45 protein-coding genes, 1 tRNA gene and 1 pseudogene (1 of these 47 running past the window's edge) are annotated in these 57671 nt (G+C 37.8%); 35 read left to right on the top strand and 12 right to left on the bottom strand.

Annotation, left to right across the window (positions count from 1 at the left end; translation table 11 throughout):
• From ACFILY_RS06720 to ACFILY_RS06780, 13 genes and pseudogenes are all read left to right on the top strand, one after another.
• Nucleotides 1–65, top strand: a pseudogene (locus ACFILY_RS06720) (elongation factor Tu); the annotation flags it as partial.
• A 47-nt stretch (nucleotides 66–112) separates the two neighbouring features.
• Nucleotides 113–188: transfer RNA gene (locus ACFILY_RS06725), tRNA-Trp, on the top strand.
• 201 nt (nucleotides 189–389) lie between these two features.
• Entirely contained in the window at nucleotides 390–602 is a 213-nt protein-coding gene (gene secE / locus ACFILY_RS06730; protein ID WP_273790652.1) for a preprotein translocase subunit SecE, read from the top strand.
• 20 nt (nucleotides 603–622) lie between these two features.
• Complete coding sequence (gene nusG / locus ACFILY_RS06735; RefSeq protein ID WP_273790740.1) at nucleotides 623–1153, top strand: transcription termination/antitermination protein NusG; 531 nt, start codon at nucleotides 623–625, stop codon at nucleotides 1151–1153.
• A 149-nt stretch (nucleotides 1154–1302) separates the two neighbouring features.
• The gene (gene rplK / locus ACFILY_RS06740; protein WP_273723157.1) at nucleotides 1303–1731 is read left to right on the top strand and encodes a 50S ribosomal protein L11; all 429 of its coding nucleotides are present in this window, start codon (nucleotides 1303–1305) and stop codon (nucleotides 1729–1731) included.
• Nucleotides 1732–1735: 4 nt separating this feature from the next.
• A complete protein-coding gene (gene rplA, locus ACFILY_RS06745) occupies nucleotides 1736–2440 on the top strand; it encodes a 50S ribosomal protein L1 (RefSeq protein ID WP_375631242.1) in 705 nt (234 codons plus the stop codon).
• Nucleotides 2441–2801: 361 nt separating this feature from the next.
• Nucleotides 2802–3320: a 50S ribosomal protein L10 gene (gene rplJ, locus ACFILY_RS06750; RefSeq protein ID WP_012755027.1), complete on the top strand. Its 519-nt coding sequence runs from the start codon at nucleotides 2802–2804 to the stop codon at nucleotides 3318–3320.
• A gap of 101 nt (nucleotides 3321–3421) precedes the next feature.
• Nucleotides 3422–3793: a 50S ribosomal protein L7/L12 gene (rplL, locus tag ACFILY_RS06755; RefSeq protein ID WP_273790654.1), complete on the top strand. Its 372-nt coding sequence runs from the start codon at nucleotides 3422–3424 to the stop codon at nucleotides 3791–3793.
• 289 nt (nucleotides 3794–4082) lie between these two features.
• Complete coding sequence (gene rpoB, locus ACFILY_RS06760; protein ID WP_273790655.1) at nucleotides 4083–8231, top strand: DNA-directed RNA polymerase subunit beta; 4149 nt, start codon at nucleotides 4083–4085, stop codon at nucleotides 8229–8231.
• 172 nt (nucleotides 8232–8403) lie between these two features.
• Entirely contained in the window at nucleotides 8404–12615 is a 4212-nt protein-coding gene (rpoC, locus tag ACFILY_RS06765) for a DNA-directed RNA polymerase subunit beta' (RefSeq protein ID WP_375637731.1), read from the top strand.
• Between the two features lie 546 nt (nucleotides 12616–13161).
• Nucleotides 13162–13548 carry a MerR family DNA-binding transcriptional regulator gene (locus ACFILY_RS06770; RefSeq protein ID WP_375631240.1) on the top strand — a complete coding sequence of 129 codons (387 nt, stop codon included), beginning with the start codon at nucleotides 13162–13164 and terminating at the stop codon, nucleotides 13546–13548.
• Nucleotides 13549–13754: 206 nt separating this feature from the next.
• Nucleotides 13755–14444: a nitroreductase gene (locus tag ACFILY_RS06775; protein WP_375631245.1), complete on the top strand. Its 690-nt coding sequence runs from the start codon at nucleotides 13755–13757 to the stop codon at nucleotides 14442–14444.
• A gap of 341 nt (nucleotides 14445–14785) precedes the next feature.
• On the top strand, nucleotides 14786–16177 hold the full coding sequence (locus ACFILY_RS06780; protein WP_375637730.1) for an L-serine ammonia-lyase: 1392 nt from the start codon (nucleotides 14786–14788) through the stop codon (nucleotides 16175–16177).
• 1801 nt (nucleotides 16178–17978) lie between these two features.
• On the opposite strand, the gene ACFILY_RS06785 is transcribed toward ACFILY_RS06780, so the two are convergent.
• Together ACFILY_RS06785 and ACFILY_RS06790 are read right to left on the bottom strand one after the other, a co-directional pair.
• Nucleotides 17979–18257, bottom strand: a complete 279-nt coding sequence (locus ACFILY_RS06785; RefSeq protein ID WP_273790659.1) for a hypothetical protein — start codon at nucleotides 18255–18257, stop codon at nucleotides 17979–17981.
• A 32-nt stretch (nucleotides 18258–18289) separates the two neighbouring features.
• On the bottom strand, nucleotides 18290–19639 hold the full coding sequence (locus tag ACFILY_RS06790) for a D-alanyl-D-alanine carboxypeptidase (RefSeq protein WP_375637729.1): 1350 nt from the start codon (nucleotides 19637–19639) through the stop codon (nucleotides 18290–18292).
• Nucleotides 19640–19874: 235 nt separating this feature from the next.
• Here ACFILY_RS06790 and clpS point away from each other — a divergent pair, with 235 nt between their 5' ends.
• Together clpS and clpA are read left to right on the top strand one after the other, a co-directional pair.
• The gene (gene clpS, locus ACFILY_RS06795; RefSeq protein WP_273790742.1) at nucleotides 19875–20246 is read left to right on the top strand and encodes an ATP-dependent Clp protease adapter ClpS; all 372 of its coding nucleotides are present in this window, start codon (nucleotides 19875–19877) and stop codon (nucleotides 20244–20246) included.
• Between the two features lie 6 nt (nucleotides 20247–20252).
• Nucleotides 20253–22604, top strand: coding sequence for an ATP-dependent Clp protease ATP-binding subunit ClpA (clpA, locus tag ACFILY_RS06800; RefSeq protein WP_375637728.1), 2352 nt, complete (start codon nucleotides 20253–20255; stop codon nucleotides 22602–22604).
• A 7-nt stretch (nucleotides 22605–22611) separates the two neighbouring features.
• Here clpA and ACFILY_RS06805 read toward each other — a convergent pair whose 3' ends face one another.
• Entirely contained in the window at nucleotides 22612–23034 is a 423-nt protein-coding gene (locus tag ACFILY_RS06805; protein WP_273790662.1) for an HIT family protein, read from the bottom strand.
• A gap of 134 nt (nucleotides 23035–23168) precedes the next feature.
• Nucleotides 23169–23630, bottom strand: coding sequence for a RidA family protein (locus tag ACFILY_RS06810; protein WP_375607219.1), 462 nt, complete (start codon nucleotides 23628–23630; stop codon nucleotides 23169–23171).
• Between the two features lie 145 nt (nucleotides 23631–23775).
• Between ACFILY_RS06810 and ACFILY_RS06815 the strand changes: the two genes are divergently transcribed.
• From ACFILY_RS06815 to lpxB, 13 genes are all read left to right on the top strand, one after another.
• Nucleotides 23776–24612 carry a cell envelope integrity EipB family protein gene (locus tag ACFILY_RS06815; protein WP_375637727.1) on the top strand — a complete coding sequence of 279 codons (837 nt, stop codon included), beginning with the start codon at nucleotides 23776–23778 and terminating at the stop codon, nucleotides 24610–24612.
• Between the two features lie 167 nt (nucleotides 24613–24779).
• Nucleotides 24780–25559: a 30S ribosomal protein S2 gene (rpsB, locus tag ACFILY_RS06820; protein ID WP_273788135.1), complete on the top strand. Its 780-nt coding sequence runs from the start codon at nucleotides 24780–24782 to the stop codon at nucleotides 25557–25559.
• A 102-nt stretch (nucleotides 25560–25661) separates the two neighbouring features.
• Nucleotides 25662–26585, top strand: coding sequence for a translation elongation factor Ts (gene tsf / locus ACFILY_RS06825; protein WP_375637726.1), 924 nt, complete (start codon nucleotides 25662–25664; stop codon nucleotides 26583–26585).
• Between the two features lie 157 nt (nucleotides 26586–26742).
• Entirely contained in the window at nucleotides 26743–27462 is a 720-nt protein-coding gene (pyrH, locus tag ACFILY_RS06830) for a UMP kinase (protein ID WP_273790666.1), read from the top strand.
• Nucleotides 27463–27499: 37 nt separating this feature from the next.
• On the top strand, nucleotides 27500–28060 hold the full coding sequence (gene frr / locus ACFILY_RS06835; protein ID WP_273790667.1) for a ribosome recycling factor: 561 nt from the start codon (nucleotides 27500–27502) through the stop codon (nucleotides 28058–28060).
• A 724-nt stretch (nucleotides 28061–28784) separates the two neighbouring features.
• Nucleotides 28785–29600, top strand: a complete 816-nt coding sequence (locus tag ACFILY_RS06840) for a phosphatidate cytidylyltransferase (protein ID WP_273790668.1) — start codon at nucleotides 28785–28787, stop codon at nucleotides 29598–29600.
• Nucleotides 29601–29615: 15 nt separating this feature from the next.
• A complete protein-coding gene (locus ACFILY_RS06845) occupies nucleotides 29616–30764 on the top strand; it encodes an RIP metalloprotease (protein WP_375637725.1) in 1149 nt (382 codons plus the stop codon).
• A gap of 211 nt (nucleotides 30765–30975) precedes the next feature.
• Nucleotides 30976–33372 (top strand): outer membrane protein assembly factor BamA, encoded by a 2397-nt coding sequence (bamA, locus tag ACFILY_RS06850; RefSeq protein ID WP_273790670.1) that lies wholly within the window; start codon nucleotides 30976–30978, stop codon nucleotides 33370–33372.
• Between the two features lie 65 nt (nucleotides 33373–33437).
• Nucleotides 33438–34484: a UDP-3-O-(3-hydroxymyristoyl)glucosamine N-acyltransferase gene (lpxD, locus tag ACFILY_RS06855; RefSeq protein WP_273790671.1), complete on the top strand. Its 1047-nt coding sequence runs from the start codon at nucleotides 33438–33440 to the stop codon at nucleotides 34482–34484.
• A gap of 1 nt (nucleotide 34485) precedes the next feature.
• A complete protein-coding gene (fabZ, locus tag ACFILY_RS06860; protein ID WP_273790672.1) occupies nucleotides 34486–34953 on the top strand; it encodes a 3-hydroxyacyl-ACP dehydratase FabZ in 468 nt (155 codons plus the stop codon).
• Between the two features lie 24 nt (nucleotides 34954–34977).
• Entirely contained in the window at nucleotides 34978–35802 is an 825-nt protein-coding gene (lpxA, locus tag ACFILY_RS06865) for an acyl-ACP--UDP-N-acetylglucosamine O-acyltransferase (RefSeq protein WP_273790673.1), read from the top strand.
• Between the two features lie 2 nt (nucleotides 35803–35804).
• Nucleotides 35805–36677, top strand: a complete 873-nt coding sequence (locus ACFILY_RS06870) for an LpxI family protein (protein WP_273790674.1) — start codon at nucleotides 35805–35807, stop codon at nucleotides 36675–36677.
• On the top strand, nucleotides 36670–37857 hold the full coding sequence (gene lpxB, locus ACFILY_RS06875; RefSeq protein WP_375631233.1) for a lipid-A-disaccharide synthase: 1188 nt from the start codon (nucleotides 36670–36672) through the stop codon (nucleotides 37855–37857). The genes ACFILY_RS06870 and lpxB overlap by 8 nt, the downstream gene beginning before the upstream one ends.
• A gap of 30 nt (nucleotides 37858–37887) precedes the next feature.
• Here the strand turns inward: lpxB and ACFILY_RS06880 are convergent, their stop codons facing one another.
• The 7 genes from ACFILY_RS06880 to gltX (ACFILY_RS06910) all read right to left on the bottom strand — a co-directional run bounded on the left by ACFILY_RS06880 (nucleotide 37888) and on the right by gltX (ACFILY_RS06910) (nucleotide 45813).
• Nucleotides 37888–38661, bottom strand: a complete 774-nt coding sequence (locus tag ACFILY_RS06880) for an amino acid ABC transporter ATP-binding protein (RefSeq protein ID WP_273790676.1) — start codon at nucleotides 38659–38661, stop codon at nucleotides 37888–37890.
• 79 nt (nucleotides 38662–38740) lie between these two features.
• Nucleotides 38741–39448: an ABC transporter permease gene (locus ACFILY_RS06885; protein ID WP_273790677.1), complete on the bottom strand. Its 708-nt coding sequence runs from the start codon at nucleotides 39446–39448 to the stop codon at nucleotides 38741–38743.
• Nucleotides 39445–40167 (bottom strand): ABC transporter permease, encoded by a 723-nt coding sequence (locus ACFILY_RS06890; RefSeq protein WP_273790678.1) that lies wholly within the window; start codon nucleotides 40165–40167, stop codon nucleotides 39445–39447. Before ACFILY_RS06890 ends, ACFILY_RS06885 begins: the two co-directional genes overlap by 4 nt.
• Nucleotides 40168–40246: 79 nt before the next feature.
• Nucleotides 40247–40999, bottom strand: coding sequence for a transporter substrate-binding domain-containing protein (locus tag ACFILY_RS06895; protein ID WP_375631231.1), 753 nt, complete (start codon nucleotides 40997–40999; stop codon nucleotides 40247–40249).
• 339 nt (nucleotides 41000–41338) lie between these two features.
• Nucleotides 41339–42091 carry a transporter substrate-binding domain-containing protein gene (locus ACFILY_RS06900; RefSeq protein WP_375631230.1) on the bottom strand — a complete coding sequence of 251 codons (753 nt, stop codon included), beginning with the start codon at nucleotides 42089–42091 and terminating at the stop codon, nucleotides 41339–41341.
• A gap of 733 nt (nucleotides 42092–42824) precedes the next feature.
• Entirely contained in the window at nucleotides 42825–44120 is a 1296-nt protein-coding gene (gene gltA, locus ACFILY_RS06905; protein ID WP_273790681.1) for a citrate synthase, read from the bottom strand.
• 262 nt (nucleotides 44121–44382) lie between these two features.
• Nucleotides 44383–45813, bottom strand: a complete 1431-nt coding sequence (gene gltX, locus ACFILY_RS06910) for a glutamate--tRNA ligase (RefSeq protein ID WP_375631229.1) — start codon at nucleotides 45811–45813, stop codon at nucleotides 44383–44385.
• 111 nt (nucleotides 45814–45924) lie between these two features.
• Here gltX (ACFILY_RS06910) and ACFILY_RS06915 point away from each other — a divergent pair, with 111 nt between their 5' ends.
• The 7 genes from ACFILY_RS06915 to gltX (ACFILY_RS06945) all read left to right on the top strand — a co-directional run bounded on the left by ACFILY_RS06915 (nucleotide 45925) and on the right by gltX (ACFILY_RS06945) (nucleotide 56259).
• The gene (locus tag ACFILY_RS06915; protein WP_273790683.1) at nucleotides 45925–48183 is read left to right on the top strand and encodes a ComEC/Rec2 family competence protein; all 2259 of its coding nucleotides are present in this window, start codon (nucleotides 45925–45927) and stop codon (nucleotides 48181–48183) included.
• A gap of 482 nt (nucleotides 48184–48665) precedes the next feature.
• On the top strand, nucleotides 48666–49370 hold the full coding sequence (gene rpiA, locus ACFILY_RS06920) for a ribose-5-phosphate isomerase RpiA (RefSeq protein WP_273790684.1): 705 nt from the start codon (nucleotides 48666–48668) through the stop codon (nucleotides 49368–49370).
• Between the two features lie 107 nt (nucleotides 49371–49477).
• Complete coding sequence (locus ACFILY_RS06925; protein WP_273790685.1) at nucleotides 49478–50047, top strand: DUF2059 domain-containing protein; 570 nt, start codon at nucleotides 49478–49480, stop codon at nucleotides 50045–50047.
• A gap of 203 nt (nucleotides 50048–50250) precedes the next feature.
• Complete coding sequence (gene gor / locus ACFILY_RS06930) at nucleotides 50251–51642, top strand: glutathione-disulfide reductase (protein ID WP_273790686.1); 1392 nt, start codon at nucleotides 50251–50253, stop codon at nucleotides 51640–51642.
• 68 nt (nucleotides 51643–51710) lie between these two features.
• Nucleotides 51711–53090, top strand: coding sequence for a class II 3-deoxy-7-phosphoheptulonate synthase (locus ACFILY_RS06935; RefSeq protein ID WP_273790687.1), 1380 nt, complete (start codon nucleotides 51711–51713; stop codon nucleotides 53088–53090).
• A 123-nt stretch (nucleotides 53091–53213) separates the two neighbouring features.
• On the top strand, nucleotides 53214–54875 hold the full coding sequence (locus ACFILY_RS06940; protein ID WP_375637724.1) for an NAD+ synthase: 1662 nt from the start codon (nucleotides 53214–53216) through the stop codon (nucleotides 54873–54875).
• Nucleotides 54876–54885: 10 nt separating this feature from the next.
• Entirely contained in the window at nucleotides 54886–56259 is a 1374-nt protein-coding gene (gltX, locus tag ACFILY_RS06945; protein WP_375637723.1) for a glutamate--tRNA ligase, read from the top strand.
• 59 nt (nucleotides 56260–56318) lie between these two features.
• On the opposite strand, the gene ACFILY_RS06950 is transcribed toward gltX (ACFILY_RS06945), so the two are convergent.
• Nucleotides 56319–57671: the 3' portion of a DEAD/DEAH box helicase gene (locus ACFILY_RS06950; protein WP_273790690.1), read on the bottom strand. It continues 51 nt past the right edge of the window; the window shows 1353 of its 1404 coding nt (coding positions 52–1404); its start codon lies off the right edge, out of view; it ends in the stop codon at nucleotides 56319–56321.

Below are 57671 nucleotides of genomic sequence, written 5' to 3' on the forward strand. Positions count from 1 at the left end.
GTTTTGCTATTCGTGAAGGTGGTCGTACTGTTGGTGCCGGTATCGTCTCTAAGATCATTGAATAAATAATGCTTGTTAAAGGGGTGTTAAAAGTGTTTTAGTTTTGAGAGTTAGGGGTATAGCTCAGTTGGTAGAGCGGCGGTCTCCAAAACCGCAGGTCGCGGGTTCAAGTCCTGCTGCCCCTGCCAAAGGGGGGGATTTTACATATAAGGGAGTGGATTTTGCTGCCTTTTTCGCTTTTTTTGATATGGGGCTTGTTTTTTTGTGTGTGAAACGGTATTGAATAGAAAGTAAGGAAATTGCATAAGTCTGAAAGTTGGCTTTTGCATTTTTTCCTGTTTATTTTGTTCTATAAAACACAATAGGACTAGAGAGAGTATAGTGTGACGATGGCATCTAAAACCAATCCGATTACCTTTTTGAAGCAGGTTTATGCAGAAACAATTAAAGTGAAATGGCCTACACGTCGTGAGACGGTTATTTCTACTATTATGGTTTTGTTGGTAACTGCATTGGCTTCAGCTTTCTTTTTTATTGTGGATCAGGTTATGCATTTTGGTGTTTGGCGGGTTATTGATCTTCTGAAATATCTTTTTAGTTGAGAATGTAAGGAAGTGTGACTGTGGCAGCTCGTTGGTATATTGTTCAGGCATATTCAAATTTTGAAAAGAAAGTAGCGGAAGCTATTGATAAGGAGGCAAAGCAAAAGGGACTTGATCATCTTTTTGAAAAGATTTTTGTTCCAACAGAGCGTGTTGTAGAGGTTCGTCGTGGACGCAAAGTTGATACTGAGCGAAAGTTTTTTCCTGGTTATGTTCTTGTTCGTGCTGAGTTAACAGATGAAGTTTATCATCTTATTAAGAATACGCCTAAAGTGACAGGTTTTTTAGGGTCGGATGCGCGTCCTGTTCCTATTTCTGATCGAGAGGTTGAGCAAATTCTCAAACAAGTTCAGGAAAGGGTTGAGTCTCCAAAGTCCTCTGTATTGTTTGAGGTTGGAGAGCAAGTTCGCGTTGCTGATGGTCCTTTTGTTTCGTTTAATGGAATTGTTCAAGAGGTTGAAGAAGAGCGCTCTCGTCTTAAGGTTGAAGTGCTTATTTTTGGGCGTCCTACGCCTGTTGATTTGGAATTTGGTCAGGTTGAAAAACTCTGATTAAACTTAGAGTAGTTTTAATTACTTTAAGGAAGGAGTGGGAGGTGATTTATAGCTTTTGTCGGCTTAATGATCCGAACCACGTGACTGCAGCGGGTAACGGGCAAGGTGAATTGTCAGTATACCAGTGAAATTAAAGGCAGATTGTTATGGCAAAAAAAAGTATAGGTCAGCTTAAGTTGCAGGTTCCTGCAGGAGCTGCTACTCCATCTCCACCGATTGGTCCAGCTCTTGGGCAGCGTGGTATTAATATCATGGAGTTTTGTAAGGCGTTTAATGCAGCTACACAAGAAATGGAAAAGGGAGCGCCGATTCCAGTTGTTATTACGTATTATCAAGATAAGTCTTTCACCTTTTCTCTCAAGACGCCTCCTGTATCATTCTTTTTAAAGAAGGAAGCAAACCTGAAATCTGGCTCAAAAGAGCCTGGTAAAGTGTCTGTAGGAAGCATTTCTCGCGATAAAATTCGTTCGATTGCGGAATCAAAGATGAAAGATCTTAATGCGAATGACATTGAGGCAGCAATGCGTATGGTTGAAGGTTCTGCTCGCTCGATGGGCTTGGAAGTGGTGGGCTAATATTATGGCAAAAGTAGCAAAAAGAATAAAAAATATCCGAAAAGATATTGATTTTAATGAACTTTACGCTTTAAAAGATGCCGTTTCAATGGTTAAGGAGCGTGCTGTTGCTAAGTTTGATGAAACAATCGAAATTTCAATGAACTTGGGTGTTGATCCTCGTCATGCTGATCAAATGGTTCGAGGCGTTGCTCATTTGCCTAATGGGACAGGGAGAAATATTCGTGTTGCCGTTTTTGCTCGTGGGGATAAGGCTGAGGAAGCTAAGGCGGCAGGAGCTGATATTGTGGGTGCCGAAGATTTATTTGAAAGCGTTAATAGAGGGACTATAGACTTTGATCGTTGTATTGCAACGCCAGACATGATGCCTCTTGTTGGTCGTCTTGGTAAGATTCTTGGTCCACGGAGTTTGATGCCAAATCCGAAGGTTGGTACTGTAACACTTGATATCGCCGGTGCTGTCAAAGCTTCTAAAGGTGGTGCTGTTGAGTTTCGTGTGGAAAAAGCTGGTATTGTGCATGCTGGTATTGGTAAGGCTTCTTTTGGTGTTGAAAAAATCGTAGAAAATATAAAAGCCTTTGCAAGTGCAGTTATTAAAGCCAAACCGCAAGGTGCAAAAGGTGAATATATTAAACGCGTTGCTGTTTCGTCGACTATGGGAGTTGGTGTTAAAGTTGATCCAGCAACGGTTCGTTCAGAGTTAATGTAAGCTGATTTATGATTTTGTTTTTTGGGGTATGGGAATATCAAAATTGTATTTTAAAGTGCTGGTTTTGATCAGCATTTAGCTATCTAAGCTTTATAGGGCTTAGGTTGTGCCGGGAGAAATTCCGGAATATCCTGTCCGAGATTGTAGGTGATACTTTTAAGTATCTTAATCAAAAAAAACCTGCATGAGACTGGGGTAAAAACTGAGAGTTAAAAGACTTAAAGGGTTTGAGCCAAGGTTGCCTTTGAACGCTGTGCGTGAAAAAGGGGACAGGATCCTCATCGGTGACATGAAGTATTTTATGTTATCAAAGGTAACCAACAGGTTTGTTTTAAGTAAATCTGTTAAATGGAGAGAGACAGTGAATAGAGCGGAAAAACGCGAATTTGTTACATGGCTTAACGAGGCTTTTCGGAAGTCTGGTTCTGTTGTTGTTGCACATTATTCCGGTCTGACAGTTTCACAGATGAATGATCTGCGTTCGAAAATGGGTGAAGCTGGCGGTGCCGTTAAAGTCGCCAAAAACCGTCTTGCTAAAATCGCTCTTCAGGGCACGGAATCTGAATCGATAGTGGGTTTGTTTACTGGGCAAACACTTATTGCTTATTCAGAAGATCCAATCACAGCACCGAAAGTTGCTGTTGATTTTGCGAAAAGCAATGACAAATTTGTCATACTTGGCGGTTCAATGGGTGCAACAAGTTTAACTGTAGATGCTGTGAAGTCATTGGCTTCATTGCCTTCATTAAACGAGTTGCGTGCAAAACTTGTGGGTATGATTTCTACCCCTGCGACCCGTATTGCACAGGTTGTTAATGCCCCTGCTGGTCAGGTTGCACGTGTCATTGGAGCATATGCTCAGGAGGATAAGGCGGCTTAAGGCTGTTTGTATTCACGTTTATGGAAGAGCTTTAATGCTTTTCTGTTTTTTTGGATAAAATTTAATAATGGTTCAAATCTTTTAATTGAAGGAATTTAAAAATGGCTGATCTAGAGAAGATCGTAGAAGACCTTTCTAATCTAACCCTTTTGGAAGCCGCTGAGCTTTCTAAGTTACTTGAAGAAAAGTGGGGAGTTTCGGCTGCTGCTCCTGTAGCTGTCGCTGCTGTTGCTGGTGCTGCTGCTCCAGCTGCTGAAGAAAAAACAGAATTTGATGTTATTCTTGTTGAAGGTGGCGCACAAAAAATTAATGTTATTAAGGAAGTTCGTGCTCTTACTGGACTTGGTCTTAAAGAAGCTAAAGATCTGGTTGAAGGTGCACCTAAGCCTATTAAAGAGGCTGCTTCTAAAGAAGAAGCAGAAAAAATTAAATCTCAACTTGAAGCTGCTGGTGCTAAAGTGGAACTTAAGTAAATTTAATTTTATCGGCGGGCATTTATGTTCGCCGATTTCTTTCTCTTAATACAAAGAGGGAAAATAATGAGTAAAAAACCTTTTCCTAATGGTTTCGTAACAGGAATGGGATAGGTTTAGATTACTTACTCCTTCATCATAGAGTCAAAAAGATAAATGGCTTATGTTGGTGGGGAAAGTTAATGATGCTCATTATTGAGTGTCAAGTGAACTGGTCTGCATATGCAGGTTAATGATATAAGGCTTTCAAGGTTGGTCTACCTTGAAGAGTAAAGATCAAGGAGCGACGATGGCTCAGACTCACGCAATGATGTCTCAATTCAATGGTCGTAAGCGCGTACGCAAATTTTTTGGTAAGATTCCTGAAGTAGCAGAAATGCCGAATCTTATTGAGGTTCAAAAAGCGTCATACGATCAGTTTCTCATGGTTGAGGAACCGAAAGGTGGACGACCAGATGAAGGTTTGCAAGCTGTTTTTAAATCTGTTTTTCCTATTTCAGATTTTTCCGGTACAGCTATGCTTGAGTTTGTAGGTTATGAATTTGATTTACCAAAATTTGATGTTGAAGAGTGCCGTCAACGTGATTTAACTTATGCTGCCCCATTAAAGGTCATATTGCGTTTGATTGTTTTTGATGTTGATGAGGATACTGGCTCCAAAGATATCAAAGACATTAAAGAGCAAGGCGTTTATATGGGCGATATGCCTTTAATGACGACGAATGGTACCTTTGTTGTTAATGGTACGGAGCGTGTTATTGTTTCTCAGATGCATCGTTCTCCTGGTGTCTTTTTTGACCATGATAAAGGAAAGTCCCATTCATCAGGAAAGCTTCTTTTTGCTGCTCGTGTTATTCCGTATCGTGGTTCTTGGCTTGATATTGAGTTTGATGCTAAGGACATCGTTTATGCGCGTATTGATCGACGGCGCAAAATTCCTGTTACAAGTCTTTTGATGGCATTAGGTATGGATGCGTCAGATATTTTATCAACGTTTTATGATAAAGTGACTTATGAGCGTGATGGAGAAGGATGGCGAGTTCCTTATTCTGTTGATCGCTTTAAAGGAATGAAGCTCATTTCTGACCTTATAGATGCAGATAGTGGTGAAGTCGTTGCGGAGGCTGGTAAAAAATTAACAGTTCGTACTGCGAAGTCTTTGGCAGAAAAAGGACTCAAAGCGGTTAAAGTTAGTGAAGATGATTTATTAGGTTGTTATCTAGCCGAAGATATCGTCAATTACGAAACAGGTGAAATCTACCTTGAGGCTGGTGATGAAATTGACGAAAAAGTATTAAAAATTTTGCTTGATGTTAGTGCTGATCAAATCAATATTCTTGATATTGATCACATGAATATTGGCGCTTACATCCGCAATACTTTGAAGGTGGATAAAAATGAAAGTCGGCAGGATGCGTTATTTGATATTTACCGAGTAATGCGTCCAGGTGAGCCTCCAACAATTGATACAGCAGAAGCAATGTTCCATTCATTGTTTTTTGATCCAGAGCGTTATGATCTTTCTGCTGTTGGGCGTGTTAAGATGAATTTGCGTATGGATCTTGATTGTCCAGACACAGTTCGCATTTTACGCCAAGAGGATATTCTTGCTGTTGTTAAGATGTTGGTTGAATTGCGTGATGGACGTGGTGAAATTGATGATATTGATAATCTTGGCAACCGTCGCGTTCGTTCCGTTGGGGAGTTGATGGAAAATCAATATCGCATTGGTCTTCTTCGTATGGAGCGTGCGATAAAAGAGCGTATGTCATCGGTTGAAATTGATACAGTTATGCCACAGGATTTGATCAATGCAAAGCCTGCTGCAGCAGCAGTTCGTGAGTTTTTTGGGTCTTCACAATTGTCGCAGTTTATGGATCAAACCAATCCATTGTCGGAAATTACCCATAAGCGCCGTCTTTCTGCTCTTGGTCCAGGCGGTTTGACTCGTGAACGTGCGGGTTTTGAAGTCCGTGACGTACATCCTACGCATTATGGTCGTATTTGTCCGATTGAAACACCAGAAGGCCCCAATATTGGTCTAATCAACTCCTTAGCAACATTTGCGCGAGTTAACAAATATGGCTTTATTGAAAGTCCATATCGAAAAATTATTGATGGAAAAGTTACAAAAGAAGTTATTTATCTTTCAGCGATGGAAGAAGCAAAGCATTATGTCGCTCAGGCTAATTCTTCATTAGATAGCGAAGGTCGTTTTATAGAAGAGTTTGTTGTTTGCCGTCATGCTGGTGAAGTTTTAATGGCGCCGCGTGATCATGTTGATTTGATGGATGTTTCACCAAAACAGTTGGTTTCAGTTGCAGCAGCGCTTATTCCTTTTTTGGAAAATGATGATGCGAATCGTGCACTTATGGGATCGAACATGCAGCGTCAGGCAGTTCCTCTTGTACGCGCTGAAGCACCATTTGTTGGGACGGGAATGGAATCCATTGTTGCGCGCGATTCAGGAGCTGCTGTGAGTGCAAAACGTAGTGGTGTTGTTGATCAAGTTGATGCTACCCGTATTGTTATCCGTGCAACAGAAGATTTAGATCCTTCAAAATCAGGCGTTGATATTTACCGCTTACAGAAATTTCAGCGTTCTAATCAGTCCACTTGTATTAATCAGCGTCCTCTTGTAAATGTTGGTGATAGGGTAGAAAAAGGTGATATCATTGCAGATGGTCCATCCACGGATCTTGGTGATTTGGCTCTTGGGCGGAATGTTCTCGTAGCCTTTATGCCTTGGAATGGATACAATTATGAAGATTCTATTTTGTTATCCGAGCGCATTGTTGCTGATGATGTGTTTACTTCAATTCATATTGAGGAATTTGAAGTTGCGGCACGCGATACAAAACTTGGGCCTGAGGAAATTACGCGCGACATTCCTAATGTTGCGGAAGAAGCGTTAAGAAATCTTGATGAAGCTGGCATTATTTATATTGGTGCTGAAGTTCAACCGGGTGATATTTTAGTTGGAAAGATTACCCCAAAAGGTGAAAGTCCCATGACGCCGGAAGAAAAGCTTCTGCGTGCGATTTTTGGGGAAAAGGCATCCGATGTTCGTGATACTTCTATGCGTATGCCTCCTGGGACTTTTGGTACTGTTGTTGAAGTTCGCGTTTTTAATCGCCATGGCGTGGAAAAAGATGAACGTGCGATGGCAATTGAGCGTGAAGAAATTGAGCGTTTAGCAAAAGACCGTGATGATGAACAGTCTATTCTTGATCGCAATGTTTATTCGCGCCTCACCGATATGTTGACAGGTAAAGTTGCTGTAGAAGGTCCGAAAGGCTTTTCGGGCAGCAAAAAGCTTGATAGTACAGTGATGGGGCATTATCCACGATCCCAGTGGTGGCAATTTGCTGTTGAGGATGAAAAACTTCAAAATGAAATTGAAGCTTTGCGCAAGCAATATGATGAATCAAAGGAAGCATTACAACGTCGCTTTATGGATAAAGTTGAAAAGGTCCAAAGAGGTGATGAAATGCCTCCTGGAGTCATGAAAATGGTGAAGGTTTTTGTGGCTGTGAAGCGCAAAATCCAACCAGGTGATAAGATGGCGGGACGTCACGGAAATAAGGGTGTTGTTTCACGTATTCTTCCCGTAGAAGATATGCCATTTCTTGAAGATGGGACCCATGCTGATATCGTCTTGAATCCGCTTGGTGTGCCTAGTCGTATGAATGTTGGACAAATTCTTGAGACGCACCTTGGTTGGGCATGTGCGGGGATGGGCAAGAAGATTGGTGATTTGTTAGAGTTGTATCAAGAGACTGGGGATATATTGCCGCTGCGTCAGCGTATTGAAAATCTTATGCCTGATGATAATCATAATGAACCAGTCCGTCAGTATGATAATGAAAGCCTCTACAAATTGGCATTACAGATGAAAAAAGGGGTTTCAATTGCAACGCCTGTTTTTGATGGAGCACATGAGTCTGATATTAACATGATGCTGGAAGACGCAGGCTTAGATAGTTCAGGGCAGGTTACGCTTTATGATGGTCGTACTGGGGAGCCTTTTGATCGTCCAGTAACGGTGGGATATATTTACATGTTGAAATTGCATCACCTTGTTGATGATAAGATTCATGCACGTTCTATAGGTCCCTATTCACTTGTTACGCAGCAGCCATTAGGAGGTAAGGCACAGTTTGGTGGTCAGCGTTTTGGTGAAATGGAGGTATGGGCACTTGAAGCTTATGGAGCTGCATACACTTTGCAGGAGATGCTAACAGTAAAATCAGATGATGTGGCTGGGCGGACAAAAGTCTATGAGGCAATTGTGCGTGGTGATGATACATTTGAGGCAGGGATACCCGAAAGCTTTAATGTGTTGGTAAAAGAAATGCGCTCACTTGCTCTTAATGTGGAGCTAGATGATGCGCGTGAACTTATTGCACAGCGGGCATTGTCTGATACGGCAGAGTAATAATTCAAGGAGCGCACTAGAAAAAGGCTGCGCTCTTATTACTTTAAGAGGCTCAATAACCTTATTAAGGCTATACAGGTTGTTTTTAAAAGTAAATGTATTTTAAAGAAGATCTGTTATAAAATAAATGAGATATTACAACAGGTTCTAAGAATCTTTGAAGGAGAACAGCATGAACCACGAGGTCATGAATCTTTTCAATCCTCAAGCGCCAGCGCAGACATTTGACTCTATTCGTATTTCTATTGCGAGTCCTGAGAAAATTTTGTCCTGGTCGTATGGTGAGATTAAGAAGCCTGAGACTATTAATTATCGGACTTTTAAACCAGAACGTGATGGTCTTTTTTGTGCACGTATATTTGGCCCTATTAAGGACTATGAGTGTCTATGTGGCAAATATAAACGCATGAAGTATAAGGGCATTATTTGTGAAAAATGCGGTGTAGAGGTTACTCTTTCGCGCGTACGTCGTGAGCGTATGGGGCATATTGAACTTGCGGCACCTGTTGCACATATATGGTTTCTTAAATCATTACCAGGTCGTATTTCTACACTTTTAGATTTAACTTTAAAAGATATTGAGCGGGTTCTTTATTTTGAGAATTATATTGTAACCGAACCAGGATTGACATCTCTTAAGCTCCATCAGCTTCTTTCTGAAGAAGAATATATGCTTGCTATTGATGAGTTCGGAGAAGATCAATTTACAGCTATGATTGGCGCTGAAGCTATTTACGAGCTTTTAGCTAGTATGGAGTTAGATAAAATCGCTAATGATTTGCGTCTCGAATTAGCTGAAACAACTTCAGAGTTAAAGCAGAAAAAATTGATTAAACGACTTAAAATCGTTGAAAATTTTCTTGAATCTGGAAATAAGCCAGAGTGGATGATAATGAAAACAATTCCGGTTATTCCACCGGATTTGCGTCCATTGGTTCCGCTTGATGGTGGGCGTTTTGCGACATCAGATCTGAATGATCTTTATCGGCGTGTTATTAATCGTAATAACCGCTTGAAACGGCTGATTGAATTGCGTGCTCCTGGAATTATCGTGCGCAATGAAAAGCGTATGGTACAAGAAGCTGTTGATGCATTGTTTGATAATGGACGGCGTGGGCGTGTGATTACTGGAGCCAATAAACGTCCTCTCAAGTCTCTATCAGATATGTTGAAGGGCAAGCAAGGACGGTTTCGTCAGAACTTACTTGGGAAGCGAGTTGATTACTCGGGGCGTTCTGTTATCGTGACGGGTCCTGAATTAAAATTGCATCAATGTGGTCTTCCTAAAAAAATGGCTCTTGAATTATTTAAGCCTTTTATTTATGCGCGGCTTGATGCAAAAGGCTATTCATCAACGGTAAAGCAGGCAAAGAAGCTTGTTGAAAAAGAACATCCAGAAGTTTGGGATATCTTGGATGAGGTTATTCGTGAACACCCTGTTTTACTCAACCGTGCGCCAACATTGCACCGTTTGGGGATTCAGGCTTTTGAACCTATCTTAATTGAAGGCAAAGCTATTCAACTTCATCCACTGGTGTGTACTGCTTTTAATGCAGATTTTGATGGTGATCAGATGGCGGTTCACGTTCCGCTTTCTCTTGAAGCACAGCTTGAAGCCCGTGTTTTGATGATGTCCACCAATAATATTCTTCATCCGGCCAATGGTGCTCCCATTATTGTTCCCTCACAGGATATGGTTCTTGGTCTTTATTATCTTTCAATTGTTTCTGAAAAAGAACCAGGTGAAGGAATGGCCTTTTCTGATATAGGTGAGCTTCATTATGCCTTGGAAAATAAGGTTGTAACGCTTCATACGAAGATTAAAGGCCGTGTTAAGAATATTGGGAAGGATGGAAAAGAAGTTTCTAAACTTTATGATACGACACCTGGTCGTTTGATTATCGGTGAGCTTTTGCCAAGAAGTGCGGATATCTCATTTGATATTGTCAATCAAGAGATGACGAAAAAGAATATTTCTAAAATGATTGATCATGTTTATCGGCACTGTGGACAAAAAGAGACGGTTATTTTTTGTGACCGTATTATGCAGCTTGGCTTTTCTTATGCTTGTCGTGCAGGAATTTCATTCGGTAAGGATGATATGGTTATTCCTGATAGTAAGTCTCGTTTAGTTGCAGAAACAGAAGCTTTGGCTAAGGAGTACGAACAGCAATATAATGATGGTTTGATTACACAAGGTGAAAAATACAATAAGGTTGTAGATGCTTGGGGTAAATGTACAGATCGCGTTGCAGATGAAATGATGAAACGTATTCAAGCCGTCGATTTTGATCCTAAAACAGGTCGTCAACGGCCGATGAATTCGATCTATATGATGTCGCACTCTGGTGCTCGTGGTTCTGCTAACCAGATGAGACAATTGGCCGGTATGCGTGGATTAATGGCAAAACCATCGGGTGAAATTATTGAAACGCCCATTATTTCAAATTTTAAAGAAGGTCTAACTGTTAATGAGTACTTCAATTCCACGCATGGTGCACGTAAAGGACTTGCTGATACTGCGTTAAAGACGGCGAACTCTGGTTATTTAACACGGCGTCTTGTTGATGTTGCACAGGATGCTATTATTTCAGCAGTTGATTGTGGTACCGCAAAAGGGCTTACCATGCAGCCGATTGTTGATGCAGGACAAATTGTTGCCTCCATTGGGCAAAGAATTCTTGGTCGTACAGCGCTTGTTGATATTCTACATCCTGTCTCTGGAGAGGTTATCCTTGAAGGTGGAGCAATGATTGAGGAAGCTGATGTTGCGAAGATTGAAGCAGCTGGGATTCAATCTGTTCAAATTCGCTCTGCTTTAACATGTGAAACACGTCTTGGTGTTTGTGCAAAATGCTATGGTCGTGATTTGGCGCGTGGAACACCTGTTAATCAGGGAGAAGCCGTTGGTGTTATTGCTGCTCAATCCATTGGTGAGCCGGGAACACAGCTTACTATGCGTACTTTCCACTTAGGAGGAACTGCGCAGGTTGTTGATTCATCGTATTTAGAGGCATCTTATGAAGGTAAGGTGGAGATTCGTAATCGTAATGTGGTTCGTAACTCTGAAGGCCAATTGGTTGTTATGGGGCGTAATATGGCTATCCTTATCAAGGATGAGTTAGGAAAAGAGCGCGTTGTACATCGTGTTAGCTATGGTGCTCATATTTTTGTTGATGATGGTGATGTGGTTAAACGTGGCCAACGTATAGCAGAATGGGATCCTTATACACGTCCAATTTTAACGGAAGTTGAAGGTTATGTGGGTTTTGAAGATATGATTGATGGTTTATCTGTCACTGAAACAGCTGATGAATCTACGGGTATTACGAAGCGTTTAGTGATTGATTGGCGCGCTAATCCACGTGGTGCGGATCTTAAACCAGCCATTATTATTCACACAGATAAAGAAGGTGAATCCATTGCTAAATTGTATAAGGGAGGTGAAGCCCGTTATATGATGTCAGTGGAAACTATTCTTTCTGTTGAGCTTGGTGCTCATGTTAAGGCTGGTGATGTTATTGCTCGCTTGCCAATGGAAAGTGCCAAGACGAAAGATATTACGGGTGGTTTACCACGTGTGGCTGAGCTTTTTGAAGCGCGTCGTCCAAAGGATCATGCGATTATTGCTGAAGTAAGTGGCACGATTCGATTCGGCCGTGGTTATAAGAATAAACGTCGTATCATTATTGAACCAAATGATGAAACTCTTGAGGCAGTAGAATATTTGATTCCAAAAGGTAAGTTGTTTCACTTCCAAGAAGGCGATCAAATTGAAAAGGGAGATTATATCCTTGATGGTAATCCAGCACCTCATGATATCTTGGCGATTAAGGGGGTTGAAGCTTTGGCATCTTATCTTGTTAATGAGATTCAGGAGGTTTATCGTTTACAGGGAGTTCTTATTAATGATAAGCACATTGAAGTGATTGTTCGTCAAATGTTGCAAAAAGTTGAAATTACTGAATCTGGAGATTCTGGTTATATTCCAGGTGATAATGTTGATCGTATTGAACTTGATGAAATCAATGATAATTTGATTGCAGAAGGGAAGAAACCAGCATCTGGTAATCCCATTCTTCTTGGAATTACAAAAGCTTCTCTTCAAACGCCTTCTTTCATTTCGGCGGCATCGTTTCAGGAAACAACACGTGTTCTTACTGAAGCAGCAGTTTCTGGTAAAATTGATACTTTGCAAGGACTTAAAGAGAACGTTATTGTCGGTCGTCTTATTCCAGCAGGTACAGGCGGTACGATTTCTCAAATCCGTCGTATTGCTGCGGTTCGTGATGATTTGATTGTAGATGAGCAGCGTAAGTCTAGTAATAACGAAGTGGCTAAGGCTATGTTGACAAATATGACAACCGGGGCCGTTGCTGAATAATTTAAATACAACATCACATAATATAAAAACGTCTGAATAGAAAGTTCAGACGTTTTTTTATCTCAAAATGCAGAAGTTGCGTATTTTCTTGAAAATGTCAAAAATTATAAGGCGACAGTTATTTGGAACGTCTTTAGTAGCTTATTATTTTGTAATGATGTTTATCTTTTTTGTTACTTTATTTTAAAGTTTCTTAATTTCTAAAAGCAGTATAGAATTTTTCCAAAATATGTAAAACTCAAAAGCCATATTCAAGGAAAAGAGTTGATTATCTACAAATCAAATAATGATTGATTTTGAATTTTAGGAAAATTTTTGATTGATATCTTCTATAAAGATTTAAAAGGACTTATCATGAAAGGTCAATAGTCTTTTCTGTAATCTAAAAAATAATTGATTCTCTACTATACAATGCTTGTATGATAAGAATGTATTTTCTTATAAATTAGAATGCAGGAAAGTAGAGATTAGGGTGCTTACTAAGTTTTTTATAAAAAATAGACACATTTCTTATAACAATGTGATCTATGCAGACAGAATGATAAAATGTACGAATATTATTCAATTGGAAAATTAACACGTGAGTTTTCAATAACAGCTCGAACTTTGCGTTATTACGAAGAAGAGGGACTTCTTAGTCCTTTTCGGCGTGGAAGTACACGGCTTTATACACAAACGGATCGTCATAAGTTAAAGCAAATACTGCGTGCTAAAAGAGTTAAATTTTCGTTGTCTGAAATATCTGATATGTTGACAATAGTTGGAAAACCACCAGATGATGAGAAAAAGCTTAAGAAATTAATTGCAGGAATTCATAAAAAACGAGCTGATTTAAAGCAGATGCAGCATGATGTTGATGATCTTCTACAGGATTTAGAACGAATTGAGGAGAGTTTTTTTGAGAGCTTAGCGGAGTTGGGGGTTAGTCATTGATTATAAAATTTATTTTGTCTGCTTTTAGACAATTTTCTTTCTCTTAAAAGGGATAGGTTATACTATCTCTAAGGGGGATATTTAACACTGCGTGAAATGTGTAAGTCATTTAAAGAAATAGAGTGTTTGAAAAAGCTGCAAAGGTATTTTCGCAGTATATTGTCCTTGATAAGAAAAAATTATTTTTCATAAAGAAAGTAAAAACAATGACAGTTTCTCCTATGAGTGTTTTTCAATCTATTTTGTCACGAAAGTCAATTCGCGCTTTTACTGATCAGCCAGTTAGTTTGGAAACAATCAAAGAAATCTTAAAACTTGCAGCACGTGCACCATCTGGAACAAATATTCAGCCATGGCAAGTAATTGTGCTTACAGGAAGTGTATTACAGAAAGTAGGGCAAGAGCTTTCACAACTTGTGCTTTCAGGTGTAAAAGGAGAGCGTGAATATAGTTATTATCCACGTCAGTGGCGTGAGCCTTATATTTCAAGGCGTCGAAAAGTTGGTTTGGATCTTTATCAGAGTCTTGGAATTCAAAAAGGAGATAAAGAAAAAATACTTCATCAAAAGGCGCGAAATTTTTTATTTTTTGATGCACCTGTAGGACTCTTATTTACAATGGATCACGACATGGAAATGGGGAGTTGGCTTGATTTGGGTATGTTTATGCAGACCATTATGTTAGCTGCACGTGGATTTGGATTAGATACCTGTCCTCAAGCTGCTTTTGCTGATTATCATAAACAGATTCGTACGCTTTTATCTATTCCTTCTGATCGCCATATTATCTGTGGTATGGCACTTGGTTATCGCGATATGAGTGCTCCAGAAAACAAGTTTGAGACAGAACGAGAATCGTTAGAAAACTTTGTACGTTTCATTGAAACATACCCATAAAATATTTCATACAATTAAGCATACGTTTTGAAGAACTTAGTGCATTATGAAAAATATTCCCGATAAGATTTCTCATCCTTATTGAATTTTAATATTGCATATTAACACTTATTTTACTACGCTTGGAACATTAGGAGTGGTGACTCTAGGGGCATTGCCCGTTTTGAAGGTTGGCTAATGGAAAACACTATAGAAAGAAAGTGTTGGGTGGTAGCAAGACGAGCGACATTCGTGTTTATTGCTGTTATTTTTTTAGTTTATCTCGCAATTTGATTTTAAACGGGAGAAACGTTATGAAAAAGCATATATGCTCAAACTGTACTATAGTTTTGAGGTGATACGTGTTTCTATCTGTTTTTGAACTTTTTAAAATTGGGATTGGTCCTTCTAGCTCACATACGATGGGACCGATGACAGCTGCTAATATGTTTTTGCAAAAGATAGGAGATTTTTCTCAGTCGTCTGATATTCAAGTTTCTCGTATACGTGTTTATCTTTATGGTTCGTTAGCTTTCACGGGTATTGGTCATGCAACAGATAGGGCTATCATATTAGGACTTTTAGGAGAAAAAGCTTCTACTGTTGATCCTGATAGCATGGGGTTTCTGTTAGAAAAAGTTATACGTGAAAAAAAAGTGCAACCAGAAGGCCATCCCGCTTATCAGTTTGATGTGCAATGTGATCTTATTTTTGAACGAAAGCAAATCCTCCCTGGACATACAAATGGACTAGCCTTTGAAGGACTTAATACTGATGGGAATGTTCTGTTGCGGCAGATTTATTATTCTATCGGTGGTGGCTTTGTTGTGACTGAGGATGAATTAAGCCATATGAATGATAATATACAACCAGAAACATTTGAGGTACCATATCCATTCGATTCTGCTTGTACAATGTTATCAATGGCAGAAAAATCAGGACTTTCAATTGCTGAAATGAAGCGCTTAAATGAAGAAACAAAGATAGAGCGTTCTTCTCTTGATGTAGGGCTTGATGAAATTTTTTCAGCGATGACAAATTGCATTGATAGAGGTCTTTCACAAGAAGGTGAGTTGCCTGGTGGATTGCGTGTTCTAAGGCGTGCTAAAAAGCTGCATGAAACGCTTTTGGAAAATCAAAGGAAAAATCACAATTATCCACTTTGGGCAAATGATTGGCTTTCGGTATATGCTATAGCAGTCAATGAGGAAAATGCAGCAGGTGGTCGTGTTGTTACAGCACCAACAAATGGCGCAGCTGGTGTCGTTCCAGCCGTTTTGCGTTATTATCTTCAATTTAATGATGATTCAGATCGAGAGGGAATACATAATTTTCTATTAACGGCAGCAGCTATAGGCGGTGTTATCAAACATAATGCCTCTATTTCTGGTGCAGAAGTTGGGTGTCAAGGTGAAGTTGGAACGGCATCTTCAATGGCCGCAGCAGGGTTGACCGCAGCATTAGGTGGAACACCAGCTCAAATTGAAAATGCGGCAGAAATTGCGCTTGAACATCATTTGGGAATGACATGTGATCCTGTTGCAGGTCTTGTACAAGTTCCTTGTATTGAGCGTAATGCAATGGGAGCTGTTAAGGCGGTAACGGCTTCTTCTCTTGCATTATATGGTAATGGAGATCATTTTGTTTCTCTTGATGCTTGTATAGAAACAATGCGCCAGACTGGTCATGATATGAGTGAACGCTATAAAGAGACAAGTAAAGGTGGTCTTGCAGTCAATGCAATATCTTGTTAAGAGCTAGAACATTTTTCAATCCATAACTGGACGTTTTGGAGAAGAATCATATTTCCTGATAAAGCTTATGTTTTTTGTTCCTTATAAATCAAAACTCCAAATTAATTCAGCAGCATGCTTAAAATAAATTTGAGATGGCTCAGTGCTTTCTTAACGAATAGTAGCTGTTGATACAAGTTTGGAGAGAGCGTATTGTTGATATATGTTTGATTTGTCCTAAAATGGAAAAAATAAAAAAGCGTAAAGTAAAATTAGTGATCAATTTACCATTATTTTTTTAGCTGGGTTTTATGGTTTTAAAAAGTTTCCATAGCCATATCTTTTAAGTAATGGAAGATTATACCTGAGTATCCAAGGAAAATTTATTTTAAATCTGAATAATTATGATAAAGAGAGATTTTTAAAGATTTTAATTTTTTAAAAGTGAAGTTTTTTGCTACCTATATGGTAAAAAAATATCTTGAAAAGAAACACTAATTTACAACAATTAAAGATATATTGGGAATATCTTTTTTATTTATAAATTCTGTACCGACAAAAAAATTAAAATAAATAATAACGTATACATTAGGAAATATTTATAAAAATTTTCATGAGAATAGAATGCACACAATAGAACATTATCGTGTTACTTGTTCGTGAGTTCGTTTAAAAAATATCTCTTAATGCTCCTAAGCTCATTTCGCGATGGCACCCGTGAATGATATAATAACGGTAAATCCATTGAGCTGTCCCATCTTTATGCTTAATAAAAAGAGTACGCTGGGCATGATTGCACACTTTGCCAAGCCCCCCCGTACAGGGATCAAAGCCCTTAGCATTTGAAATGGTTCATTATAGGTATTTTGAGTATTTTGGGTACAGTTTTACGCCACACACTAATCTCGCCCATAACATGCAAGAGAACGGTTTTTATTAATTCAACATAAACAAGTTTCAAATGAGAGAATCTTACGATATTCGAGATTATCATCTAACATGCAAAATAATGAATTATCTTTATAAATCAGCATCTTGAATATGAGTAGTATAATGTAAGTCATTCCATGAATGGTATAAAATCTATAGAGTATTAGCATCTTTATTTATAAAGGGAGAAAACCAGCACTATCATCCTTTTTTCAACGTTCAATGTTACAAAAGATCCTCGTACTTGAAATAATTCATAAGGGATATTTGATTCCTTTTTTAAATAGTTTATATGCCAATCTTTCTCGTGATGAGCAGGCGGACGATTTTGACTGATTCAATATAAGAAGGAAAATAAGAGAATTTTACGAAAATCTCTTATTCAATATGCAAAAAATAAATTATAATTATAAATTAAAATCTTATGGAAATCGTTATCATAATATTTAATCTGATAATTTCTTTTACGTTTTTTCATCGGTAGTATTTTTATTTTCCAATTTGCTTTGTCTGTTGAAAGAAATGCAAGTAAGAGGAGTGAGATTATTTTTTACAGCGTTTATGTTGTCAGGGGAGCATTAGTAAGAGGGACTTTCTTTATTGAACGTTTAGAATAATTCCTAAAATGATAAGCTTTCATCCAATGAAGCTATTCATTTTTCCAAAAAGATATCAAGGATAATTTTTTATATTAAATCCAAAAGTGGAAAAATATTGGATGTTTTTTATGTTCTTAACAATGGTTTTATTGAAGGCTTGGAGATATTGGATAGTTGGAAAAGCTGTCAAAACAATTCCACAATTTAAGAAAAAAGTATGTTTATCAAAGGGTTTTCTAAGGCTATAGATAATGGTTAATAATAAAATAGTTTTTTAGAGATGGTCTGTAGAATTAAATATTTGTTGCTCCTAGACGGATTTTAATAGGCACATTACCAGTTTGGCTCGCAACGCGTAAATGAATACGTACAGGAGGCATTATGAGACGACGGTTGCGCATTGTTTGGCAAATGAGAAGGTTAACAAGAGATTGTGTATCTAATGCAGTCGAATTATATTTTAAACCAGTAAGTTTTGCAGCAGCATCGTGAAGAGAACGCAATGAAAGGAGGGATGATTGCTTCAATAAAATTTCTTTTTTATGGAATGAAGCAAAAGCATTATCTGTCATAATACTATCCTTAACGCAGAATTCAAAATTTTTTAGTAGGCTACAGTATAGCAGTTAAAATTTGCTTTCTTTAATGTAGAACAAGCATCAAATGCAGCTTTTTTTGATTGAAACCCTGTAAAGCGCGCCCGGTAATAACGCTGCCCATTCTTTTCAAACAGTTGCATATGTGAAGATGCGTGCTTTAAAGTAGAAAAAGCTATATTTTTTGCTTTTAAAAGTAGAGTTTTTGCTTGTTCTTCACTAGGAAGAGAACCTATTTGGATAGCCCATCCGGCATTTTCGGACAAAGAGGCTGTTACAATTTTATGAGTCTCAACCGGTATAGTTTTTTGAGGGTTCGGTATTGGTATAATTACCTTATTTACAGCCGTTATTGCGATGTTGGAGTTTTTAGGTTGTTCTGCAAATGCTGTCAACATAGTCGAAATTTCATCGTCAAAATTACTTAAATCATCTTTAATGGTTGGTATAGGAGTATTGGCGCCAGTGGGTAAGTGATAGCGTACAGAAGCTATTAAACGTTCACCACTTTTCATTTGGCTTGCTTTGGGCAAATATTGATTCAATAAGCTAGCCATATGCTCGTCACGTGCAGTAGATGATTTTCCTCCCATAACAACAGCGACAATAGAGCGCCCCTCAAGACGCATCGAAGTTGCTAAATTAGAACCTGACATTTGTGTGTATCCTGTTTTAATTCCATCGACACCTTTCATTATTTTAACAAGTTTATTGTGGCTGTTAATTTTATGTCCACGGAAATTAAAACTTTTTGTTTTGAACAATTTATATTGTTTGGGAAAATGTTTACGTAAAGCTAATGACAAAGTCGCTATATCTCGTGCTGTAGAATAATTGCGCACATCCGGAAGTCCTGAAGCATTTGCGAAATGTGTATGTTTCATGCCAAGTTTATGAGCTTTTGCTGTCATCATTTGAGCGAATTTTTTTTCACTACCTCCAAGATATTCTGCAATGGCAGCAGCAACATCATTTGCAGATCTTGTAATGAGTGCTTTAGCCGCTGATTCTGCAGAAATTGTTTGGCCTGCTTTAAACCCAATTTTTGTCGGTGGACGCATTGCTGCATAATGTGAAACAGGAATTGGTGTATTGGGTGTCACACGACGCATCTGCATAGCTTCAAAGAGTAAGTACAATGTCATCATTTTTGTTAAAGAAGCAGGATAACGTTTCAGTGTTGCATTGGCTTGAAATAGAGTTTTTCCCGTAGTAGCATCTATAACAATAGCTGCATACTTATCAGGATAGGCGCCTTGAGGTGTGGCTGAGGCCCAACAGTAAGAAAGAGCTAACACAACAAAAGAAATTGCTATTGTTTTACAGTAGCGCATAATTTTTTGATAATTAATATACACTTGCAGTATCCTATTTCTCCATTTATCCTGAAAAACTTCTATAAAGCTTCCTTTTCTGTAATTTGTTGATGCAATTTAGACGAATGGTATTACTAATTTGTTTACAGAAGTTATTTTATGAGTGAGTGATTGAAGTCTAACCATAGAGGGAAATTTTTTTCTAATACAAACAGGTATTGCAATAGTTATGAAAGAATTTAAAATTAATAAAAAATGTGCTGCATGGAAAACGATAATGGGACAGACGCTCATAATAAACTCTATAGCTCATATTATGCATAATGAAAAGGGCAAGAATTGGGATGAAGGTAGGCATGGTGCGGTTATAATGCCTAAGGCTAGAGAAAAACTCGAAAAACCTAAATTATGTCGAGTTTTTTTGCTTAATGATGATTACACACCTATGGATTTTGTTGTTTTTGTTTTGAAGAACTTTTTTAAAAAAAGTTTCGAAGAGGCAACGCGGATAATGTTAAATGTTCATCACAATGGGATAGGAGAATGTGGGACTTATACTTATGAAGTCGCTGAAATGAAAATATTACAAGTGAGAGAATGTGCGCGTCAAAATGAACATCCGTTACAATGTGTAATGGAATGGAAGTGAGGAGCTATGCCATCTTTTACACCTAGTCTTGAAGAGGTTTTGCATCGTGCATTAACAATTGCTACTCAAGCACGGCATGAATATGCAACATTAGAGCATCTTCTACTTGCGCTGTTAGATGATGCCGATGCAAATTCCGTTATTCAGGCTTGCCAAGTAGATGTGGAGGAATTGCGAGAGCGCTTAACCAATTATCTTCGCTCAGAGTTAGATGAACAGATTAGAGCTGATGAGGATACAAAGCCTACAGCTTTTTTCCAGCGTGTTATCCAACGTGCGGTGATTTATGCACAATCGGCTGGAAAAGATGAAGTATCGGGGGCAAATGTTCTTGTTGCAATTTTTTCTGAACGTGAAAGCCATGCAGCATATTTTCTTCAAGAGATGGGAATGACACGCTATGATGCTGTACGTTTTATTTCACAGGGTGTCACGCGTGATGATGGGTTATCCATGTTACTTGAAGGACTTGAAGAGCAATTAGATCAGCAGATTTCGGATAATGGTGAAAGAGGAACAAGTGCTTTAACGAATTATTGTGTTGATCTCAATTGTAAAGCACGTAATGGAAAAGTTGATTTATTAATTGGCCGTGAAATAGAAATTTCACGCATGATTCAGATTTTATGTCGAAGGTCGAAAAACAATCCGCTTTTGGTTGGTGATCCTGGAGTGGGGAAAACCGCTATAATTGAGGGATTGGCAAAGCGCATTGTTGATGGGCAAGTGCCTGAAGTTTTATCAAATGCAACAATATTTTCTCTTGATATGGGGGGACTTGTTGCAGGTACACGTTATCGCGGTGATTTTGAAGAACGCTTAAAGCAAGTTATTAAAGAGTTTGAGCTGTATCCCGATGCTATTTTATTTATTGATGAAATTCATACCTTAATTGGAGCAGGAGCGACATTAGGGGGAAATATGGATGCAGCAAATCTTTTGAAACCTGTATTATCTTCTGGAACTATGCGATGTATTGGTTCGACGACTTATAGAGAATATCGCAAATTCTTTGAACAAGATCGTGCTTTAGAGCGTCGTTTTCAGAAGATTGATATTAATGAACCTTCTGTTACAGATGCGATTAAGATTTTGCAAGGGATGAAGCCTTACTTTGAAGATTTTCATCAGATTAAATATACAGATCAGGCGATGAAGGCATCTGTAGAATTATCTTCACGTTATATAATTGATCGTAGGTTACCTGACAAAGCAATTGATATTATTGATGAAAGTGGCGCAGCGCAAAAGCTTTTGCCACAAAAACAACGCAAGAAGAGTATAGGTGTTAAAGAAATTGAAGCGACTGTTGCTACAATTGCAAGAATTCCACCAAAAACAGTTTCTCGGAATGATCAGAAGATACTGAGTAAGCTTGAAAGAGAACTCAAACATGTTGTTTATGGTCAAGATCAGGCAATTTCCGTCTTAGTTTCATCCATAAAATTGGCGCGAGCAGGTTTACGCGAACCGGATAAACCAATAGGAAGTTATTTATTTTCAGGACCAACAGGTGTAGGAAAAACTGAAGTTGCAAAACAGCTTGCATCATCTTTAGGCATTGAATTATTGCGTTTTGATATGTCAGAATATATGGAACGGCATACGATAGCACGTTTAATCGGAGCACCTCCAGGTTATATAGGGTTTGATCAAGGAGGTCTCCTTACAGATGCCGTTGATCAGAAACCTCACGCAGTTCTATTGCTAGATGAGATTGAGAAAGCGCATCCAGAGTTATTTAATATTTTATTGCAGGTAATGGATTATGGTAGATTAACAGACCATAATGGTAAGAAAATTGATTTCCGCAATGTTATTTTGATTATGACGACCAATGCGGGTGCTTCAGATATGGCAAAATCAGCTATTGGATTTGGGAAAGTACATCGTGATGGTGAGGATATAGAAGCAATCAATCGGTTATTTACACCAGAATTTCGTAATCGGTTAGATGCAATTATTCCGTTTGCACCTTTATCTCATTTAATCATCAATCAGATAGTGCAAAAATTTATTTTTCAGCTTGAAGCACAATTAGCTGATCGGGGAATTTGTTTTGAATTAAGCCCTTCAGCAACTTTATGGCTTTCCAATAAAGGATATGATTCTCAGATGGGAGCACGCCCATTAGGGCGTGTTATACAAGAATATATTAAAAAGCCATTAGCTGATGAAATTTTATTTGGAAAGTTACGCAATGGTGGTATCGTTCGCGTATTGACACAAAAATCAAATGGTAAAAAAGAAAGCTTACAGTTAGAAATTTCATCTTCCGATATATCTGTAAGTTCAAAGAAAAGTAAAATGGAAAATTTTACAAAAAAACGTGTAGGAAAAAAAAGCTCAACAACTTAAGAGTGTGTTATAAGGCAGCACGGATTTTTTTTGCATTCTCTTCAAGTATTTCTGTAGGTGTTATCATATCATTATGAGGGGTAAGTTCTATTCCCTTCATACGTGGTATAATATGAAAATGGAGGTGATAAACGGTTTGTTGACTAGCTGCTTCATTAAATTGCATGACAGTTATGCCATCTGCCTGAAAGGCTTTTTTGACGGCATTTGCAATTTTTTGAACAGCTTTAATAACAGGAAATAATGTTTCAGTATCCGCATCAAGTAAGTTTCTCGAGCCTTTTTTAGGAATGACTAGCGTATGACCTGGTGCCTGTGGCATGATATCCATAAATCCAATAACATCATCATCTTCGTAGACACGAACAGAAGGGATTTCATTGCGAATCAATTTAGCAAAAATATTGTTATTGTCGTAAGCTTGTTTCATACAAATATTTCCTTTTATTGTAATTTTAAGATTCTAATTTAAAAACGAAAAAATGCAAGGTTTATCAGAGTGTAAGACAAAGAAGTATTTTGACTTCAGTTATATTTAGGATGGTGCACTGTCTTAATGAAGGTTTAGATTTCTATGATGGCTTCAACTTCTACAGGAACATCCATAGGAAGAGAGGCAACACCAATAGCAGAACGGGCGTGTTTTCCAATTTCACCAAGGATATTGACGAATAAATTAGAAGCTCCATTGGCAACAAAAGGAATATCGGTAAAATGAGAATCTACAGCCACAAAAACAGTAATTTTTACCACACGTTTTATTTTATTTAAGTCACCCAGAGTTGCCTTGAGTTGCGCGAGAATATTGAGAGCGCAAGCTTCGGATGCTTTTTGGGCTTGTTCGGTATTCACAGTTGCACCAACTTTACCGATGGCTATTGGTTTTCCATTAATAAGAGGGAGTTGTCCAGAAATAAAGAGTTGATTGCCACTTTGTGAAGTGGTGATGTAATTGGCAAGGGGGGAGATTACTTCAGGAAGAGTGATTCCGAACTTCTCTAAGTTTTTTTCAATCATATTGGTCATAATGTTAACTCCATAGCTGCTCTATAATATATTCATTGCATAATCTATTTTTTGATTTAAGAAAATGTGTGGTTAATTGAGAAATTAGCCTTTTTTGCCTTATTGTATGATGTTATGCAACGGGGATAAAGTTCGGAAGTTGGGAATGATTAGATCATTATTTATAATAATTTTATATATTGTTTTTTTATGTACTGCGAGAGCTGAAGAGCCCATTTTTATTGTGCCTCATCGAGCAATTTATGATTTTCATCTCGATAGTGTTTCTCATGAAATGACAATTTCTGCGATGTCAGGGCGAATGGTTTACGAGCTTACTGGTTCGGCATGCCAAGGCTATAGCACACGTTTTCGTTTCATTAGCCGTGTTCACATTGAAGATATGCCAGTACGTTTGACGGATCAACAGACGACGAGTTATGAGACAGGAGACAGCCGTACATTTCGTTTTAATATCACAGATCAAGAGGGAGAAGAGGTTGTGCATCGTGCCGAGGGGGTTGCGGAGCGTACTCAAGATGGTATTACAGTTACCTTAAAAAAGCCAAAGGAAAAAGAGTATAAGCTTGCAATAGCTGAATTTCCAATAATGCAACTAAAAAATATTATCCGCCATGCAAAAGCAGGAGATCATTTTTACAATGTTACTGTATTTGATGGGACAAATAAAGCAGATAAAGTTATAAAAGAAAGTATCGTCATAGGGGAAAAGAAGACGCTTTTATCTGATAGCGAAACGGAAAAAGTAAGAAAATTGGATGAAGAAGAATATTGGCCTGTTACAATTTCTTATTTTGATGATGGAGAAAATAAAGATGGTTTGCCGGTTTATCGTAGCAGTTTTCTCTTACATGAGAATGGTGTCATGCGTGATCTTCATATAGATTATGGAACTTTTTCAGTGCGTGCAAAATTGAACAGTCTCGAATTCTTGGAACTTGGAAAAGATCTTAATCAATGTGAAAATGCAAATATTAAATGATTAAAGAAAATAACTTGAAAAAGAATCAAATATTAGTATGTTTGCGCTATTCCACACGCGGAGTCTGGGTGTTTGCAAATGATCTGTGAGAAAATTCTAGCAAGCATCCGCCGGTAGCAGGTCTTTCTGCTTTTTCCGCGGAGGTTGAACCGGAAAGGATAAGATTTATGGCACTACCCGATTTTACTATGCACCAGCTTTTAGAAGCCGGTGTGCATTTTGGTCACCAGACTCATCGCTGGAATCCCAAAATGACTCCCTATATTTATGGTCAGCGTAATAATATCCATATTATTGACCTTGCTCAGACCGTTCCACTTTTACACCAAGCGCTTAAACTTGTTTCAGATACTGTAGCGCGTGGTGGTCGTATTCTCTTTGTTGGTACGAAACGGCAAGCATCTGACATTATCGCAGATGCGGCGAATCGTTCCGCCCAGTATTACGTTAATGCACGTTGGCTTGGCGGCATGCTCACAAACTGGAAAACGATTTCCAATTCGATCCATCGTTTGCGGAAGCTTGATAAAATTCTTGCTGCTGAAGCGCAAGGCTTTACCAAAAAGGAACGTTTAAATCTTGAACGTGATCGTGAAAAGCTTAATCGTGCGCTTGGTGGTATTAAAGATATGGGTTCTGTTCCAGATCTTATTTTTGTTATCGATACGAATAAAGAAAATATTGCACTCCAAGAAGCAAAACGTTTAGGTATTCCAGTGATTGCTATTATTGATACCAATTGTGATCCCGATGACGTAACACATCCAATACCAGGTAATGACGATGCTTCACGTGCAATTTCTCTTTATTGCGATCTTTTTGCCCGTGCTGCTCTTGATGGTATTGCACGCCAGCAAGGAGCAATGGGTATCGATTTAGGAGCTCAAGTTGATGCACCTGTGGAGCCTATTTTGGAAGAAAATGCAGTTTCAGAAGTTTCTGAATAATATAAAACGCCTAATTAAGGTACTTTTATTGTCTAAAAAAGAAGTTATAGGCGTGCAGAGGGATTTTGCACGCTTTCACTGTTACAAAATAAAGAGGCAAATATGAGCATTACTGCTGCACAAGTAAAAGAACTTCGAGAATTATCTGGCGCTGGTATGATGGACTGTAAAGCCGCTCTAGCAGAGACCAATGGTGATATGGAAGCTGCTGTTGATTGGCTTCGTAAAAAAGGAATAGCTAAAGCAGATAAAAAGGCTGGTCGTACAGCAGCTGAGGGATTAATCGGAGTCGTATCAAGAGATTCACATGCAGTTTTAGTTGAGATTAATTCTGAAACAGATTTTGTTGCACGCAATGATGGATTCCAAGATATTGTGCGTAAAGTAGCAACTGCTGCCTTAGATACCCCAGGGGATGTTGAATCTGTTTCTGTTTCTCTTTATCCAGGCTCTGAGAAGACTGTAGAGCTTACGATTAAAGATGCAATTGGTACAATTGGCGAAAATATGACATTTCGTCGTTCCGCTAAATTGTCTATTGAGAATGGTGTTGTTGCGACTTATATACACAATAGTGTGGCTGATGGGCTTGGAAAACTTGGTGTTTTGGTTGCGATTGAAACAACAGGAAATAAGGAAGCTGCTCTTGCTTTTGGTCGGCAGGTCGCGATGCATATTGCGGCAACCAATCCATTAGCACTTACAGCTCAAGATGTTGATGCTGCTGCTGTTGAGCGTGAAAAAGCAATTTTTTCAGATCAAGCACGTCAGTCTGGAAAACCTGAAAATATCATTGAAAAAATGGTAGAAGGACGTATGCGTAAGTTTTTTGAAGAGGTTGTTTTGCTTTCTCAAGCTTTTGTTATGAATCCTGATATAACTGTTGAGGCCGCTTTAAAGGATGCTGAGAAATCAATTGGTGCTCCAGCAAAAATTACAGGCTTTATTCGTTTTGCATTAGGTGAAGGTGTGGAAAAAGAGGAGTCTGATTTTGCTGCAGAGGTTGCTGCTGCTGTAAAAGGCTAGTTATTGCAAACTCTTGAACAGAGATTTAAAGTCATATCGTTGGTTGTAGAATCTCTGAGGGGAACAATGTAATTGTTGAGAGGGCGTCACGTGAAAAAAGTGGTGCCCTTCGTGATGTCAAAAGCAAAAAGTAAATAGGCTTTTGGGGAGATTATTAATGGCATTAGCACTTCCGTATAAACGTATTCTTTTAAAGGCTTCTGGTGAAGCTCTTATGGGAGGGCAGAATTTTGGCATTGATGTTTCTGTTGTAGACCGTATTGCCGCTGATATTGCAGAAGTGCGCACAATGGGGATAGAAGTTGCGGTTGTTATCGGTGGGGGAAATATTTTTCGTGGCGTTGCTGTTGCTTCGCATGGTGGGGACCGAGTGACAGGTGATCATATGGGAATGCTTGCAACTGCTATTAACTCTTTAGCATTGCGAACATCTTTGACAAAATTAGGGGTTGAAACTGTTGTACTCTCTGCGATTGCTATGCCACAAATTTGTGAAAGTTTCTCGCAACGTAAAGCAATAGCTTATATGAATCAGGGAAAAGTTGTTATTTTTGCAGGTGGTACAGGAAATCCATTTTTTACCACTGATTCTGCTGCTACTTTACGTGCAGCAGAAATTGGTGCGGATGTCCTTCTTAAAGGAACACAAGTTGATGGTATTTATTCAGCAGATCCAAAAATAGACCCTACGGCTAAGCGTTTTGACCAATTAACACATGTTGAAGTTTTGCAATGGGGATTATCTGTTATGGATTCAACGGCGGTCACTTTAGCACGTGAGAACAATGTACCGATTATTGTGTATTCCATTCATGAAAAAGGCGGTTTGGCTAAGGTCTTGAATGGAACAGGACGCTTTACAATAGTATCGGAATAAGGGTAAGCTTCAAAGGACAATTGAAGGAGACAGAAATATGAATGTTACATCAATTATGGATGATCTGAAACGTCGCATGGATGGTGCCATTACGGCTTTTAAACATGAATTAGGTGGTTTGCGGACTGGACGTGCATCGGCCAGTTTATTAGAGCCGTTGACCGTTGAATCTTATGGTTCTGTTGTGCATATAAATCAGGTTGCTAATATTTCTGTTCCCGAACCTCGGATGCTTTCTGTTTCTGTATGGGATAAAACGATGGTCGGAGCTGTAGAGCGCGCTATTCGCGATTCTGGTCTTGGTTTAAATCCCATAACTGATGGTACGAATCTACGTATTCCTTTGCCTGAGTTGAATGAAGAGCGCCGTAAAGAACTTGTAAAAATTGCGCATCACTATGCAGAGCAAGCGCGTGTTGCTACACGTCATGTCCGTCGGGATGGTTTGGACAATTTGAAAAAGTTAGAAAAAGATGGTGAAATTGGACAAGATGAAGCCCATAGTTTGTCTGAAAAAGTTCAAAAACTCACAGATGAAACTATTGCTGATATTGATAAAATTTTAGCCGTAAAAGAATCTGAAATTATGCACGTTTAAGACGGTTTTGTCGCTAGAAAAAGGATGTTACACTCCCAAGCCTGTAAATTGTTTCTAGGGATAATAGGAGGGGTGGTGTGTTCTGTGATAGCAAGGTGTGATGCAGGAAGGTATTCTATCATTTTGATATGGGAGAGACTGATTTGAAAGGGCAGATGTTTAAATTTTTTAATCTGCGTGGTAAATCATGCCCTTTGCTGGAAGACACTATTTAACAGCATAGTGTGGGCTTTTAGTTGAGTACGTCTTTGTTAAACTGCATAATGAAAGCATTATTAGAAATTATTCAAATATTCTAAGATGAAGGTTGGGGAAAGAATATTAAGCCTAACCTTTCTCTTATTTCTCATTATAAAACATGTGGGTATGATCGATCAAGCAGATGTTATGTGGCGTAATTCGTTTTTTAATGACGAATAGTTGATAGAAAAGTGTTTTTATACGAAACCTATATTAGTTAATTTGTATGGGGCAGAGGTAGCTGCTTTTTCATTTTATATTTGAGAAAATATTAAAAAAATATTTAGGATTAATCTTGACTGAGATTTTTGAAGCTGTTTTCATTGATTATTAGTCTCATAAGCGCTATCTTAGTAGACTGAATTATTTATGATAAATTATAAGAGAAATTATACAGGTATGAGATAAAAACACTGCGTAGGGGAATTTTTCTTGCGTTAATTTCAGGGCTTGTATTTTCTATTTTTATTGTTTGGATGTTGTTTTGTCTAATTTGGTTTATCGTATTCTGACAGCTTTTGTTTTTGGCGTTATTGCGTTGTATCTAACATGGTTGGGAGGAAACTTCTTTTTTTTATTTGTATGGTGTATTGGCGGTTTTGTTCTTTATGAGTGGATGAGTATTACTAAAGAGAAGTGGTGTGTTTTACAAAAAATATTAGCAAGTATCTTTTACTTGATCTTTGGCTTTTTTTTAGTGTTGAGTGTATCTGCTCCGTTGATTTTTTGTGTTTTAATCGTTTTGGCTGCGGTGTTGGCTATTATATCTATAAAAAAGAGTGGTTGGGTTTTTTGTGGTTTTTTATATGCATCTTTTCCTGTTGTTGCTTTATGCTTTCTACGGGATCATGAAATGTTGGGGTTCCAAGTTGTTATTTTCTTATTTACGATAGTGTGGGGAACAGATATTGGTGGTTATTTTATCGGACGTGCATTAGGGGGCCCTAAATTAGCACCACAATTTTCTCCTAATAAAACATGGTCAGGAGCACTTGGTGGTACATTTGTCGGAGTTTTCGGTGGTATATGGGTTGCTTTTGGATTTTTTGATATAAATTTAGCTAGTTTTTTTGTGCCACTCCTTACACTTGTTTTATCAATTGTTTCACAATTGAGTGATTTAGGGCAATCGTGGCTCAAAAGACGGTTTTCTGTTAAAGATTCTAGTTCTTTATTGCCTGGACATGGTGGTTTTATGGATCGTATAGATGGATTGGTAGGGGCAGCTTTTCTTCTTTATTTAATTGGTTCATTTATGTCTGATATGGATGCGCCTTTTAATCTTTTTAGTATGATCTAATTGGGAGAAGATCGTTTGGAACTTTTAAATCATATCGTCACTATGGGTGATTTTCTTTTAAGAAGTTTGAGTATTCTTTTCATCATTATGATTATCATTTTTGTGCACGAATTTGGGCATTATCTCATTGGTCGGTGGTGTGGTATTAAGGCGTTAATTTTTTCGCTTGGATTTGGACCAGAAATAGCGAGTTATACAGATAAGCATGGCACGAAGTGGCGTTTAGCACTTATCCCCTTAGGAGGTTATGTAAAATTTGTTGGGGATGAGGAAAAAATCGATACGGAATCATTCCAATCATCTCTGATTGTTGATGGTTCATTTGCTAGTGCGCATGCTTGGAAAAAAGCAGCAACTGTTTTTGCCGGTCCTTTCTTCAATGCCCTTTTTACTGTTGTTATTCTAACATTTTTTTTCTTTATCTATGGTCGTGTAGCCATTGAGCCCGTTGTTGGTTCTTTGGTAAAAGATAGCCCTGCTCTTCAATCCGGTTTGGAATTAGGTGATCGTTTTGTTGAAATGGATGGACGACGGGTTGAAAGCTTTGAAGATTTGATGAATTATGTAGCTTTTCATGGAAGAGAACCCATAGAGTTTAAAATAGAACGCATGGGGCGAGTCTTTACAACGATGATTACCCCGAAAGTCGTTGAGCGAGATGATGGATTTGGTAATCGAACACGAAGTGCTATGATAGGTGTAGGTGTTCCTGTTGATTTAAATAATCCAGCACATTTAGATCCAACTTATATAAAACATATTCGCTATGGTTTTGTAACAGCTGTAAGAGAAGCGTCAGACCGTACTGTGTTTATCGCCACTCAAACTGTTCTTTTTATGAGTCGTTTAATAGGAGGAAAAGAGGATCGTTGTCGGCTAAGTGGACCTTCTAAAACCGTTAAAATTGCTTGGAAAGTGAGCGAGATAGGTTTTATCTCTTTGTTGAATTTGGCAGCTTTTCTTTCAATAAGTGTTGGGCTTATTAACCTTTTTCCGATTCTACCGCTTGACGGTGGGCATCTTTTATTGCATGTCATTGAGGTCATTACTGGGAGGAGAATATCTACCAAAATTCAGGGAATTGTTTTTCGTTTAGGTTTTTCCATTCTTCTCCTTTTTATGATCTTTGTCTTTTTTAATGATTATTTTTGTTGGTTTAGCTAATTAAATTATGGAAAACGCTTTATAAATTAAGTAATAATAGCAAAAACAAATTTAAGGTTGTTTACCATGTCTACAAAATGTTGTGGCGTTGTAGATTATAATGAGTAATTAAGGAATGAAAAGTCTCGCTGTAAAGCTGTAAAAAGGTTGTTATGGCAGTTAGCTTTTTAAGGCATCATGTCCAAGGAACGAGAGTAAGGTAAAAAAGCCAATGACTACGAATTCAAAGTTTTTAAATGCAGCATCTGTATTGGTGTTAAAGATGGGGATGATTGCCCCAGCAACGGTTTTTATGTCAATTGCTGCGGTCGGAGAAATACAAGCGTCTGTAGTCCGCTCTATTGAGGTTCGTGGGAATAAGTTTGTAAGTTCTCAGGCGATTCGAGACAATATGGGGATTAAGGTTGGGCAAGGTGTTTCCAGTGGTGATGTTGATAGTGCTGTGAAGAACCTTTTCGAATTGGGTTTATTTTATGATGTTAAAATAAATCCGGTGGGTGATAAATTGGTTGTATTCGTAAAAGAATATGAGGTTGTCAATCAAATATTGTTTCAAGGAAATAAATCTTTTAAAGACCCAGATCTTAAGCGGTTTATTTCTTTAAAACCGAATGAGCCTTTTAATTCTGCTAAGCTTTCTGCTGATATAAATACAATTCGTGAGGCTTATAAAACTCTTGGTCGTAATAATATCACTGTTAACGTTCAAACGATTAACCTTGGAAAAGGGCGGGTTAATGTGGTATTTAATGTCGTTGAAGGGAAAAAAACAAAGATTGGTGATATCACTTTTAAGGGCAATAGTGTCTTTGGAAGTCGCCGTTTGCGTGATGTGATTTCAACAAAAACTTCAGGAATTTTTTCGAAGTTGTTGGGAGGTGATGTTTACAGTGAAGAGCGCCTCGCTGTTGATGAAGAAGCTTTACGTCGCTTTTATTATAACCGTGGTTATGCAGATTTTCGTGTAGTCTCTTCTAAAGCAACTTTTGATGCAGCAAGCAATACGTATAAAATTTCTTTCGTTCTTGATGAGGGTGCGCTCTATAAAATTAGCGATATTCAGGTTGAAAGTGATGTTGATGGAATTGACGTTCAATCTGTGAAAAGGGTGCTTAAAACCCAGCCAGGTAATGTTTATAGTGCAGAAGATATTGAACAGTCTGTTGCAACTATTAATAACAAAGTTGCTGATTCGGGATATGCTTTTGCTAAAGTTGAACCGCGGGGAAATCGTAATTTAGCAAATCATACAATTTCAATTTTATATAATATTGAACAGGGTACACGTGCTTATATTCAACGTATTGATATACGTGGCAATGAGAAAACGCGTGATTACGTCATTCGCCGTGAGATTGATTTAAATGAAGGAGATGCTTACAATCAAACTTTACTACAGCGGGCGAAACGTCGTCTAGAAAGTTTAGGTTTCTTCAAAGCCGTTAATATTTCAATGGTTCCCACAGATCAATCTGACCAAGTTGTTTTGGTAATAGATGTCGTTGAAGCTTCAACAGGAGATCTCTCTCTTTCTGGAGGGTATACAACAGGGGGAACAAGTCCTGGTATGTCACTTGAAGTTTCTGTTACTGAACGTAATCTTGGGGGACGTGGTCAATATGTTCGTTTAGGATTAGGTGCGGGGCAAGAAAAATCTCGTAATTATAATTTATCATTTGTTGATCCTTATTTCTTAGGATATCGTTTATCTGCTGGCGTTGATGTTTTTCGTAGTACTTATCGTGCTGATAAAGCCTATGATGTACGGCAGACAGGTGGATCGCTGCGGTTTTCGTTACCTATTAATAATCAATTATCTGCTAATGTAGCTTATTCTTATGTGCAGGAAGAATATGATTTTGGCGGAGAGTATGATTTTGACAAAGAGGGTGACATAATAGAATTATATGGGAAATATTCTGGTGCGATTGTTCAAGCTGCAAAACACAGCCCTTGGAAACGTTCATCAATTAGTTATGGTTTCACCTATAATACGATTGATGATATGAGATCCCCCCATGATGGGTGGTACGTGCATCTGCTTCAGGAATATGCAGGGCTTGGTGGGAGTGCAAAGTTCTTGAAGACCACGGGTAAGGCGATGATGTACAAGACTCTTTCTGACCAGAAGGATATCGTTGGTTTGCTTTCCTTTGGGGGTGGTTATATCCATGAAGTAGGCAAAGAAGGTGTTCGTATTTTCGATATGTTTAAAGTAAATTCTGATATGATTCGAGGGTTCAAATATAATGGAATAGGTCCGCGCCAGGTTTCCAGTAAGGGTGAGGTTTATTTCTTGGGGGGAACGACATATATGAATGCGACTGCTGAAGTACAGTTTCCTATCCCTGTTGTGCCTGAAGGATTCGGGTTGCGCGGTGCTTTATTTGCGGATATTGCCACGCTTTATGGCAATAATTATAAAGCCGTTTTTCAGGGTGAACCGTCTGTTACCAATACCAAAAGTGCTTGGCGTTCATCTGCAGGTGTGAGTTTGATGTGGGATTCTCCGTTTGGTCCTTTGCGTTTTGATTATGCTTGGCCAATAACGAAGCAGGAAGGTGATCGTTTGCAACAATTGAACTTTGGTATTTCTACGAAGTTCTGATTTGAGCGATTTTAAGAAGGAAAAATTTGAAGAGAATAGCTTAAGCTGGGAGAGAAAGTGTTTTGATGGCGGATACATTTTTTTTTACGCCGTCCCGACGATTGACAGTTGCAAATGCTGCTGAGTTGACGGGTGCAAAGCTTCTTAATCCAGAGTTTTCTCATAAAGTTATCAATACTCTTTCTTCACTTGAGAGTGCGGTGGAAGGTTCGCTTGTTTTTGTAGAGCATCGGAAGTTTTCTGATGCTTTACTGGACAGTTCTGCTGTTGCTGTTTTGTGTACGAATGAGATTGTTTTTAAAGTTCCCGAAACTATGGCAATTTTGGTGACATCCACACCACAGCGTGACTTTGCTCAGATTGGTCGTATTTTGTTTCCAGATTCTGTCAAGCCAATGCCTTGGTTGGGGCAGAAGGGGATTTCATTACATGCGCATATTCATCCAACGGCTAAGTTGGCACATGATGTGTGTATTGAAGCTGGAGCTGTTATTGGTAAAAATGTTGAGATTGGTGCAGGAACTCTTATTTCATCCACAGCTGTTATCGGTGAAAATTGCCGTATTGGATGTGACTGCTATATTGCTCCTAAGGTAACAGTTCAGTGTTCTATAATAGGTGATAAGGTTCAGCTTTATCCTGGCGTTTGCATTGGACAAGATGGTTTTGGTTATGTTGGAGGCGGAGTTGGAATCGAGAAAATTCCACAGCTTGGTCGTGTTATTATTGAGGATGGTGTAGAAGTTGGTGCGAACACGACAATTGATCGTGGGACATTTCAAGATACTGTTATTGGTGAAGGAAGCAAGATTGATAATCTTGTACAAATTGCCCACAATGTAAAAATTGGCCGCTATTGTCTTATTGCCGCTCAATGTGGCATTGCGGGAAGTACATCTATAGGGGATATGTCTCAGCTTGGCGGAAGTGTGGGAGTAGCTGATCACATCATAATAGGTAAATCTGTTCAGATTGCTGCTCGTAGTGGTGTTATGAATGACATTCCGGATGGCGAAAAATGGGGAGGTAGTCCAGCGCGACCATTTAAACAATGGTTTCGTGAAGTAGCGGCGTTGCGCAGTATGGGAAAAGTTAAAAAGGAGAAACGCTGATATGATCAGCAGTGAAAAAACTAAAAACTTAGAGGCTGTCGATATTGAAAAACTATTATCAATATTACCGCACCGTTATCCATTTTTATTGATTGATCGTATCGTTGATATTGATGGTGAACAAGAAGCGATTGGTATTAAAAATATAACGATTAATGAGCCACATTTTACGGGACATTTTCCCGCAAAGCCTGTTATGCCTGGAGTTTTGATTTTAGAAGCTATGGCACAAACGGCAGGAGCAATAGCACTTTTAAATTTAGGCAATAAGCAAACAAATTTAGTTTACCTTATGACGGTTGATAATGCGAAATTTCGTAAGCCGGTTATGCCTGGTGATCAGCTCAAGATTCATGTTCAGCTTTTGAAAAAAAGATCTGGTATGAGACGTTTTTCATGTGTTGCAAAAGTAGAAGATGTCCGCGTCGCTGAAGCAGAAATTGCTGCGATGATTGTCGAAGAAGAATAAACGATATTTGATGGGAATTTAAAAATGTCCGGTACGAAAATCCATCCAACTGCTCTTGTGGAGAAGGGAGCGCAGCTTGGTGAGAATGTACGCGTTGGACCATTTTGCCATATTAGTTCAGAGGCTGTTATTGGTGATGAATGTAGTTTGACAAGTCATGTTGTAATAATGGGAAAGACAACATTAGGAGCCAAGAGTAAAGTATTTTCTCATGCTGTTTTGGGGGCAGATCCGCAAAATAATAAACATAAAGGAGGAGCTACAACTCTTTTTATTGGTAAGAATTGTACGATTCGTGAAGGTGTAACAATGCATAGGGGTTCCGATTCGAGTGTAGGAATGACAGTTGTTGGTGATAATTGCCAATTTTTTTGTTATGCGCATATCGCTCACGATTGTTATGTAGGCAATCATGTAACATTTGCCAATAACGCAATGATTGCTGGTCATGTCACTGTTGGTGATTATGTGATTATTGGTGGTGGTGCTGCTGTTCATCAATTTGTTCGTGTTGGACATCATGCATTTATCGGCGGCGTATCTGCACTGGTTGGTGATCTGATACCTTATGGAACAGCTGTTGGTGTGCAGGCAAAACTTGCCGGCCTCAATATTATTGGCATGAAGCGTGCAGGACTTGAGCGTCAAGATATTCATGCACTCCGTCATGCGGTTGCCATGCTTTTTGATCATAGCAAACCATTTAAAGAGCGTGTTAGTGATGTTGCTTCTTTTTATTCTTCTTCTCAGTCTGTTTCTGAAGTTGTTAATTTTATTAAAGAAGAAGGAAAGCGTTTTTATTGTACACCAAAATTTGAAGGTGATAAAATAAAAGAACATAAGGATTAAAAATGCCTATTTGGGGAGCCAGAAGTTTTCTTTCCGGCCGTACTGCTATTATAGCAGGAAATGGTGTTCTACCGATTACTGTTGCGCAGACTCTTGAGAAGAATGGAGAAAATCCTTTTCTTGTGCTTTTGCATGGTGAGGCAGATTCTGTTCTTTATCGCTATGAGCATTGCGAGCTATCAATTGTAGAGTTAGCGCGACTCGTTAAAATTTTAAAAGAGGCTGGTGTATATAATGTTGTTTTGGCAGGTGGTGTGAAAAAGCGTCCACTTCTTAAACAATTGCGACTGGACTGGACAACATTTTTAGCTCTTCCTAAGTTAATCGGAGCTTTGAAGAGGGGAGACGATGCGTTATTAAAAGCTTTTATACGGGTTATTGAAGCACACGGTTTTTGTGTTATCGGTGCTCACGAAATAGTCCCAGATCTTTTAGCTCCCATAGAATTTAATTTAACAGTACGGCGTGCTACTCCAAAAGAGAAAAAAGATATTTTTTTAGCAGTAGAAGCAGCAAAGCTTTTAGGTCAATTAGATATCGGGCAAGCCGTTGTCGTTGTCCAAGGAAGGGTGGTTGCTCTGGAGGGTGCTGAGGGAACTGATAATATGTTGTGGCGTGTTTGTGAAATGCGAGAAAGAGGGCAAATTCCCCTTAAAGGTGGCATTCTTGTAAAATGTGCAAAACCACAACAGGATAATCGCGTTGATTTGCCATCAATTGGGCCAGCGACAATAATAAATATTGCAAAGAGTGGTTTATCTGGTGTTGCGGTGGAGGCAAATAGAAGTCTAATATTATCGGTGAAAACAACAATAGAAAAAGCCAACAAATATTCTCTATTTATAGAGACATTTGAAAGGTTTGGTCATGAATAATTGTTTCTTAAAGATTGCTGTGGTTTCAGGTGAGGAATCTGGTGATTTACTTGGGGCCGATTTAATTACTTGTTTATCACAACAGATAGGATGCAATATTCATTTGATTGGTGTTGGGGGGAGGCATTTAAAGGCATTAGGTTTAAAAAGCTTTTTTGATTCCCATGATATTGCTTTAATAGGTTTAAAGGAAGTATTGAAAAAACTACCATTGTTGTTGCTACATATTCGCAATTTATCCAAATTTATTGCACAAGAACAACCTGATTGTTTAATTATTATTGATAGTCCTGATTTTACACATCGTATTGCAAAAAAGGTACGTGCTTTAGCGCCTTCTATTCCTATCATTAAATATATTGCACCAACCGTTTGGGCATGGAGGCCAGAGCGTGCAAAAGCTATGCGTGGATTTGTTGATCATGTTTTAGCGGTTTTTCCTTTTGAAGAAAAGATTATGCAAGATTTGGGAGGTCCTGCCACGACCTATGTTGGACATCGTCTTTTGACATATCCTCCCCTTTTGAGAGTTCAGTCAGAAAAAAAAAGCCAATTAGAACAAAGAAATTTGATCGATACACAAATATCATCGCCTACATTAGTTATTTTGCCAGGATCACGCAATTTAGAAATTCGTTCCTTAATGCCTATTTTTCGAGAAACAGTAGAGATTCTTGTACAACGTATTCCTCATTTACGTATTATTTTACCAACCTTACCTCATTTGGTAGATAGAATCCGTGATTTTGTGCAAGGCTGGAAAAGCAAGATAGAAATTGTCGTTGGTGAAGATGAAAAATGGCGTGCTTTTGCACAAGCAGATGTTGCTCTTGCGGCACATGGAACTGTTTCACTTGAATTAGCCTTAGCAAAAATTCCTATGGTTCTTTGCTATAAACTTGATCGTTTTTCTAAATTATTTATTTTTCCTAAAATGATGTTATGGAGTGCTGCTCTTCCAAATATTATTGCTGATAAGCCTATTGTTTCGGAATATTTGAATGAATTAATCCGTCCTGGTATGTTAGCAAGACAAGTAGAACAACTTTTGGCTAATCCTTTATTGCGACAGGCACAACTTGATGCCTTTGAGATGGTAGAACAGAAAATGAAAACTGAAGTACCATCAGGGGTTGTTGGCGCACAAACAATTATCGCTCTTTTAAAAAAACAAGAATAAAATTGTATAAATAAAGCAATATTTTAATGATTAATATTTAATTTTAGCAAGAAAATTACAAGCACGTTGGCTTTTAGGATTGGTAAAAAATTCTTCAGAGGCTGTATCTTCAACAATTTTTCCATTTTCTAGAAAGAGTATTCTTTCTGAGACTTTACGTGCGAAGCCCATTTCATGGGTAACACAAAGCATTGTGATCCCTGTGTCGGACAATCGAGCCATCACTTCCAAAACTTCTCCCACACTTTCTGGATCAAGAGCAGAGGTTGGTTCATCAAAAAGCATGACTTCAGGTTCCATACAAAGTGCACGGGCAATCGCAACACGTTGTTGTTGCCCACCAGAAAGTTGTAAAGGATATTTTTCACAGTGTTTTTCAATACCAACATGTGTTAAGTAACGAATTGCCCGTTCTTGTGCTTGTTGTTTGGAAAGCCCTTGAACGGTCATAGGTGCTAAAATACAATTTTGTATAACGCTCATGTGGGGAAATAAATTAAAATTCTGAAAGACCATTCCTATCTTACGAAGAACTTTTTTTTGCTGTTGTATAGGAGCGGTATGGATATCAACGTTATGGATACAGATTGAACCTTTTTGTGCTTGTTCTAATTGATTAATACAACGAATTAACGTTGATTTTCCTGATCCGGATGGTCCACAAATAACGATATGTTCACCAGCTTGAACATTAAAGTTGATATCATGTAGGACCTGAAAGTTTCCATACCATTTATTTAGATTTTGAATAGAGATCACTGGTTTTTTATTGGGAGAGATCGATTTATTATTTTTCAAATTCATCTTATTTTATTCTTTCATTGATGAATAACGTGATTAATTCAACATTTTGGTTTGGTAAAGTTTTTTATGATCATTTTATTTAACGTAAATATCGAGTGAGGCGCTGTTCGATAAAAACAATAAAACGATGAATGAGTTCAACGATAAAGAGATAGATAAGAGCAGCCCAAACGTAAACTTGAAAATCAAAAGTCCGTGAATAAGTGAGTTTAGCAACTCCCATTAAATCATAAACAGTAATAAGTGAGGCAACAGCACTGGATTTAATCATTAAAATCAACTCATTTCCTAGGGGGCGTAATGCTACAATCATTGCTTGTGGAAGAATAACTCTAAAAAATGTGACAGAGTTGCTTAAACCTAAAGCTTTTGATGCTTCACGCTGTCCAGTTGTTACGGATAAAAAACTTCCTTTAAAGATCTCAGATTGATAGGCAGCAGAATTGAGTGTAAAAATAAAAAGACAACAATACCACGCGTTTTGAAAAAACCACCATAGTCCCACCTGTTGCCAAAAACTATTCATTGAACCAAGCCCATAATAAAAAAGAAAGAGTTGAGCTAATAAAGGAGAGCCACGGAAAAAATAGACATAAGCATTTGCAAAATATTGTAAAAATGTATTCTTTGATAGACGAGCAAAAGCGATAAGCATACCAAGAAAAAGACCTAGAGAACAAGAGATAGAAACAAGCTCAACAGTAACAATAAAGCCATTAATAAATTTGGGTCCATAATGGCTTAAAAGATCAGGATTAAAAAGGAAATAAAGCCACTCAGGAATCATTGACCTAGCACCTTTTTATAGCCTATTTGAGTGTATGTTTCCAAATGGCGTAAGATTGCAGTAAAAACCGCTGAAAATAACAAATAGAGTAAGCATGCTACAAAATAAAATAGCATGGGTTTATTGGTAGCAGCGACAGCTAAATTCGTTTGTCGCATGAGGTCAACAAGCGCGATGGTAGAAACAAGGGATGTATCTTTCAGTAAAGTAAGCCAATTATTAGAAAGTCCTGGCAAGGCATTTCGGATGAGCTGAGGGAAGACAATACGAAAAAATGTGGTTGACCGTGAAAGTCCTAAAGCTTTAGCCGCTTCATATTGACCTTTATCAAAAATATTAAATGCTCCAAGCCAAACTTCACAAGAAAAAGCTGCAAGAACCATACTAAGTGCAAGAACACCAGCAACAAATGCATTGATACTGAACATGATTTCAAAATTAAAATAGTCAAATAAATTTTGAATAAGGCTTTGTAATCCGTAGTAAACTAAAAACAAAGTTAAAAGCTCTGGTAGCCCACGGAATACTGTTGAAAAGAGGCGTGCCATAGCTTTGGCCATCTTAATATTGGATCGAATCATCACTGCATTGAGAAGTCCTAGAGGAAATCCTAGAAAGCCACAACATAATGCCAATGACAAAGTCATTCCTGCACTGGAAAGTATAACCACTCCCCATCCACCATTGCTAAATGATAGCAATGCTAAATTTTCAATCATTCCTGTGTTCCTCATGAAAGAGTTCGATAATATTTTTTAGCAATAACCAGTAGGTTTCATTTAAATATCATATCGATATTTAATAAACATCACCTGTAAAATACTTTCTCATAATTTTTTCATAAGTTCCATCCAAACGGATTTCTTTTAGCGCCTTATTGAACTTATTTTTAAGTTCATTATTATTTTGACGGACTGCAATTGCAATAGGAAATCTTGTTTCTTCTAGAGTTCCCAAGAGGAGACAGCAATCTTTTCCTTCATTTTTAAGCCAATTTAATGCTTGTAATTTATCAACAATAATCACATCAAGTCGATGATTTAAAAGGTCACGATTCACTTCTATTGTGGAAGGGTAGAGTTTGATTTTCACCTCTTTAGAAGCATAATGATCTTCTGCATAGAAAGCTTGTGTTGTATTTGATTGCACACCAAGATTTTTACCTCTAAAGTCTTGTGTCGAGATTTCTTTAATTCCCGAAGCTTTGGTAACGATAACAGCCAGTGCTGTATCGTAGTAAGGATCTGTGAAGTCAATTTTTTGTAAGCGCTCTTGTGTGAGAGAGAGGGAAGCAATGATAGCATCATATTTTTTTGCAATAAGTCCAGGGATCATTCCCTCGAAGTCTTGTGTAACAATAGTACACTCAACATTCATTTTTTTACAAAGTGCATAAGATATATCAATATCAAGTCCCTGCAATTTATTATTTGAGTCAATATAACTAAAGGGAGGGTAGGTGCCTTCACTCGCAATTTTTAATGTTTTCGCATCAGCCAATTGGGTGAATAGTACGGCGCTTATTATAAGAGCTCCTGCTAATAATTTCATGATGTTCTCCTATTGGATAAGCGGGCAAATATGAAATCATTATGTTTTTATAATCTGTAAGCTTTTTGGGAGCAATTCAAAAATTTATTGATGCTTATTTTAGATCCTTATGTTGGGCATTAGTATCAAAAAATTAGATTTTGATACGATAAAAATACAACTTTATCGTTGTCATTAGATTCTATAAAGTGTTTAAATATTGAGGAACAATTAAAAATTATTTTGATAAATGTAAATTTTCTTATAGAAATGCCGAATTTCCAATTATACCTGCATGTCCAATAAAGAGTTAAAGATACTCCTTAAATATACAGATTGAATTTTAATTCATAGTGAGATCTAATCGATATCGAAAGTAAAATATTTTCTCATAATTTTCTCATAGGTTCCATCGGCGCGGATTTCTTCTATTGCTTTATTAAAACTGTTTTTAAGATCATTATTATTTTGACGGAGTGCAATTGCAATAGGAAAATTTGTTTTTTCTAGAGTTCCCAAGAGGAGACAGCAGTCTTTTCCTTCATTTTCAAGCCAATTTAATGCTTTTAATTTATCAAAGATGATGATATCAAGCCGATGGCTTAAAAGATCACGATTAACTTCTGCTGCTGTAGGATAAAGTTTGATATTAACTCCTTCAGAGGCATAATGATCTTCCGCATATGCAGCTTGTGTTGTATTTGATTGTACACCAAGGTTTTTACCTCTAAAGGCTTGTGTTGAGATTTCTTTAATTTCCGAATTTTTGGTAACAATAACAGCGAGTGCTGTATTGTAGTAAGGATCTGTAAAATCAATTTTTTGTAAGCGCTCTTTTGTAGGAGAAAGGGAAGAAACAATAGCATCGTATTTTTTGGCAAGAAGACCGGGAATCATCCCCTCGAAGTCTTGTGTGACAATAGTACATTCAACATTCATTTTTTTGCAAAGAGCATAAGATATATCAATATCAAACCCTTGAAGTTCGTTATTTGAGTCAATATAACTAAATGGCGGATAAGAAGCATCGCTTGCAATTTTCAGCGTTTGAGAATTGGCCGATAGGGTAAATAGTGTCGCGCTTATTATAAGAGCTCCTGCTAATAATTTCATTATGTTCTCCTATTAGATAAGCTGGCAAATATGAAACCATCATGAATTTTTATAATCTGTAAGTTCTTTTGGAGCAATGTAAAAAATTTATCTGTGGTCATTTTGCTATCATTATGCTGAATATCATTGTCAAAAAATAATTTCTTTTTATCAAGTATGGGAATAAAAAATACAGGAAAGAAGGACACCTCTATTGATTATATGATTTAATGATTTTACTTAAAAAATCAATAATTTATCTTTAAAAGAAAAACTATTAACTTAAATACAAAGAAAATTTCAGCTCTTAACAGGACAAAATGTAAAGTATTTTTATTCGAATCTATTTGAAGAGGGATAAGAAGTTTTGGCATCTTAGAAAAGCACTTAATGTAAGCCTTTTGCAATTTTATCTGAAGAAGATAGAAAGAAAAATTCTGACATTGCTAGATTTTAATATGTAATAGGGCTTTTAAACATGGGGGAATGATAGGGAATACATTTCTATTAAAGATAATGAGGATTATAAGGTAAAATTTTCAATTTCTTTTTGCTAAATGTTTGGCTAATTCGCAGAAAAGTATTCTCAATTTCTTTACAGAGCTAAAACTTAGAATTTTTTAGTAAATTTTTATGATGATGTTATCTCTGTAGAAAGAGTTTTAAAATCACGTTTTATAAAAATTCTTAAAGGATGTTTTTTGATTACTCTCAATAAAGCTTCAGTAAATTGAAGCTTTATTGATCTCTTTTTTTAATTTGCACGTTCATCTATAGGAACATAGTCACGCATAGCATAGCCTGTGTAGAGTTGTCGAGGACGACCAATTTTTTGTGCAGGGTCTTCAATCATTTCTTTCCATTGTGCCACCCACCCGACACTGCGCGCCAATGCAAAAAGGACAGTAAACATTTCAGTTGGAAAACCTAGAGCTTTTAATGTAATGCCGGAATAGAAATCAACATTGGGATAAAGCTTTTTCTCAATAAAATATTCATCACTTAAGGCAATTTTTTCAAGCTCTATTGCAATATCAAGAAGAGGGTCATCTTGAATGTTGAGTTCTTTTAAAACTTTATGACAGGTTTTTTGCATGATTTTTGCACGTGGATCATAATTTTTATAGACACGGTGCCCAAAGCCCATAAGGCGGAAAGGATCATTTTTATCTTTTGCACGTGCAATAAATTCAGGAATTCTTTTAATAGAACCTATTTCTTGTAGCATTTTTAGACATGCTTCATTGGCACCACCATGTGCTGGTCCCCAAAGGCATGCAACTCCTGCTGCAATACAGGCAAACGGATTAGCACCCGAGGATCCAGCAAGACGTACCGTAGATGTAGAAGCATTTTGTTCATGATCTGCATGAAGGATAAAGATTTGATCCATCGCCCGAGCAAGCACAGGGTTTGTTTTATATTCTTCACAAGGAACTGCAAAGCACATATGGAGGAAATTTGCAGCATAATTAAGATCATTACGTGGATAAACAAATGCTTGTCCGATACTGTATTTATAGGCCATAGCAGCAAGCGTTGGAACTTTTGAGATAAGACGAACAGAAGCAATCATTCTCTGGTGAGGATCTGTAATATCAATAGAGTCGTGATAGAACGCAGACATAGCGCCAAGGCAGGCAACCATGACGGCCATAGGATGAGAATCACGACGGAAGCCATGGAAGAAGCGTGCAAACTGTTCGTGTACCATGGTATGCTGCATAATACATCGATCAAATTCATTTTTTTCTTGCTGTGTTGGGAGTTCACCATAAAGTAAAAGATAACAACTTTCGAGAAAGTCTCCTTTTTCAGCCAATTGATCAATAGGATAACCACGATAAAGCAATATACCTTTATCACCATCGATATAAGTAATTTTTGATTCACAAGAAGCTGTTGAAGTAAAACCAGGATCATAAGTAAAAATATCGGTTTTTTTGTAGAGAGAAGCAATTTCAATGACTTCAGGTCCACTCGTGCCTTTACGCAAGGGAAGCTCTACTTTTTTATCATTCACAATAATATATGCGTTATTCTCAGACATTCGGTATTCCTTTCAGATCCTTCACTTCTAAAAATTAAGACTCTGCTTCATCAGAGTGGGGGATGTATAACTGAAGCTTTTCTTACTTATATTAAGGGTAGATTGCCTCTAAAAGTGAGTACATGCAATCTAAAAATATTTCCTTATTGATCATTATTACTCAATAAGAAATGTATTTCAATGATATAACATAAAAAACTCTTTTAGGGCGCGTTGAGATATCTGTATAGATCCTTATTTGAGGAAATATACTCAGTGCACATCATGGGCATATTGTTGTGATAAGTTGGTCCTTGATGCGATGAAGGGATTCATCGCGTCCTAATAAAATAAGAATATCCAAAACACCTGGTGATGTTGCACATCCTGTAAGAGCTGCGCGAAGTGGTTGGGCGATAGATCCAAATTTGAGATTCTGTGTTTGGACAAAAGAGCGAAGTGTTTCATCTAGAGTTTTTGTATCCCAAGAGGGGCAAGCTTTCAGAGCAAGATAAAGATCGTTTAAAATGGTTCGTCCATTTTTATCTAAGAGTATTTGAGCTTTTTCATCAAGTTGTAAAGGTCGTTGCGTAAAAATGAAGGAGGCATTGTCAATCAGTTCGCACAGTGTTTTTGAACGTTCTTTCAAATGCGGGATTGCTTTTAAAAATTGAACACGGCGTTTTTCATCAAGTTTTTCAATAATTTGTGCTCCCCTATCGGTTTCTGGTAGAATATTAAGAGCGGCATCAAAAAGTTCTTGATCATTACTCATACGCATATAGTGTCCGTTGATGGAATCGAGCTTTTTGAGATCAAAACGAGCAGCACCTTTGTTAATATCCTCAATATCAAACCAAGAAATCATATCTTTAAGTGACATCAGTTCGTCATCACCATGACTCCAACCTAAACGGACAAGGTAATTGCGCAAAGCAGCAGGAAGATATCCCATTGTTCGGTAGGCATCAACACCGAGCGCACCATGTCGCTTTGATAATTTTGCACCGTTTTCACCATGGATAAGAGGAATATGGGCCATAACAGGAATGTCCCATCCCATTGCTTTAAAGATAATCGTTTGTCGGGCTGCGTTGGTAAGATGATCGTCACCACGTATAATATGTGTGATGCCCATATCATGATCATCAACGACAACAGCATGCATATAGGTAGGCGAACCATCAGAACGCAAAATAATGAAGTCATCGAGATCTTTATTAGGAAAACGGACATCACCTTGAACGCGATCATGTACAATCGTTTCTCCATCTTGAGGGGCTTTGATGCGAATAACAGGCTTAACACCTTTAGGAGCTTCAGAACTATCACGGTCGCGCCAACGTCCATCATAACGTGGTGGGCGCCCTTCTGCACGGGCTTTTTCACGCATTTCAGCTAACTCTTCAGGTGAAGCATAACAATAATATGCTTTACCATTCTTGACCAACTGTTCAGCGATTTGGCGGTGACGTTCTGCACGTTCGAATTGCGAAATAGGGGCGCCATCGTAACTAAGACCCATCCAGTGCAAGCCATCTATAATGGCTTTTACAGCTGCTTCTGTTGAACGCTCTCGGTCTGTATCTTCAATTCGTAAAAGCATTTTTCCACCGGTATGTTTTGCATAAAGCCAATTAAAAAGAGCAGTACGAGCACCACCAATATGAAGGAAGCCAGTGGGTGAAGGGGCAAAACGAGTAATAACAGACACGAATATTTTCCTTTAAACTAAGATATTACTTATGGAATTTTATAGAAAAGTCATGTTAGCATAAGTGATGGGGCGTGCAATAGCCGTATTGCGAGTTAAAGTGGGGGACTGATGTTTTATAAAAGTAAAGAGGGTTTATCCGAAAAATCTGTTACAGAAGGAAAAAAGCCATGTCAGATAGGGCAGAGTGTTTTTTCTAGATATGATGATGCAAAGAACGGTAGCTATAACCAACAAAAACTTTTTTTATTGACACTCTTAAAAGAAGTAATCATTTTTTTTCGCAAATGGTTAGAAGATTGTATCAATAAAGAAGTTTCTTTTGGTATCCTTTTTTCGCTGATTTTAGTCTTTTTTGCCCTAGGAATCATTTTCTATTTTCATTTAGAGTGGGAACCAAGTTGGGGACAATTGGGGGCGTTGGTCAGTATTTTTCTGGGAATATTCTATGTTGCACGTTTTTATCGAAAAATATGGATTCCCGTGGGGTTTCTGTTTTGTATTATATTGGGTGCTTTAGCGGCAAAAATAGAAACGTGGCGTATTGCAACACCCATGCTAAGCAGTGACATTGTCACTACATTGACGGGAAGAATTGTTTCTATTGAGTCAGGTGCCAAAGGAGGATTTCGTTTAGTTTTGGAGATTTTGAATACAGAAAATCCTGTATTACGCCATAGTCTTCATCGTGTTCGTTTATCGGCAAGATATTTGCCATCTGGCTTAGCGATTGGTGATGGACTGCATGGAAAAGTTAAGATTCGTGCATTCTCTGGGCCTGTGCGTCCAGGAGGCTACGATTTTAGTTTTCATAATTATTTTAAAAGAATTGGAGCACAAGGCGTTTATTTAGAAAAACCAAGAAAAATATTCGTTTCGCAGCCTGATGGAATATTCGCTATCATTCTACAGAAAATTGAAAATTTACGCACGAAGATGACACAAAGAATCCATATAGCCCTTGAAGGAGAAAAGGGGAGTGTTGCAGCTGCCCTCATAACAGGGCAGCGTGCTGGTATTTCAAATGAGACAAATGAAGCATTACGTACAGCTGGATTAGCTCATATTTTATCAATATCAGGTTTACATATGGCGTTGTTAAGCGGCATAGTTCTTTTGAGTATCCGTAGTTTTTTAGCATTTTTTCCAGTTTTTTCTTCCTATTATTCCAGTAAAAAATTTGCTGCTATCGTTGCTTTTATGATAACAGCTTTTTATTTGTTATTGTCGGGCTTAGCAATATCAGCGCAAAGAAGTTTTGTGATGATTGCTGTTATGTTGGTTGCTATATTGTGTAATCGCTCTGCTATAACAATGCGTAATTTTTCCATTGCAGGGTTGATAACTCTAGCGATGACACCCCATGAAATATTAGGTCCTAGCTTTCAAATGTCCTTTTCTGCGACTGCTGCTTTGATCGCTTTTTTTGATTGGTGGAGTGGAAGGTCATTTTTTCGTAAAAGAAAAACAACTCCCTCTTATGTTGGAGGAGGAGTGATAAATTTTGTTTTCTCATCGATGCTTTCAACATGTGCTTCTTCCTTTGTTGCAGGGAGTGCAAGTGGAATTTATGCTGCTTATCATTTTTCTAATATGGCATCTTTGAGCATTATTAGTAATGCTTTTGCTTTGCCTGTCATCTCAATTTTTGTCATTCCCTTTGGATTAATCGCAGTTCTTGCAATGTTAGGAGGATTCGAATGGCTTCCTCTTCAAATTATGGGTTTTGGAGTTGATCTTGTAATAAAGATTGCACATGCTATCAAGGCTATTTCTCCTGATTTGAATCCTGGTTTTATGCCGTTATCAGCGTTAGTTTTATTGAGTATAGGCTTGGTTGGACTGACTTTTTGCAAAACACCCATCCGGCTCTTTTTTAGTTTGTTTATTTTGGCAGGTATTTCTATTTGTGTAATGCATTCACCTGTACAACTGATTATAGCAGATAATATGCGTCTCGTGGGCGTTATCCATGATAAAAAATTATATATTGATCGTTACCATATTTCTAAGTTCACGACATCCATATGGAAAAAGTCATTTCGTGTGAATGAAACGATTAAACCAACAAAATATGGTCCTTCGTTGCACGGACAATTTATTTGTGATTATCATGTATGTACATCTTTATTGGATAATGGATTAAAAGTGATCGTTTTACAGAGAGAAACAGATCAATGTGTAGAGGCAGATATTCTCATTCAGACATTTGTGATGCATAATCCAACTTGTTACAAGAAGGCAAAAATAATATTTATGCCTCAACAATTGTTATCACGAGGAAGCGTTATGATGACCAAAGGTGGAGATATTATTTGGTCTTCTCTAGGGTTTCATAGACCATGGAATATGCACAGACAGCATTCATAAAAACATATAATCGGTCATATTTTGCTTCACATTTGGATAATGACAAAACAAAAAATAACAGAAGACTTTTCTCATAATATTTTACGGTATTTAGATTGGTAATTTTATCAATGTCATTGAAACGAGATAATAATCTACAGTTTTCTAGAAATAGATGATTTTTTATATCTGATCATTTTAATTTTTTCAAAAAAATTGATATGTGCATCTTTGTGCATCCTATTGATAGCACAAGATAAATCAAAAATTCTTATTGAATGAAAAAAATGCTAACAAATCTTCTCAAAGAAATAAAAAAGATAATTGTTGATTATTCTATTTTATTCTTATCATATATTTCTATAACGGGTAACATCTCTTCAAGCAAAAGATGATGGTAAATTTAAATAGATTGCGTCAAGAGGTTATCTTTTATTATCATTATTATCGGTGGTAATAGGGGTGATAAATGCTGCTTATGCGGATAGAAGGCAAAGTCATTCATGAATGTTCAGCAGTTAAAAAAAATGGCAGCTATTAAAGCGCTTGAGTTTGTTGAAGATGGTATGCGGCTTGGTATCGGATCTGGTTCGACAGTCAATGAATTTATTCGTCTTCTAGGTGAGCGTGTTGCGGATGGTTTGCGTGTGACTGGTGTTGCTACTTCAAGATATTCTGAACAACTCTGTCATAAGTTTGGAGTGCCTGTTAGCACTTTAGAACAAATACCTGAGCTGGACCTTGATATTGACGGAGCAGATGAAATTGGTCCTGAGATGATGCTCATTAAAGGGGGAGGGGGAGCATTGTTGTATGAAAAAATTGTAGCATCGGCATCTCGTGCAATGCTTGTCATTGCGGATGAAACAAAGGTGGTAAAAAGACTTGGTGCTTTTGCACTACCAATTGAAGTTAATCCATTTGGTATCCACACAACATGCAGAGCCATTGAAAAAGTCGCTGATGATTTAGGGCTTTCTGGAAAAATTTCATTGCGAATGAATGGAAAAGATCCTTTTGAAACAGATGGTGGCCATTTTATTCTTGATGCATTTTGGGGCTGCATTTTGCAACCAAAACCATTATCGGATGCACTTCTTGCTATTCCTGGTGTTGTTGAGCATGGCCTTTTTTTGGGGTTGGCTTCACGTGCAATTGTCGCTATGGCTGATGGTCAAATAAAAGTTTTAGAACCGTTTGATTTTTAGAAAAGGCATTTACATGATGATATGTTAGCACAGTAAATAAAGGGTCTTAAAGATTTTAGGTAGAATAACGAATTAAAATTATAATTAGCTATCGGGGTAATCATTAAATGAAAATAATATTTTCTTTTCAGCGTTTTGTCGTATATTTTGGTGTAATTGCTATTTTTTTTGTAAATGTTGGAACGGTTTATGCACAAGGTGTGAGTGATCAACATTTGGATTCAGCGCGAAAGGCAATCAGAGCTATTCATGCAACGGATCAATTTGATAGTTTTTTACCAAATGCGGTCCATGATTTCAAAAATGAACTGATCAGCGATGATCCGAATTTAGCAACAGCTATTTCTGATATTGTTGATAAGCAGGCGCTTGCTTTAATTAAAAGGCGCTCTGATCTAGAAAAAGAGATTGCTCATGTATATGCAAAATATTTTACTCAAAAAGAGCTTGATGCGATAACAACATTTTATAATTCTGATACCGGTAAAAAGTTTTTGACAGAAGTCCCCAATATTGCACGTGATTCTTATTCAGCATTTGATATATGGCGTACTGCTCTTATGCGGGATCTTGTAGAAAATGTGAAAAAAGAGATGTCTGAAACACTTAATTTGAATAATTCTACTATGCCTACAAATATGCCAATAAAATCAGAATCTTCAGAAAATAAAAAATAGCTTGATCGATATCATGACAACAATGGGCAATTTCTGATTTTTTTAATAGCGGCGGTTTTCCCGCCGTTTTTAATATTTTAATGAGAGTAGGTCTTTTTAGAATACTGCTTTATAAAAAATGCTTCTTCAAAAGAAAAAAAGACTTTCATTTGATAATAAAAGACCTTAGCCTACTCTTGCAGCTATATAAGAAGGAATAATTCGTGGGCTCTTTTGATTTTGATTTATTTGTTATTGGAAGTGGTTCTGGTGGAGTGCGTGCAGCACGGCTTGCTGGAGGTCTTGGCAAGCGGGTCGCTATAGCAGAGGAATATCGTATAGGGGGCACTTGTGTTATTCGTGGTTGCGTTCCCAAAAAACTTTATGTTTATGCATCACAATATGTAAAAGAATTTAAGAAAAGTGTTGGTTTTGGGTGGGAATATGCGGATCCAATTTTTAGCTGGGAAAAGTTGGTTGCAGCTAAAAATAAAGAAATATCAAGGTTAGAAGGGCTGTATCGTAAGGGATTAGAAAATAACAATGTGCATATTTATGAAAGTCGTGCTACTTTTATAGATGATCACACATTAGAGCTTTCTGCCACGGGTGAGCGGGTAAGTGCAGAAAAAATTTTGATTGCAACGGGAGCAAAATTTGCACAAAATACTCCCATAGAAGGTGGTGAATTTTGCCTTACTTCTAATGAGATTTTTGACCTTGATCAACTCCCAAAATCAATAGTCATTGTTGGTGGAGGGTATATTGGTGTTGAATTTGCTAATATTTTTCATGAATTAGGTGTAAAAACAACACTCCTCCATCGGAGTGATTTAATCCTTCGTAATTTTGATCATGATTTGCGGCAATTGCTCAGCGATGCAATGATTGAAAAAGGGATTTCTATTCTCTACGGAATAACAATTTCTAAAGTGCAGGCTGCAGAAAATTGTTATGAAGTTGTTTTATCAAATGGGAAAATAATCAGTGCCGATCAGATTATGTTGGCTACGGGGCGTGTACCAAATACAACGGGTTTAAGACTTGATAGGGCAGGTGTTCAAGTGGATGAATTTGGTGCAGTTGTTGTTGATGAGAAAATGACAACAAATATCCCTCATATTTGGGCTGTTGGTGATGTAACAGGTCATATTCAATTAACACCTGTTGCGATTCATGATGCAATGTGTTTTGTTAAGACAGCATTTGAGAATATTCCCACAACACCTGATTATGATTTAATTACAACAGCAGTTTTTTCACAGCCAGAGATTGGAACGGTGGGGCTTTCAGAAGAAGAGGCGGTAAAGCGTTATAAGCGTCTTGAAATTTATCGTACAGTTTTTCGTCCTATGCGTAATGTTCTTTCTGGTAGTTCAGAGAAAATGCTTATGAAACTCATTGTTGATGGTGAAAGCCGTATTGTTGTGGGCGCTCATATTTTAGGGGAAAATGCTGGTGAGATGGCACAGCTTATAGGGATATCTCTCAAGGGTAAGCTGACGAAGGATATCTTTGACGAGACGATGGCAGTGCATCCAACGATGGCAGAAGAATTGGTAACAATGTATAAACCAAGTTATATATATGAAAATGGGAAGAAAATAGAAAGTTAAACAGCATATATTATGGTAAAAAGTTTTTGATATGCTAATCTTTAAGCTTAATCTTTAGAGAGAGTGTAATGATAAAAGAATGGGCGCCTGACACTTGGAGAACAAGGCCAATTAAACAAGTTCCGACTTATCCGGATAAGTCTATGTTAGAAGATGTTGAGCGAAAACTGAGAAGCTATCCTCCTTTAGTTTTTGCCGGTGAAGCACGTGATTTAAAAAATGAATTAGCAGCCGTTGCGAAAGGCCAAGCTTTTTTATTACAAGGTGGTGATTGTGCCGAAAGCTTTGCAGAACATGAAGCTGATAATATCCGTGATTTTTTTCGCGTATTTTTGCAAATGGCGATTGTTTTAACCTTTGGTAGTTCTAAACCGGTTGTTAAGATTGGTCGTATTGCTGGTCAATTTGCAAAGCCTCGCTCTTCTGATATAGAAAGAAAAGAGGGGGTTGAATTTCCTGCTTATCGTGGGGATATTATTAATGGCATTGAATTTGAAGCCGGTTCTCGTATTCCAGATCCGCAACGGATGTCTATGGCTTATCGCCAATCTGCGGCAACACTTAATCTATTGCGTGCTTTTTCACAAGGTGGCTATGCTAATTTAGAAAATGTTCACACATGGATGTTGAGTTTTGTTTCTAACAGTCCGCAGGGGGAACGTTATGAATTATTGGCAGAGCGTATTTCTGAAGCAATTGATTTTATGCGTTCTATAGGGATTACATCCAAAACACATTCTTCATTGCGTGAAACATCTTTTTATACCAGTCATGAAGCACTGTTGCTTGGTTATGAAGAGGCTTTGACTCGGATTGATTCAACTTCAGGAAATTGGTATGCAACATCTGGTCATATGTTATGGATTGGTGACCGTACGCGTCAGATTGACCATGCTCACGTTGAATATTGTCGCGGCATTAAAAATCCTATAGGATTAAAATGTGGTCCTTCCATTGAGTCTGATGAGCTTTTAAAATTAATTGATATTTTAAATCCTGAAAACGAGTTGGGGCGGCTTACTCTCATTACGCGCTTTGGTTATGATAAAGTTGAACGTTATCTGCCTAAACTCATCCGTGCCGTTGAACGCGAGAAGCGTGCGGTTATATGGTCATGTGATCCAATGCATGGCAATACAATTACTGCCAATGGTTATAAGACGCGTCCCTTTGATTATGTTTTAAAAGAAGTAGAGAATTTTTTTGCAGTGCATCGTGGAGAAGGAACTTATCCAGGGGGCATTCATATTGAGATGACAGGTCGTGATGTTACTGAATGTACAGGAGGGGCGCATGCCATTTCTGTGGACGATCTATCTGATCGTTATCATACGCAATGTGATCCTCGGCTAAATGCAGATCAAGCGTTAGAATTGGCTTTTCTTGTTGCTGAACTCCTTAAAAAAAATCGTGCGACTGACTCGTTAGCAATTGCTGCTGAGGGGTAGGCAAAAATTTACTTAATATTTTTTTAGGTCATTATGGCAGAAGAGAATTTTTAAAAAAGTGATATTTCCGATGATGAAGAATAAAGTTGTGGTTGCTAAACTGATGAAATGATACAAAGGCTTATGAAAAATGATTTTCGGGTATCAATTGCCCAATTGAATCCTATTGTCGGTGATATTAAGGGAAATTTTTCTTTAGCTGTCATGGCGCATCAAAAGGCCAAAGAAGAGGGGGCTGATCTTGTTTTATTCACGGAACTTTTTATAAGCGCTTATCCGCCGGAAGATCTTGTTCTAAAACCTGCTTTTACAAAAACATGTGAAGAGACTGTTGAGAAATTAGCAAAGATAACCGTAGGCGGACCAGGAATTGTCATTGGTCTTCCATTAAGGCGCAATGGTAATATTTACAACGCTGTCATGGTTCTTGATGAAGGGAGAGTCATTGCCGAAAGTTTGAAGTTTGATTTACCTAATTATGCTGAATTTGATGAAAAGCGTTTATTTTCTTCAGGTCCACGTCCTCAGCCTATTGTCTATCATGGAATCAAATTAGGAATAGTCATTTGTGAGGATCTTTGGAATGATTCCTCTCTTAGTACAGAGCTTAAAGATAAAGGAGCGGAAATTATTCTTGTCCTTAACGGATCTCCCTACTATCGTAATAAAACTTTAAAACGTATAGATGTTATCCATACGCAAGCTCTACAATCTGGAGTGCCAATTATCTACGCTAATCAAGTTGGTGGTCAAGATGAACTCGTTTTTGATGGCGGGTCTTTTGCCTTGAATGGACAAGGCAAAAAGATATTTCAAATGAAACACTTTGATAGCCATATTGCTTTAAGCCATTGGCAAAAAACAACGACGGGATGGCACTGTATTTCAGGTCCTAATGAAAGTTTTCTCAATGGATTAGCGGCTGATTATCAAGCTTGTGTTTTGGGGTTGAAAGATTACGTTAATAAAAACGGCTTTAAGGATGTTATTCTTGGTCTTTCAGGAGGAATTGATTCAGCCCTGTGTACGGCAATGGCGGTGGATGCTCTTGGTGCTGAGAGGGTTCGCACCATTATGATGCCCTATCATTATACTTCGCAAGAATCATTAAAAGATGCCAAAGAATGTGCACAACTTTTAGGGTGTCTTTATGAAATCATACCGATTGAGCAAGCTGTTGAAGCTTTTCTTGAAACAATGGCACCTGTTTTTTCAGGGTTACCCTCTGACGTCACAGAGGAAAATCTTCAAAGTCGTATACGCGGTACAGTTTTAATGGCTCTTTCAAATAAATTCGGTTCAATGGTGGTAACGACAGGCAATAAGTCAGAAATGGCTGTGGGATATGCAACACTGTATGGGGATATGAATGGCGGGTTTAATCCTCTTAAAGATATTTATAAAATGCAGGTTTATGCATTAGCTGAGTGGCGCAATAAAAATCACTTGCACAATTTAAGAGGACCAGAAGGGATTGTCATTCCATCCAATATTATAGAAAAAGCGCCTTCTGCAGAGCTGCGAGAAAATCAAAAAGATGAAGATTCTCTTCCGCCTTATCCTATTCTAGATGATATCTTACAATCTCTTGTAGAAAATGACATGAGTATTTGTGATATTGTTAAACGTGGACATTCACGAGAAACTGTTGCGAAAGTTGAACAGCTTCTTTATGGTGCCGAATATAAAAGGCGTCAATCTGCGCCTGGTGTAAAAATCAGTTACAAAAATTTCGGACGCGATCGTCGCTATCCCATAGTCAATCATTTTCGCGATAAAAATTGAGTATTATTTTATGGTTAAAGTTCGTTTTGCTCCCTCTCCAACAGGTTATATTCATATTGGCAATATCCGTATTGCGCTTTTCAACTGGCTTTATGCGCAAGCGTATAAGGGAGAATTTATTTTACGCTATGATGATACAGATATTGAACGTTCTAAACAAGAATATATCGATGCTATTGCTGTTGACCTTGAATGGCTTGGTATTCAACCAGATGCAATTTATTACCAATCCAAGCGATTTAATCGATATGATGAAGTGGCAGAAATTCTCAAACAACGTGGTCTTCTTTATCCTTGTTATGAGACAACAGAGGAATTAGAGCGGCGTCGTAAAATCCAGCTTTCACGCAAATTGCCTCCTGTTTATGACCGTGCAGCATTGAAGTTGACAACAGAAGAGAGAAAAAACTTTGAATCACAAGGTCGTAAACCCCATTGGCGTTTTCTTCTTCCTAATTTTGAAAGTGATCCTTTACACACAAAGCGAACAGAAGTTTGCTGGAATGATGCAATAAAGGGAAAGCAGACGATTGATTTAGCTTCTCTTTCAGATCCTGTTCTTATTCGTGAAGATGGAACCTATCTTTATACATTGCCGTCTATTGTTGATGATGTAGATATGGCTATTACGCATATTATTCGTGGGGATGATCATATTACAAATACAGGCGCTCAAATTGCTCTTTTTAAAGCTCTTAATGCAGAATTACCGGTTTTTGCTCATACCAATTTATTGGCGACAGTTTTAGGAAAAGGATTTTCAAAACGTAATAATGATCTTTCTATTCGTTCTCTACGGGAAGAAGGATTTGAATCTATAGCTGTTCAATGCCTTGCCGTTTTGATTGGGACATCGCAAAATGTGCATCCCTATCCCAATCAAGCTGCGCTTTTAGAGCATTTTAATCTCCAAGATACGTCAAGATCCGTTGCAAAATTTGATATTGCTGATCTTCTTGCTTTGAATAGTCATCTTGTCCATGAGTTAACCTATGAGGAAGTAAAAATGCGCCTTAAAAAACTTTCTATTGAGGGAGATAAGGCGGAATATTTCTGGAACGCGATAAGAAGCAATATTAATAAAGTCAATGATGCTGTTTTTTGGTGGAAAATCATTCATGATGAACAGAATTTTGATACAGTAGCACTAGAGGATCGTGCTTTTGTGCACCAATCACTCGATTTCTTACCTGAAGGTGCTTTGAATGAGGAAAGTTGGAAAATTTGGACAACAGCATTAAAAGAAAAAACAGGTCGAAAAGGAAAAGCTTTATTTATGCCATTACGTCAGGCACTTACGGGCATGGATCATGGACCTGAAATGGGAAAAATTTTGCAGCTTTTAGGGCGTAAAAAGGTAACGGAAAGGCTCTCTAGGAAATAAGAGCGGATTTTTTAAAAGTATTTCGTTCATTTCACTCTTAAAGAGAGTAAAGAACGGGTTTATTTACACGTTTTTATAAGCATGAAAGCAGGAATATCATCACCAAATCCAATGGGTGTGTAATTCTTATTTTTTCGTGAGCGTTGTTGCTCAGATGGCTTCTCCTTATTATTTGCATTTTTGATATATTCTGTTTTATTCTCTTCTACAGATTTTTTAGTGTGAACAACAGGCTCTTTTGGAGCAGTTTTCTTTGATGGTTTTGAAGATTTTTTCTTTACAACAATATCTTCTGTTTGATCATCAGCTATTAAAGTTGAGAGATCTCCATTGAGCCATTCAATTTTTTCATTACTCATTTCTTCGATGGCATTGATATATTTTTGATCAGCTTTTGTGACAATTGTAAAAGCTTTTCCGCTGCGATTTGCACGCCCTGTACGACCAATTCGATGGATATAGTCTTCAGCATGTGTAGGAACATCATAGTTAAATACATGACTTACAGCTGGAATATCGAGTCCACGGGCAGCAACATCAGAAGCAACAAGAAGTGTAAGTTTATTATTTTTAAAATCAGCTAGGGTGTTCATGCGCGAATATTGGTCCATATCTCCATGAAGTGCCCCTACATTAAAGTTATGTTTGATGAGCGATCTAAAAAGTTCAGAGATATCTCTCTTTCGATTACAGAAAATGATTGCATTTTGAAGCTCTGCACCTTCATTTTGGATAAGCTCTCGTAAAACCGCTCTTTTATCCCATGATTTATTTCCAGATTTGACAAGCCGCTGTGTAATTGTGGTTGCAGTTGAGGATGCTTTTGTAACTTCAACAGATACAGGAGAATGTAAAAATTGTTTCGTTAGTTTTGTAATTTCTGGCGCCATTGTTGCAGAAAAGAACAAAGTTTGACGCGTAAAAGGAGTTAGCTTACAGATGCGTTCAATATCAGGAATAAAGCCCATATCCAACATGCGATCAGCTTCATCAATCACAAGGATTTCAACGCCCATCAGGAGCAGTTTACCGCGCTCGCAATGATCAAGAAGGCGCCCTGGTGTTGCTATAAGAACATCAGCTCCCCGTTCAAGTTTGCGATCTTGGAGTTCAAAAGAAACTCCACCAATCAAAAGAGCAACATTTAAACGATGATTTATTCCGTATTTATCGAAATTTTCTTCAACTTGAGCTGCAATTTCTCTTGTTGGTTCTAAGATGAGCGTACGGGGCATTCGTGCTCTTGCACGACCTTTTTCAAGGAGAGTGAGCATAGGCAATACGAAAGAGGCAGTTTTACCTGTTCCCGTTTGGGCGATTCCTAAAACGTCTTTTCTTTGAAGGACATGCGGAATTGTTTCGCTTTGAATAGGTGTTGGAGCTGTATACCCCGCTGATTTCACCGCATTAAT

Source organism: Bartonella sp. CL25QHWL (genome assembly GCF_042195335.1).
GTDB lineage: Bacteria > Pseudomonadota > Alphaproteobacteria > Rhizobiales > Rhizobiaceae > Bartonella.

Bases quoted from the DNA above. Each gene is read 5' to 3' on its own strand.
- ACFILY_RS06885 (WP_273790677.1), bottom strand. From the start codon at position 39,448: ATGATTCCTGAGTGGCTTTATTTCCTTTTTAATCCTGATCTTTTAAGC.
- ACFILY_RS06935 (WP_273790687.1), top strand. From the start codon at position 51,711: ATGATAAAAGAATGGGCGCCTGACACTTGGAGAACAAGGCCAATTAAA.
- rplA (WP_375631242.1), top strand. From the start codon at position 1,736: ATGGCAAAAGTAGCAAAAAGAATAAAAAATATCCGAAAAGATATTGAT.
- ACFILY_RS06890 (WP_273790678.1), bottom strand. From the start codon at position 40,167: ATGATTGAAAATTTAGCATTGCTATCATTTAGCAATGGTGGATGGGGA.
- fabZ (WP_273790672.1), top strand. From the start codon at position 34,486: ATGATCAGCAGTGAAAAAACTAAAAACTTAGAGGCTGTCGATATTGAA.
- lpxA (WP_273790673.1), top strand. From the start codon at position 34,978: ATGTCCGGTACGAAAATCCATCCAACTGCTCTTGTGGAGAAGGGAGCG.
- ACFILY_RS06925 (WP_273790685.1), top strand. From the start codon at position 49,478: ATGAAAATAATATTTTCTTTTCAGCGTTTTGTCGTATATTTTGGTGTA.
- tsf (WP_375637726.1), top strand. From the start codon at position 25,662: ATGAGCATTACTGCTGCACAAGTAAAAGAACTTCGAGAATTATCTGGC.
- pyrH (WP_273790666.1), top strand. From the start codon at position 26,743: ATGGCATTAGCACTTCCGTATAAACGTATTCTTTTAAAGGCTTCTGGT.
- ACFILY_RS06880 (WP_273790676.1), bottom strand. From the start codon at position 38,661: ATGAATTTGAAAAATAATAAATCGATCTCTCCCAATAAAAAACCAGTG.
- ACFILY_RS06805 (WP_273790662.1), bottom strand. From the start codon at position 23,034: ATGAAACAAGCTTACGACAATAACAATATTTTTGCTAAATTGATTCGC.
- ACFILY_RS06900 (WP_375631230.1), bottom strand. From the start codon at position 42,091: ATGAAATTATTAGCAGGAGCTCTTATAATAAGCGCGACACTATTTACC.
- rpiA (WP_273790684.1), top strand. From the start codon at position 48,666: ATGAATGTTCAGCAGTTAAAAAAAATGGCAGCTATTAAAGCGCTTGAG.
- rpoC (WP_375637731.1), top strand. From the start codon at position 8,404: ATGAACCACGAGGTCATGAATCTTTTCAATCCTCAAGCGCCAGCGCAG.
- ACFILY_RS06775 (WP_375631245.1), top strand. From the start codon at position 13,755: ATGACAGTTTCTCCTATGAGTGTTTTTCAATCTATTTTGTCACGAAAG.
- ACFILY_RS06895 (WP_375631231.1), bottom strand. From the start codon at position 40,999: ATGAAATTATTAGCAGGAGCTCTTATAATAAGCGCCGTACTATTCACC.
- ACFILY_RS06870 (WP_273790674.1), top strand. From the start codon at position 35,805: ATGCCTATTTGGGGAGCCAGAAGTTTTCTTTCCGGCCGTACTGCTATT.
- clpA (WP_375637728.1), top strand. From the start codon at position 20,253: ATGCCATCTTTTACACCTAGTCTTGAAGAGGTTTTGCATCGTGCATTA.
- ACFILY_RS06940 (WP_375637724.1), top strand. From the start codon at position 53,214: ATGAAAAATGATTTTCGGGTATCAATTGCCCAATTGAATCCTATTGTC.
- bamA (WP_273790670.1), top strand. From the start codon at position 30,976: ATGACTACGAATTCAAAGTTTTTAAATGCAGCATCTGTATTGGTGTTA.
- lpxD (WP_273790671.1), top strand. From the start codon at position 33,438: ATGGCGGATACATTTTTTTTTACGCCGTCCCGACGATTGACAGTTGCA.
- rplK (WP_273723157.1), top strand. From the start codon at position 1,303: ATGGCAAAAAAAAGTATAGGTCAGCTTAAGTTGCAGGTTCCTGCAGGA.
- lpxB (WP_375631233.1), top strand. From the start codon at position 36,670: ATGAATAATTGTTTCTTAAAGATTGCTGTGGTTTCAGGTGAGGAATCT.
- clpS (WP_273790742.1), top strand. From the start codon at position 19,875: ATGGGACAGACGCTCATAATAAACTCTATAGCTCATATTATGCATAAT.
- gltA (WP_273790681.1), bottom strand. From the start codon at position 44,120: ATGTCTGAGAATAACGCATATATTATTGTGAATGATAAAAAAGTAGAG.
- ACFILY_RS06770 (WP_375631240.1), top strand. From the start codon at position 13,162: ATGTACGAATATTATTCAATTGGAAAATTAACACGTGAGTTTTCAATA.
- frr (WP_273790667.1), top strand. From the start codon at position 27,500: ATGAATGTTACATCAATTATGGATGATCTGAAACGTCGCATGGATGGT.
- rpoB (WP_273790655.1), top strand. From the start codon at position 4,083: ATGGCTCAGACTCACGCAATGATGTCTCAATTCAATGGTCGTAAGCGC.
- rplL (WP_273790654.1), top strand. From the start codon at position 3,422: ATGGCTGATCTAGAGAAGATCGTAGAAGACCTTTCTAATCTAACCCTT.
- secE (WP_273790652.1), top strand. From the start codon at position 390: ATGGCATCTAAAACCAATCCGATTACCTTTTTGAAGCAGGTTTATGCA.
- gltX (WP_375637723.1), top strand. From the start codon at position 54,886: ATGGTTAAAGTTCGTTTTGCTCCCTCTCCAACAGGTTATATTCATATT.
- ACFILY_RS06785 (WP_273790659.1), bottom strand. From the start codon at position 18,257: ATGACAGATAATGCTTTTGCTTCATTCCATAAAAAAGAAATTTTATTG.
- ACFILY_RS06915 (WP_273790683.1), top strand. From the start codon at position 45,925: ATGTTTTATAAAAGTAAAGAGGGTTTATCCGAAAAATCTGTTACAGAA.
- rpsB (WP_273788135.1), top strand. From the start codon at position 24,780: ATGGCACTACCCGATTTTACTATGCACCAGCTTTTAGAAGCCGGTGTG.
- ACFILY_RS06815 (WP_375637727.1), top strand. From the start codon at position 23,776: ATGATTAGATCATTATTTATAATAATTTTATATATTGTTTTTTTATGT.
- ACFILY_RS06810 (WP_375607219.1), bottom strand. From the start codon at position 23,630: ATGACCAATATGATTGAAAAAAACTTAGAGAAGTTCGGAATCACTCTT.